This window comes from Bradyrhizobium sp. Ken51, from assembly GCF_055807435.1.
In genome coordinates, this window is the sequence record NZ_JBVVPB010000002.1 from 1 (window position 1) to 55,532 (window position 55,532).

The following is a 55,532-nucleotide window of genomic DNA, read 5'->3' on the forward strand; positions in this document are numbered from 1 at the left end:
TGCAGCCTGTTGCCGGTCGTGTGCCCGGACACGTCGATCAGGATGTCGACCTTGTCGGCCTGAATGCGATCGGCCAGCTCGTCGTCCGACATCTGCCAGGCGTCGACCCAAACGTCCGCCGAGGACCTGAATGCGGCGGTCATCTCATCTCTTACCGGCGAGCACGAATAGCAGATGATCTCGAATTTGGCGTGATCATGACGACTGAGCACCGGTAACAGGGTGAACCCCGCCGAGTGGTACCAAAACTCGGCAGCAACATAGCCAACCACGATCCGCCGGTCGGGATCGAGCTGCCGGGGGGCAAGAGTCCGTCGCGGCAACTTCGAGCCGATTGCGTCCCACCACTGCTTTCGTGCGGCCTGCTGAACCGCGAAATCGGCGTCGGAGAGATAGTCCAGAAAGAAGATCTTCCGCCCGATCAAGGCGGCATCCGGCACAATAGCCAGCGCCGCATCGAGAAGCTCGACCGCCGATGCGATCTCTCCCTGGTTTGCAAAACAAGCGCTCAGCAGCGCCATCGCGATCGCGGAGCGTGGATATTCCTCCAGCAACGTGGTGCAGGCCAGAATCGCTTGCGCCGTATTTCCCATGGCGAGCGCGACTTGTGCCTTCCCCTGCAAGGCCACTTCGAGTTTGGGCGCAAGCGCAAGGGCCGCGTCAAAATCCGCCGCCGCCTGCTCCAACCTCGACGTCTCAAGATTGAGGCGTCCACGGTTCGCCAGGATCTTCGCCGAGCCCGGCCTGATCGCGAGCGCCGCCTCCAGCGCGCCTTTGGCCTCTTCGAAGTTCTTGAGCTCGATATTGACCAAACCTTTGCCGACGAGTGCTTCCACGTTTCGCGGCTGAAACAACAGTGCGCGTTCCAAGCTCTGTTTGGCGCGATCAAGCTGGCGCAGCGCAAGCTCTGCCAAGCCGCGATTGCAGAGCGCATCGGCATGATCGGGCTTCAGCCCGATCGCGCGATCGTACATTTCGATGGCCTGCTCGACGCGGTCCAGGTGCAACAAGGTATTGCCGAGATTGGCCAAGGCCATGGGGAAGCTCGGCTTCAACGCGATGGCCCGCTCCAGGGATGTACGCGCGTCGTCATATTCGCCAAGTGCGAAATGCGTGGCCCCCAAATCGGAAAAAGCCTGTGCCGAGCGCGGGTCGACCGTCACGGCATATTTGAGGGCCTGTTTCGCTGCCTCGAAGTGTCGGCCCGCGAACGCGCCCAAGCCAAGCAGGTGCAAGGCCCCGAAATGCTCCGGAAGTTCATTCAGGATCTGGCGGCAGAGTGTCTCCGTCTCCGCATACCGGCCCTGGCCATAGGCCGCATTCGCGGTCGAGATGATCGCGTCCGCCTGCTTCTTCAATTTCTTCTGCAACCGCGCGTTCTGAAACGCGCGCGCGCCGGCGCCGCTGCTCTGCAAGGATTCTCTCCGGAGGATGCCCGGGACGATTCTAGCTGATTCGCGGCTAAGCCCGCCGGTTTAGGCGGCCCGGCAATCCCCGGAAGATGCCCGTGCTCGACGCAGGCCTCGCCTACGCTACGTCGGCGTCATTCGAGGCGGCGGCACAATAGTCGCGCCAGAACTGGCGGTAACCGGCTTCGAGCTCGCGCGTGTAGATCTCGACATTGCCGGCGGGCGAAGCCGCGATCCGGGCCGGCAATTCCGCGCGCAATTTCGCCAGATGCTCGGGCTGTGACGCAAACCTGCGGGCGATCTCGACATAGCCATCGTCATCCTCGGCCACCCAGTCGCCGAGGCCGACGGCAGTCACGATAGAGGCGCCGGCACGCGAGGAGGCACCGATGCCGAGCTTGGCCACGACGGGGACGCCCTTGTAGAGAGATTCCCAGGTGCTGATGCCGCCATTTTGCGGGAACGTGTCGAGGGAAATATCGACCTGGGCGAAAGCCGCCAGATGGTCGTCGCGCGAGGTGGTGCCGAGGCAAGTGATGTTCTCCTCGATCACGCCCTGCGCCAGGAAACGCGCGATCAGGCTATCGCGCAGCAAGGGATCATCGAGCAGACCATGCTTGAGGATGATCTTCGATCCCGGCAGCTCCCGCATGATGCGTGTCCACGCACGGATCGCATCATCCGATATTTTGTAGATGCGGTTGAACACGCCGAAGGTGACGTAGCCGTTGCGGAGCATCGGCAGCTCGGAAGGCTGCAGATCCGAGACGGGTTCAATCGTGATCAGGCACGGCAGATCGTGGATTTTCTCGGCAAACAAATGCCGAACCGAGGGCGGAATGAAAATGGGATCCGCGAGCACGTAGTCCATGGTCGGCATGCCCGTGCCCGTCGCGTGTCCGAAGCCAGTGGCCTGGATCGGGGCCGGCTTGCGCGCGAAACACTGCAGCCTGTTACCGGTCGTGTGGCCCGAAACGTCGATCAGGATGTCGACATTGTCGGCCTGGATACGATCGGCGAGTTCGTCGTCCGAAAGCCCCCAGGCATCGACCCAGACGTCGGCCAATGATTTGAACATGGCGGTGTACTCGTCAGCGCCCGGCCAAGAGTAGTAGCAGATGATTTCAAATTTGGTGTGATCATGATGGCGCAGCACCGGCAGCAGCGTGAGCCCCGCGGAGTGCTGTCGGAATTCGGCAGCGACATAGCCGACCACGATCCGCTTTTCCGGATCCAGCGGCCGCTTCGGCAGCTCCCTTCGCGGCTGCTTGGAGCCGATCTGGTCCCACCAGGATTTTCGCACCGCCTGCTGGACCACAAAATCGGCCTCGGCGCGGTAGTCCTCCAGGAAGATCTTTCCTCTGATCGCATCCCCATAGTCCGGCCGGACCGCCAGCGCGCGATCGAGATATTCGATCGCGGCGTCCATGTCCCCCTGGTTCGAATAGGAGAAGCCCATCAGCGCCAGCCCTGTCTCCGAGCGCGGATTGTGCTCGATCAAAGCCGCTGCGGCTGCCATTCCCTGCGCCGTCCTTCCCATCACGAGACAGGTCTGGGCCTTCCCTCGGAGGGCCAGTTCAAGCTTGGGGGAAATCGCAAGCGCCGCCTCGAAATCCGCAAGCGCCGGCTCCAGGCGCTGCAGTTCGTAACTGAGCCGCCCGCGCTGGGCCAGGATCCGCGGCGAGCCGGGCTTGATCGCCAGCGCCGTGGCAAGCTTGGCCGCCGCCTCGTCGTGGTGCCGCAGCTCCATGCTGACCATGCCGCTGCCGACGATGGCCTCGGCGTGACGGGGCTGAAACAGCAGGGCGCGGTCAAAGCTTTCCTTGGCGCGCATGATCTGTCCAAGCACAATCTCGATCATGCCGCGATTGCAGAACGCGTCGGCATAATCCGGCTTGATCTTGATGGCGCGCTCGTGCAGCTCGAGCGCCTGTTCGTACTGGCCCAGATGCATCAGCGTGTTGCCGAGATTGGTCAGCGCCACCGCAAAATTCGGCTTTAGCGCGATGGCCCTCTCCTGGCACCGCCGCGCCGCCTCGTAATTGCCGAGGTCGAAATGCACGGTCGCGAGGTTGTTGTGGGCATCATGCAGGCGCGGTTCGAGCGCAATCACGCGCTCGAGCAGCTGTTGCGCCTCCTCTAGGCGGCGGCCGTCATGCGCGCACATGCCGAGCAGGTGCATCGCGTCGACATGATCGGGCAGCGCTTTCAGGATATCCCGGCAGAGTGCTTCGGTCTCAGCGTATCGGCCCTGGCCATAAGCGGTAGCCGCGGCGGAGAGGACGGCATCCGCCTGTTTCATCAATTTCTTCTGCAATCGCGCGTTCTGGAATGCGCGCGCGCCGCCGCCGCTGCTCTGCAAGGTGTCTCTCCGGAGGATGGCCCGGGGCGAGTCTAGCTGATTCGCGAGCCCGACCTGCGGTCAGCTGGCGCGGCGACACCCCGGGATTTCCCGGGGCTCAGCGGCCCGGCGCTGCAGGTCCCCTACGCAACGTCGCTGCCTTCGGCAGCCGCGGCACAATAGTCGCGCCAGAACCGGCGGTAAGCCGCTTCGACCTCGCGCGTGTAGATTTCGACATTGCCGGCGGGGGACGCGGCGATCCGGGCCGGCAACTCCGCGCGCAACTTCGCCAGATGCGCCGGCTGCGCCGCATATTTGCAGGCGATCGCAGCATAGCCCTCGTCATCCGCGGCGACCCAGTCGTCGAGACCGACAGCAGCCACGATCGAACCGCCGGCACGCGATGAGGCGCCGTTGCCGAGCTTGGCCACGACCGGAACACCCGCATAGAGCGATTCCCAAGTGCTGACGCCGCCGTTTTGCGGGAACGTGTCGAGCGATATGTCGACCTTCGCAAACGCCCGCAGGTGCTCGTGGCGCGGGGACGAGCCCAGGCAGGTGACATTGTCCTCGGCAATGCCCTGCGCCACGAACCGTGCGACCAAATTGTCGCGCAGCATGGGATCGTCAAGCAGGGTATGCTTGATGATGATCCTCGAACCCGTCACCTCGCGCATCACTTTCGACCACACCCGGATGGCCTCGTCCGAGATCTTGTAGATGCGATTGAATACGCCGAAGGTGACATAACCGTTGCGGAGCATGGGAGGCTCCGAAGGCGGCACATCCAGGATGGGATCGATCGTGATCAGGCACGGCAGGTCGTAGACTTTTTCAGCCAGCAGATGACGCGCCGATTGCGGAATGAAGATGGGATCCGCGAGCACGTGGTCCATGGTCTGAAGGCCTGTGCCTGTAGCATGGCCAAACCCCGAGACTTGGATCGGGGCCGGCTTGCGGGCGAAAACATGCAGCCTGTTGCCGGTCGTGTGCCCGGACACGTCGATCAGGATGTCGACCTTGTCGGCCTGAATGCGATCGGCCAGTTCGTCATCTGAAAGCTGCCAGGCGTCGACCCAGACGTCCGCCATCGACTTGAACTCGTCCGTTATCTCATCTTGTAACGGCGAACACGAATAGCAGACGATCTCGAACCTGGCGTGATCATGATGGCGCAGCACCGGCAACAGAGCGAACGCTGCCGAGTGGTTCCTGAATTCGGAAGCGACATATCCGATCAAGATCCGCTTGTCCGGATCGAGCGTGCGGGGCGCCAACGCCCTTGGCGGCAACTTCGAGCCGATTGCGTCCCACCACTGCTTTCGTGCGGCCTGCTGGACTGCAAAATCGGCGTCGGGGAGATAATCCAGAAAGAATATCTTGCGCCCGATCAAGTCCGCATAATCCGGCGCAATTGCCAGCCCCGCATCGAGATGTTCGAGCGCCGTCACGATGTCACCCTGGCTCGCATAGCAGGAAGCGAGGAGCGCAATTCCGATGTCGGACCGCGGATTTTCCTCCAGCAAGGTCTTGACCGCCGCAATCGCCCCGGCCGTGTTGCCCTTGAGAATGTTGACTTGCGCCTTTCCCTGCAAGGCCACTTCGAGCCTCGGTGAAAGCGCCAGCGCCGCATCGAAATCCGCAAGCGCCTGCTCCAGCCGCGACAGATCGAGATTGAGCCGTCCGCGCTGCGCCAGAATCTTCGGCGAATCCGGCTTGATCGCGAGCCCTGCCGCGATAGCTGCGGCCGCCTCTCCATAGTGCCGGAGCTCGATGCACACCATGCCCTTGCCCGCGACTGCTTCCGCGTGACGCGGCTGAAACGCGAGGGCGCGGTCGAAACTCTCCTTGGCGCGCTGGAACTGGCCTTCGATCAGCTCCGCCATGCCACGATTGCAAAATGCATCGGCATAGTCCGGCTTCAGCCTGATAGCGCGATCGTGCAGCTCGATAGCCTGCTCGGCGAGGCCCATGTGCAGCAGCGTATTGCCGAGATTGGTCAAGGCGATCGGAGAATTCGGCTTCAGCGCAATGGCCCTCTCCTGGCATGCGCGAGCGTCCTGAAACTTCTGGAGATTGAAATACACTGCCCCGAGATTGCCATGGGCATCGGGCGAACGCGGATCGAGCACGGTCGCGCGCTCGAGCAGTTGTTGCGCCTCCTCGAGCCGCCCACAATCATACGCGCGCAGGCCGAGCAGGTGCGCGGCGTCGAAATGATCCGGAACCTCCGTCAGAATCCGACGGCAGAGTGTCTCGACCTCCGCATATCTGCCCTGCCCGAGTGCCTGAACCGCGGCGGACATGACCGCGTCCGCCTGCTTCTTCAACTTCTTTTGCAATCGCGCGTTCTGGAATGCGCGCGCGCCGGCGCTGCTCTGCAAAGTCTCTCTCCGGAGTATGGCCCGAAAAGAGGCTGGCCGATTCGCATGGTGCCAAGCTGGCGGGGCGGTTAGACCAGCGACGTCACCCGGATTGCAGGTGCTCAGCGCAGGATCTGGCTCAGGAACAGTTTTGTGCGGGCGTGCTGCGGGGCCGCGAAGAACTCCTTGGGCGTATTGGCTTCGATGATCTGGCCCGCGTCCATGAACACGACGCGGTTGGCGACCTCGCGGGCAAAGCCCATCTCGTGGGTGACCACCAGCATGGTCATACCCTCCTCGGCGAGGTCGACCATGGTGTCCAGCACCTCCTTGACCATTTCGGGGTCGAGCGCCGAGGTCGGCTCGTCGAACAGCATCACCTTCGGGTTCATCGTCAGCGCGCGGGCGATCGCGACGCGCTGCTGCTGACCGCCGGACATCTGTCCCGGAAACTTGTTGGCCTGGTGCGGAATCTTGACCCGCTCCAGAAACTTCATCGCCGCGGCCTCGGCGTCCTTCTTGGGGATGTTGCGCACCCAGATCGGCGCCAGCGTGCAATTGTCCAGCACGGACAGGTGCGGAAACAGGTTGAAACTCTGGAACACCATGCCGACTTCGCGCCGCACCGCATCGACGTGCTTCAGGTTCGGCCCGAGCTCGATGCCGTCAACGACGATCTCGCCTTCCTGAAACTCCTCGAGCGCGTTGATACAGCGGATCAGCGTCGACTTGCCCGAGCCGGATGGGCCGCAGATCACGATGCGCTCGCCCTTCTCAACCGCAAGGTCGATGTCGCGCAGCACGTGAAACTCGCCGTACCATTTGTTCAGGCCGGAAATCTTGACGATGGGGTCGGACATGGTGACCTCGATCAGTTGCGCCGGTGAGCGTTGAGGCGATGCTCGACGAAGAGCGAGTAGCGCGACATTCCAAAGCAGAAGATGAAGTAGATGATCCCGGCGAAGGCGAACCCGGTGAACGCGGTCGACGGCGACGACCATTTCGGATCCGAGAACGACGCCCGCAGCGAGCCCAAGAGATCGAACAGCGCCACGATCGAGACCAGCGAAGTGTCCTTGAACAGCGAGATGAAGCTGTTGACGAGATTCGGAATGACGTGGCGCAGCGCCTGCGGCAGCACGATCAGCGATGTCGTCTTCCACCAGGACAGCCCCAATGCAGCGGCCGCCTCGCCCTGCCCGCGCGGGATCGCAGCCAGCCCGCCGCGGACGTTCTCGGCCTGATAGGCGCCCGTAAACAGCGAAATTCCAATCAGCGCACGCACCAACCCGTCGACCGTGAAATTGCCCGGCAGAAACAGCGGCAGCATGTAGGTGGCGAAGAACAGCACGGTGATCAGCGGCACCCCGCGCCAGAACTCGATGAAGGCGATCGAGAAGATCCGGATCAGCGGAATGGTCGAGCGGCGGCCAAGCGCCAGCGCAATGCCGATCGGCAGCGAGGTGACGATGCCGGTGACGGAGACCACCAGCGTCACCAGAAGTCCGCCCCAAAGGTTCGTCTGCACGATCGGCAGTCCGCCGTGGTCGAGCCCCATCAGCTTGATCACGATCGCGATGGCGACGAAGGTGGCGATGCTGGATGTCAGGGCCCGTCCCCCGGTGCGGATGCCGCCGCCGAGAACGAAGGCGATCAGGGAGACGATCGCGGCCGTGATGGCGAAATCGGTCCAGACCGACTGGCCTGTCCCCTGCAGCTGGTCTCGCAGCCAGGTCAGCGGAAAGATCAGCCAGTAGATCGCGGTCCCCACGAGCACGATGACATTGCCGACGACCCACAACAGCGGAGCGGCAGACGACGTCTTGCCGAGACTGAGCAGAGCCTGCCCGGCGCCGATGATGCTGTCGTCGAATAATTGCAGCAGGTCAGCGGTCCAGCTCAGGCCAAATCCCTTGATGCCGCCGCCATGCAGCAGAAAGAATGCGACCACCGGAAACGCAAAGAAGAACAGACCCGCGTTCAATCCTTTCGACGGCAGCCGCGGAATGAGCAACGGCACCAGCAGGACCACCGACAGCACGAGCGTGAGGTTGACCCGCCAGCGCTCGGCTTCGGGGTAGAAGCCGTAGATCAGTTGCGGCAGCTTGGCCTGGATGTAGGGCCAGCAGGCCCCAACCGCAAAGCCGGTGTTCTCGGCGAGGCAGGCCGTGCGATCCTTGCCGGTCCAGACTGCATCGATCATCAGGAATCTGACGGAAGGGATGATGGTGAACCATAGCAGCAAGGCGCCGACGATCGTGAGCAGGATGTTGGTCGGCGAGTTGAACAGGCGCGTCCGCACCAGGCCGATGAAGCCCGTGGTCTTCACCGGCGCGGGACGCTCACCGAGAAGATCCTGGCGAACGAAGCTGGACGAGGTGATATCGCTCATGCGCCGAGACTCCGGCTGACGCGCCAACCGTAGACGCTCATGACGGCGCTGGTGATCAGCGAGATCAGGAGATAGACGCCCATCGTCATGGCGATGATCTCGATGGCCTGCCCGGTCTGGCTCAGCGACGTGCCGGCGAACACGGAGACGAGGTCAGGATAGCCGATCGCGACGGCCAGCGACGAATTCTTGGTGAGATTGAGGTACTGGTTGGTCAGCGGCGGAACGATCACGCGCATCGCCTGTGGCACGACGACCAGGCGGAGCGTAGTGCCGCGGCTCAGTCCCAGCGACGATCCCGCCTCCATCTGTCCGCTGTGAACGGAGAGGATGCCCGCGCGCACGATCTCGGCGATGAAGGCAGCCGTATAGGTCGATAAGGCCAACGTGAGCGCCACAAACTCCGGGATGATCCGCGAGCCGCCGGCAAAATTGAAGCCCTTGAGCTGTGGCAGCTCGAAGCTGAAGGGCAGACCCGCTACCAGCATGGTGATGAGCGGCAGTCCGAACAGCAGGCCCAGCACATAGGGCCAGATCCGGATCATCTGCCCCCGCTGGAACAGCGCCTGGCGCGCATGGATGCGCAGCGCCAGCGAAGCCACGATGCCGAGCGCCAGCACGGCAAGAAACGCCTCGAAGCCGCTCTCGCCGATCGGGCGGGGAATGACGAGACCGCGATTGCTGACGAAGGCGATGCCGAGCAGCGAAATGCTCTGTCGTGGATTGGGCAAGGCCGCGAGCACCGCCAGGTACCAGAACAGGATCTGGAACAGCAGCGGCAGGTTGCGGATGATCTCGACATAGATCTCGCCGACGCGCGCGAGCAGCCAGTTGGGAGACAGCCGGCACAGTGCGACGATAAAGCCGATCACGGTGGCAAACACGATGCCCACCACCGAGACCACGAGCGTATTGAGGAGCCCGACAAGGAACACGCGCAGGAACGTGTCCGAGCCGGTATACGAGATCAGCGTCTGATTGACGTCGAAACCGGCGTTGTTCGCGAGGAAACCGAAGCCGGCGGCAATGTGCTGGTTCTCGAGGTTGGCGCGGGCGTTGGAGACGATTTCATAGGCAATCCAGCCCAGGACCGCAGCGAAGGCAAACTGGACGGCGATGCCGTTCCAGCCTGTCTTGCCCCCCAGCACGCGCCTGATCTTCAGCGCGATCTGGGGCGGGGGTTTGCGAGCCTCGATGCTCATCGCCGCGAGCGCGGGTCAGGCGGGGTCAGCGGATCGGCGGCGCGTACTGGAGACCGCCCTTGTTCCAGAGATTGTTGAGACCCCGACTGATACCAAGCGGCGAGCCCGCGCCGACGTTGCGGTCGAACACTTCGCCGTAATTGCCGACGGCCTTCACGATGCGCACCACCCAGTCCTTGCTCAGGCCGAGCTGTTCACCAAAATTGCCGTCGGTGCCGAGGACGCGCTTCAGCTCCGGATTTTCCTGTTTCGTCTTCTCGTCGACGTTCTTCGCGGTCACCCCCAGCTCTTCGGTGGTGACCAGCGCAAACAGCGTCCATTTCACGATGTCGAACCACTGGTCGTCGCCGTGGCGCACCATTGGTCCGAGCGGCTCCTTCGAGATGATTTCCGGGAGCACCATGTGATCGCCGGGATTGGCGAGTTTCAGGCGGTTGGCGTACAGCCCCGACTGGTCGGTGGTGAAGACGTCGCAGCGCCCGGCCTCGTAGGCCTTGACCGTTTCGTCGTTGGTGCCGAACGCGATCACCTCGTACTTCATGTTGTTGGCCTTGAAGTAGTCGGCGAGATTCTGCTCGGTCGTGGTGCCGGTCTGGACACAGACCGAGGCGCTGTTGAGCTCGAGCGCCGAGTTCACCTTGAGCGACTTCTTCACCATGAAGCCCTGCCCGTCATAGTAGGTCACGCCGGTGAAGTTGGCGCCAAGCGACGTATCGCGCGAGATGGTCCAGGTGGTGTTGCGCGACAGCACGTCGACTTCGCCGGATTGCAGCGCCGTGAAGCGGTCCTTGGCGGACAGCGGCACGTATTTGACCTTGGTCGGATCGTTGAAGATCGCCCCGGCGATCGCGCGGCAGACGTCGACGTCAAGCCCGGTCCAGTTGCCCTTGTCGTCCGGCGAGGAGAAGCCGGGCAGGCCCTGACTGACGCCGCAGGACAGCATGCCCCGGTCCTTGACGGTCTTGAGCGTTTGCGCATCGGCGGCTTGGGCAGTCAGGCCGGCGGCGAGTGCGAGAGTGAGAGCCAGGGTTACGCGTTTCATGGGCTTTGGGCCTTTCAAAGTCGTCTCAAGGTCAGGAGCGTTGTCTTTGCGATCGTCTCTGCCAGGGCTAGCCATATCAAGACTAGCCCTGCAAGAGTCATGCTGGAAAACCTTGCCGATCACCCGCCGATCCCGGGAGGCCCTACCTTAATCCCCGCCGAAAGCGCCCGCCGTTACGGCTGTGGCGCATGGTCCGGTCAAGCGATGGATCGAAGGTCGCGGCAGGCCCCTCAACATGCAGCGACTGAATAGCACTGCGATAACAGAACGACTGGCGTGCCGGGTCAAGGGGTTGACGGGACTCTTCTGTGTTCTGTTATTAACGACAGCGGCCTTTCGGCCAGCCCGCGGGCGCAGGGCGCCTACTGGAAACGCGCTTTTGAAAGCAGACGCATGGATTCCTCACACCCCTCCGAGCAGCACGCCGAAACCCGGCTGGTCACCTCCGGCCGCGACACCAAGGCGCAGAAGGGGTTCGTCAACCCGCCCGTCTTCCACGGCTCGACCGTGCTCTATCCGACCGCCGAGGACCTGCACGCCCATCGCGGCGAGTTCCAGTACGGCCGGCACGGCACGCCGACGACCCGTGCGTTCCAGGACACCCTGATGGCGCTGGAGGGGCCGCAATGCGCCGGCGTCGGCATCGTGCCGTCGGGCCTGTCGGCGATCTCGACCACCCTGCTCTCGGTGCTTAAGGCCGGCGACCACATCCTGGTCTGCGACAACGTCTATCGGCCCTCGCGCAATTTCTGCAACGGCATGCTCACCCGCTACGGCGTCGAGACCACCTACTTCGATCCGATGATCGGCGCCGGCATCGACAAGCTTTTCAAGCCCAACACAGGCGCGGTGCTGGTCGAAGCGCCCGGCTCGCAGTCGTTCGAGATGCCCGACATCCGCGCCATCGCCGAGGTCGCGCATGCGCGCGGCGCGCTCGTCATCGACGACAACACTTGGGCGACGCCGCTCTATCACCGTTCGCTCGAACAGGGCGTCGACATCAGCATGCAGGCCGCCACCAAATATATCGGCGGCCATTCCGACATCATGTTCGGCACCATCTCGGCCAATGCCAAGGCCTGGCCTCAGATCGCCGAAGGCATCCGCTTGCTCGGCGTCTGCGCCGGTCCCGATGACGTCTTCCTGGCGCTGCGTGGCCTGCGTACGCTGTCGGTGCGGCTGGCGCACCATCATCGCTCCGGCCTCGACATGGCGCGCTGGCTTGCGAGCCGTCCCGAGGTCGCGCGTGTGCTGCATCCGGCGCTCGAGACCGATCCAGGCCATGCGATCTGGAGGCGCGACTTCACGGGCGCGTCGGGCCTGTTCAGCATCGTCTTGAAGCCGGCGCCGCAGAAGGCGGTCGACACCATGCTCGATACGCTAAAGCTGTTCGGCATGGGCTTCTCCTGGGGCGGCTTCGAGAGCCTGGTGATTCCCTTCGATTGCGACGCCTATCGCACCGCGACCAAGTGGGCACCGGGCGGGCCTACCTTGCGTCTGCACATCGGTCTCGAGAGCACCGACGATCTCAAGGCGGATCTTGATCGCGGCTTCGCTGCCCTCAAGGCAGCAATGTGAGCCTGCTCACAAGGCATCGCGCCTCGGGACGCGGCAATCGCGCGCCGGCGGACGCGCCAACGCGCGCCGCGGGAACGTGCAGCTGCCGCAAACGTTAACGCCGACGCGCCAACAAATGGTTTGAACCTCAAGCATTTGGCGCTAGCCTCACCAATCGACTCTCATCCGGACACGGAGCATGGGAACGTTGGTACTGCTCGATCTGATGGGCGGCGTGGCGCTGTTGCTGTGGGGCCTGCACATGGTCCACAGCGGGATTCTGCGCGCCTTTGGCCCGGACCTGCGACGGCTGCTCGGCAAGGCGCTTGGCAACCGCTTCAACGCGTTTGCCGCCGGCCTCGGGCTGACGGCGCTGCTCCAGAGCAGCACGGCGACCGCGCTGCTCACGAGCTCGTTCGCAGCCGAGGGCCTGCTCAGCCTGGTCACCGCGCTTGCCATCATGCTCGGCGCCAATGTCGGCACGACGTTGATCGTGCAGGTGCTGTCGTTCAATATCGCCGCCGTTGCGCCGGTCCTGTTCGTGCTTGGACTGGTCGCCTTCCGCGCGGGTCCGCGCTCGCGGATCAAGGACGTCGGCCGTGTCTTGATCGGTCTCGGACTGATGCTGCTGTCGCTGCACATCCTGCTCGACACGCTGGCGCCAGCCGAGAACGCACCGGGCGTTCGCCTCGTGATGTCCTCCATCACGGGCGATCCCGTTCTGTGCATCGTGATTGCGGCGCTCGTCACCTGGGCGGTGCATTCGAGCGTCGCCAGCGTGCTGCTGATCATGTCACTCGCCTATTCGCAGTTCATCTCGCCTTACGCCGCGCTCGCACTGGTGCTTGGCGCCAATCTCGGCAGCGCCATCAATCCCGTATTCGAAGGCGCCAAGCGTGACGATCCCGCCAGCTATCGCCTGCCGGTGGGCAATCTCGTCAACCGCGTGATCGGGATCGCGCTGATGCTGCCTTTCCTGGGCCCGATCGCCGAGCACATGCACGCCTGGCAGCCGGATCTCGCCAGGATGACGGCGGCGTTTCATATCGCCTTCAACGTCGGTACGGCCGTGATCTTCATCGGCCTGCTCGACACCATGTCGCGCCTGTTGACCCGGCTCCTGCCCGATCGTGTTCAGGAGGCCGATCCGGCCCGGCCGCGCTATCTCGACGAGACCGCGCTGGAATCGCCGTCGCTGGCGCTGGCCGATGCCGGCCGCGAAACCCTGCGCATGGGCGATCTGGTCGAGATCATGCTGCGCAAGGTGATGGCGGCGATGATGAGCGGCGACCGCGCGCTGGTCGACCAGGTCTCGAAGATGGACAACATCGTCGACGGCCTCGACGAAGCCATCAAGCTCTACGTGACCAAACTCATGCGGGGCAGCCTCGACGAGAGCGAGGGCCGGCGCGCCATGGAGATCATCTCCTTCGCCATCAATCTGGAACATATCGGCGACATCATCGACAAGAGCCTGAGCGAGCTCGCGACCAAGAAGATCAAGCGCCGATTCCAGTTCTCGCCCGAGGGCGCCGAGGAGCTCGCCGCCTTCCACAAGCGCACGATGGATTCGCTGCGCATCGCCTTTGGCGTCTTCATGTCGGGCGACGCCAACGAGGCACGCAAGCTGCTGGTGGAGAAGACGGCGCTGCGCAACACCGAGCTTGCCGCCGTCGAGCGCCACCTCGATCGCCTCCGCGAGGGCCGTCCCGAGACCATCGAGACCACGTCGCTGCATCTCGACGTGCTGCGGGACCTGCGCCGCATCCACTCGCATATCTGCTCGGTCGCCTATCCCGTGCTCGACGCGGCCGGCGAGCCCCATCGCAGGCACGAGGCGGATGCGGCCGCCCTGCCCGCGACAGACGCAGCGTCGGCGCTGCCGCGCTAGCGTGGATCAGCGCTCCAGCGTCTTCGAGGCGCGGCCGCGGTTCTTCACGATCAGCATGATGTTGCGGATATAGATGATGGTCGCCAGCGACTGACCGAGGATGATGACGGGCTCACGCTTGACGACCCCATAGACCAGCGTCATCAGCCCGCCGCCCATGGAGCAGAACCAGAACGCCATCGGCACCACGCTATTGCCGGCGCGCTCGCTCGCGATCCACTGCACCAAAAAGCGCGCTGTGAAGAACAGCTGCGCGACGAGGCCGAACGCTAGCCAAAAATCGAACTTGGCGACGAAAACGTCGTAGAAATAGTTGCTCAGCGCCTGACCGTATTGGATGATCATGCCTTCACCTCAGTCACATCCGGCGTCGGCTTCTTGCGGCGGATCAGCCACCACACGCCCACGAGATCCATGATGCCGATCCACAGCCGGTCGAAGAAACCGTAATTGGACACGCCGGAATGTCGCGGCCGGTCGATCACGTCGACATAGGCGATTTCAAAACCCTCGCGGCGCACCAGCGCCGGCAGGAAGCGATGCAGCCCGTCGAAATAGGGCATCATCAGGAACACCTCGCGCCGGAACGCCTTCAACCCGCAGCCAGTGTCGCGCGTACCGTCCTTCAGGATCGCGTTGCGGACGCCGTTGGCGACGCGCGACTGGAACTTCTTGAAGCCGGTATCCTTGCGGCCGACGCGTTGTCCGGCGGCAAGTCCGACCTTGCTTCCGTTCTCGATCGCCGCGATCAGGTCCGGCAGGAAAGCCGGATTGTTCTGGCCGTCGCCGTCGAGCGTCGCCACGATCGCGCCGCGTGCCGCACGGACGCCGCTGCGCACGGCCGCGGATTGGCCGCCTGATTTGGCATGGCGCAACTGGCGCAGATTGTCCCGCTGCTTCATGACCGCGCCGAGCCGTTCGCCGGTCGCGTCCGTCGAACCGTCATTGACGTAGATGATCTCATAGGCCCAGCGGCCGTCGAGCGCCGCGCCGATCTCCTCGATCAGCGGCACGATGTTGTCGGCTTCGTTGCGCACGGGAACGACGATGGAAACCGAGGGCTGGAAAACCGAAGGCTGGGGCGACGACAAATCGAAAGCTCGTGGTTGGAATTGGCTTGGCTCGGGAACCGAGGGTCCCGGCAGGCAGCCGCTTTTATGGGGCGGATGCCCCGTGGGCAACCCTTTTGAGGCGGGCCGAGACCGCCCCCGCAAGAGGCACAATGGTGCCGTCGGCACGGATGGCAAAGCCGAGCCTACGGGCCGCGAACCAGTAGCGCACCGCCAAGGCTCCCACCATGCCGACCAGGGCGCCGGCCACGACGTCACTCGGGTGATGCGCGAGCAGCACCAGTCGCGTCAGCAGGATCACGATCGCGTAAGTGAACATGAACACGCGCAGGCGCGGCCACAACGCAGAGACCGCAAACGCGAGCGCGAACGCCGTCACCGCATGACCCGACGGCAGGCTGGCATAGGCCCCCGTCCCCTCGAACGGGATGAAGTTGAACGGATTGGCCTTGCCGCCGACGAACGGACGTCCTCGACCGATGAGATATTTCAGGATCTCAGCGACGAATATGGGCACGGCAACAGACAGAAACATGAACTGCAGCCGCGTGCCGAGGCCGAGCAGCAACGCGCGGCTTGTGCCGTGCAATCCCGCCGCAACGAGCACCAGCACCACCAGCACGCCCCCGAGCACCGAGAGCACATACTCGTCCTTGCCGAAATCGGTGAGGATGCGGATCGGCCACAGGCCCGGTGTGCCACGCGCCGGCATCAGCTGAATCTCGGTCAGGTCGAACGCGACCATCAGCGCGATGACCAAGGCTGCACCCGCCGCACTGAGCCACAGCGAATGCCGCGCCAGCTTTCGCGCGGCCTCGGCGCGGCGCGAATGCGAGGGCGAGCGCACGAGCTGCGCCAGGGCGCGCCCCGACAGCGTGAGCAATTGCGCGGGATAGCTCGCGCGCGGCGCGATGTCGGTTGGTGCCGACATCCTACTCGGTACCTTCCGAGCGGAAGATCGAGATCGAGATCGCGCGCCCTTGCGAGAAATTGTAGCCCTCGATGCGCGTGCCAACCTTGTAGCGCAGTCCGATCGCCTCGGCGCGCTGCACGAAGCCGCGCTCTGAGCGCTGCTCGATCAGCGCGAAACGGCAGCTCCCCTGCCGCAGGAAATCCGCCGCGCCCGAACCGTCGGTGAGCAACGTCTGTGTACCCGTCAGGAAGACGAGGCTCGGCTCGTGATAGCCGGCCGCGGCCGCCTTCGGCCCGACGCAGGTGACGTTGCGAAGCGCGCGTGCGATCTCGATGCTCGGAAACAACGGCGTCAGCGACGGCAGCACGATGCCGTAGACCGTCACCGCGAGCATCAGGGCTGCGACCAGCGCGTTGAGCAGCGAGCGCTCGGCGTGGTTGTTGTCGTGAAGCCACCAGGCGAACAGGCCGAAGATCAGCGAGGCCGCGATGAACGGCCAGGCGACGAAAGCAGGCTGCCGCGTCAGCATCACCGCGCCGACGACCGCGATGATCGAGCCGCCAACGGGGATCGCGAACCACCAGGCCGAGCCGCGCATCAACCAGGACCACGACAGCACGCGCCGCTCGAGCGCGCCCGCGGTGAGGATCGCGATCGCGGGGTACAGCGGCAGCACGTAGTGCGGCAGCTTGGTCAGCACCACCTCGAATACGATCCAGGACGGGACCAGCCAGGCCAGCAGGAACTGCGCGCCGGGCTCGCGCCGCGCGCGCCAGACCGCGGGCGCCGCCATCGCCGCGAGCGGCGCGCCGGGCCAGAACGTGATCCAGAACAGGGCCAGGTACAATCCGGGCGGCGCGCCGTGGGATTCCTGCGCGCCCAACTTGCTCAGCATGTCGCCGCCGACGGAATCGGCGAAGAAGGCATCGCCCGCGCGCCAGAAGATCGCGACGAACCAGGGCAGCACCAGCACCAGCATCCACATCAGGCCCCAGAGCGGGCGCAGCTTCCACAGCCAGGAGGCATCGCGGTCCTGGATCGCGAGCGCGACGATGGTCAGACCTGCGAACATCAGGATCAGCGGGCCCTTGATCAGGATGCCGACAGCGAGCGCCGTCCAGAAGATCGCAGGCCAACTCCAGGGCGGATGGGTCTCGTCCTCGGCGCGCTGCCACGACAGATACGCCCGCGCCATCGCGCCCATCGCAGCGGTCACGCAGAACAGCAGCATCGCGTCGGTCTTGGCGAGCCGCGCCTCGACCCCGAGCAGTACGGAGGCACACATCAGAAGTGCCGCAAGCACCGCGGCGCGCCGCGTGACGAAGCCGAGCGCCGCCCAATAGGTCATGAGCACGGCACCGATGGCGCCGATCAGCGAGGGCAGCCGGTAAACCCAGATCCGCAATTCGGCCCGCGGCAGACCGAGCGCCGATGCCGTCTCGACCGCGGCCGATTGCAGCCAATAGATGCCGACCGGCTTCTTGTAGCGGACGTCCTCCTGGAAGCGGATATCGACATAATCGCCACTCTCGACCATCTGCTTGGTGGCCTGCGCAAAGCGGGCCTCGTCGCGGTCAACCGGCGGAATTGTGAAGAAGCCCGGCAGGAATAACAGCAGCGCGCACAGCAGCAGGAAGGCGACCGCGCGGACGTGGCTGGCCGTGGCGATGTCGAACATGGACACGAGCCGGCTGCCCGGATTCACCGGGGATTTCGGCTCGCGAGGAGCTCCAAAACGGGGTGCTGGGTAGGTCTCGGCCATCGGTTCCGCTTACGCTGAAACCGCCATCGCCACAACCGCTTGCGGCAGGATCACTGAATTCGAATGACAACTGTGTCCGCGGCGCCCGTGGCATCGATGACCGTCAGCCGCGCAAAGCCCGGACCGGGCGGATCGATCAGCCGCTGGCGCCGTCCGTCGATCTCGCCCTGCGCCGTTCCGTTAACCATGACGGTCATGGGCAGAACGCCGCCGGCGACCTTGACCGGCATGGCTGCGCCACCTTCGCCACCTGAGCGATCGACATCGATCCGCGAGCCGTTCAGCGGAAACTGGATGTGCAGGGCCTGTTCGCCCCCGGTTCGCACTAGGTCTCCGACCGGGCGGAACCGCCTCAGCGGCAACGGCAGCTTGGCGTTACTGGCAACGAGAGTTCCTTTCGGCGGCTTAGGCAACGGGAGGAGCGTCTTTCCGGTCCGGGCGAAGGCGTCGAACAGAATGGGCGCGGCGGCGACGCGCCCAATCAGGCCCGGAACCGGCGCACCGTCGGGCCGACCGACCCAGACGCCGATGGTCATGCGCCCGTCGAAGCCCATCGACCATGCGTCGCGGTAGCCATAGGAGGTGCCGGTCTTGAAAGCGATGCGGTTGTGAGCCGCGTTCTCCGGCGGCGGGGTGCCGAGCAGCACATTACCCACTTGCCAGGCCGCGACCTGATCGAGCAGCCGCAGCGGCTCGCGGTCGTCCCGGTCGCTCATGATCTCGCGCAGTGGCCTGGTGGTGCCGAGCCGGGCGAAGCCAGCATAGAGCTGGGCGAGGTCCTGCAGCGTCACGCCGACGCCGCCAAGGCCCATGGCAAGTCCCGGCGCCTCGTCTTTGGGCAGAACCAGATTGCCACCGGCCTGGCGCAGCCTCGAGGCAAGCCGGCTCGCGCCGACGCGGTCGAGCAGCACGATCGCGGGCACGTTCAGCGACAGCTGCAGCGCCTTCTTCACCGGCACGGTGCCCTGGAACGTCATGTCGAAATTTTCCGGCGCGTAGGAGCCGAAGCGGACTGGACGGTCGTCGATCAAACTGTCGGGGTGAACGAAGCCATCCTCGAAAGCGAGCCCATAGATGAACGGTTTCAGCGTCGAGCCCGGCGAGCGGACCGCGCGGGTCATGTCGACCTGCCCTGCCCGGCGCTCGTCAAAATAATCCGCCGAGCCGACGCGTGCGAGCACGTCGCCGCTCTCATTGTCGACGACGATGATGCCGACCGAGATGTTCGGCCCCAACGAAATGGCGCGATCTCGCGCCAGCGGCTCCAGCACCTTTTGCAGGTTGGCATCGAGCGTCAGCCTGATGACGAGCGCGTCCTTGACCGTCGCGAGCGCCGCATCGGAGGCGTGCGGCGCCAAGATCGGCATCGGCTTGCGCAGTTTCGGCACGGGAACGGCTTTGGCCTGCTTGGCATCGTCGAGGCTGATCTGATGCTCCTCGACCATGCGGTCGAGCACGCGGTCACGCGCTTTGCGCGCTGCATCGGGATGGCGATCGAGCCTGCGGGTCTCCGGCGATTGCGGCAGCGCGACCAGCAACGCCGCTTCAGCCAGCAACAATCGCTTCGGCTCCTTGCCGAGATAGGCGATCGAAGCGGCCCGAATGCCTTCGAGGTTGCCGCCGTAGGGCGCGAGCGCCAGATAGAGGTCGAGGATCTGCTCCTTGCTCAAGCTGCGCTCGATCTCGATCGCTCGCACCATCTGCCGCAGCTTTGCATAGAGCGAGCGCTGCCGCCGCGGCTCCATCAGCCGCGCGAGCTGCATCGAGATGGTCGAGCCGCCCGAGACGATGTGGCCGCGCGTCCCAAGCTGAAACGCAGCGCGCCCCAGTGCCAGCGGGTCGATGCCGTCATGTGCGTAAAAGCGCTGGTCCTCATAGGCGAGCAGCAGCTTCAGATAGGTCGGATCGACGTTCGTTTTTGTCTCGACCGGCAGCCGCCAGCGCCCGTCCGCCATCGCATAGGCACGCAGCAGCTTGCCGTTGCGATCGACGATGGTGGTGGAAACCTGGCGGGCTTCGTCGAAAGGCAGCGGACCGAGGGAGTAAACCCACGCGACGAAGCCGACGATGGTGAGGATGAGGGCGAGAGCTAGCGCGGAGAGGACATTCAGGCCCCTGTCCTTTGCTCCGTCATGGCCGGGCTTGTCCCGGCCATCCACGTTCTTGCCGACGGCACCACAGTTCGTGGATGCCCGGGACATCTGCGCGAAGACGCGCTTCGCGCTTTTGCCCGGGCATGACGACTGAGTATGTGGCTCGGCTTTCATCTCACTCACTTGGCCGCCCGCACCTCGACCGTGCCGGTCCCGGTGCGGCCGTAGCGCGAGGGATTGTACATGTCCTCGACATAGGCCTGCGGCAGCACGTATTTGCCGGGCGAGACGACACGCACGACATAGGCCACCGTGAAGACCGCCTTGGAATCCGAGGCGCGGTCGACGGCCGCCGTGAAGCGGTCGTCGCGGAACTCGGTATCCTCGGGCTCTTCGCCATCCTCGATCCAGCCCAGCGTGCCGCTGTCGCCCGACGATACCAGTTTTGGATTGTCGATCTCCAGACCGGCCGGCAGATAGTCGGACACCATGATGTGGCCGTACTCGGGCTTGGCCTCGGTGATCTTCAGCACCACGGCGAAGCGGTCGTTCTGCTTGACCTTGCTGATGTCGGCAGGCTTGCCGTCGAGCGTGAAGAAACTGCGCTCGATCTTGAAGCCGTTCGATGCCGCAGGCTCCGGCGTCACCGGCGAACCCGACACCGAGACCACCGCCTGCACCGGCGCATCGCCGGTGTTGGTGATCTTCAGCGGCTTGCCCTCCAGTGTCGCGGCCTTGTAGCTGCGGTAGAGCGCGGTCTTGACCGGCTGGCCGTCCACCTCCATCGACAGGTTCTCCTTGGCGAGCGCGCGTGCCGCCAGCACCAGCCACGCATTCTCCTGCGTGGAGGTGTAGGGCGTCAGCCCGCGCGCGGTCTCGACCCGCGACACCGCCTGCGTCAGCGTTGCCTTCGGCGCATTGCCTTCACTGGCAAGCGACACCAGCGCTGCGGCATCGCGGAGCTGCGAGCCGTAGTCGGTGCGTCCGAACTCCAGAACAGGTTTTGGCGCGAGACTGTCGAGCGCGGCGCCATAGACCCGCTCCGCGCGATTGCGGTCACCGACCAACGCGAGCGCCGCGGCGAGCTGCGATTTCGCAATGGGAGTTGCGAGGTTGCTCAGCTTGGTGTCGGCGAGATAGCGGAGGTCACCGATCGGCGCCGCGCCATTGCGCGCCAGCACATAGAGGCCGTAGGCGAGATCGCGGCCGCCGTCCTTCTCCGGCTCGTTGCCGTTGACGACCGAGTTGCGGATACGATCCAGCGCGGTCTTGAACAGCACATCCGGGACCACAAAGCCCTTTTCGCGGGCGCGGGTCAGGAAGTCCGTCACGTACGCGTCGAGCCAGGCGTCGTCACCGCCTGCCGACCACAGGCCGAACGAGCCGTTCGAGCCCTGGCGCGCCAGGAGCCGCTCGATGGCGTCGCGGATGCGCTGGTCGACTTCAGTGTCCATGGCCAGATGCGCGCCGGCCGCGAGATCGTTGACATAGAGCAACGGCATCGCGCGGCTGGTGATCTGCTCCGAACAGCCATAGGGATAGCGGTCGAGCGCTTTAAGGATCGTCGCCGCATCGAGCGCAGTCGACAGGCTGGCCGAGACCGAGACGCTGCCGGTACCCGGCACGAGATCGGCGAACATATCCGAGGTCAACGTCAGGCTCTCACCCTTCGCGAGCGTCCGGATCGAGCGCCGCGCCAGGACTTGCGTCGCCGCCTTGACGTCGAGCGCATAGTGGCGCGCCAGCGCCAGGCCATTCGGCCCCCTGATGTCGACGTCGAGCGTCGCCTGCCCCGCCGCCGTCGCGTCGATGGCGAGCGAGAAGGAGTTGCGCTGCTTGGCGGCGAGCTTGACCGTGGTTGCGGGATTGCCGGTCATCTTTACCGGGCCGCCGGTCTTCACGTTGATGACGTAATCGCCGGCCAGCCCTTCGACATTGTCGATCTCGAGATTGGCCGTGCCGTGGTCGCCGTTGAGCAGGAAACGCGGCAGGGTCGTGGTCAGCACCACGGGATCGCGGATCACTACGTCCGTGTTGGCGCGACCGAGCTTGGTCGCGGTCCACGCCACCGCCATCACGCGCGCGGTGCCGGCGAACTCCGGAATATCGAAGCTCACTTCCGCCGTGCCGTCGGCAGCGACGGTGACGATGCCCGAATAGAGCGCGAGCGGCTTTTGCGCGGGCGGCGAGCCCTGGAGCTCGGCGGCACCGGCGTCGCCCCCGGACTTGATCTGCCCGCGCGTGCCCGACATGCCGTCGATGAGTTGCCCATAGAGGTCGCGGATCTCCGCGCTCAGGCGGCGCTGGCCGAGATAGTAGTCGTCCGGTGCCGGTGGCTTGTAATTGGTGAGGTTGAGGATGCCGACATCGACCGCAGCGATCACGATCTTGGCGTCTTCGCCCGGATTGAGCCCGTCAAGCTTGACCGGGATCTTCAACATTGCATTCGGCCGGATCAGTGCCGGCGGCGTCAGCTTCACCTGCAATGTGCGGGTCTGCTTGTCGATGCCGAACCATTTCAGTCCGATCGCACGGCCCGGCATGCGTTGCGCGGCCGCATCGAGCGGCCGGCGCAGCGTCGCGACCACATAGGCGCCGGTGCCCCAGTCCTTGCCGACCGGGAGCTTCACCTGCGCGGTGCCTTCCTTGACGTCGATGGTCTGCGTCGTCAGCAGGCGATCGCCGAGCACGTTGACGGTCAGCTTGCCGGCGCTGCGGACGTTGACCGACACGGTCATCGTGTCGCCCGAGGCGTATTGCGGCTTGTCGATCGAGGTCTCCAGGAGGTCCGGCGTGTCGGCGCTGCCGTCGGAATACCAGCCGACGTCGAACTGCACCGAGGTCACGGGGCCGTCGGCGTCGTTCGACTTCACGTCCAACCGGTAGCGGCCGGGCTTTGGGGTCAGCGAAATTCGCGACGGCTTGTCCGCGGCGACGGTCACGTCGCCGTCAGAGACGCGCGAGGTCGATTTGACCGGCTCGTACTCCCAGTAATTGCTCTGGCGATACCATTGGTAGCGCGACTCCATCTTCAGGAGCTCGTAGCGCAGGCCGTCGCGGCGAAGCCTCTCACCCTCAGGCGAGACGAACACGACATCGAACTCGGCCTTGTCGCCCTCGGCGACGTTCTTGTCGCCGAAGAGCGGCTTGATGCCGATCATGGCGGCAGCAGGCGCGACCGGCAGCACGATCTTGCGTTCGACGGCGCGGCCGCCGGTCTCGACCATGCGGACGAAGATCTGCGCCTCCTGCGGCCGCGTCGAGGCCGGCTGCTTGTCGAGCGTGACCGGGAAGGTCGCAACGCCGTTGGCGTCAGCTTCCGGCAGGTTCTCCAGCGGCGTGCGCTCGTTCGAGGAGGTCTCCTCGTCGGCGACGCCGAACTGGTAACCGGCGAAGCCCGGCCGCTCGGACGCGGGCGCGACCAGCATGTCGCCTTCGAGCGCCAGACCCGAGGCCGGCGCTCCATAGAGGAAATGACCGTCCGCCTTAAGCTCCACTGGAGCGTTAGCTTTGATCAGCTTGTCCTTGGCAGATAAGTCGAATTCGATCCGGTCAGGGACGTAGTCCTCAACCATGAAAGTGGTCTCGCCGACCGAAGACCCCTTCGGATCGGTGAAGGCGCGCACCCGCCAGGTCCCGGTTGGGACGGCCGGGTTGAGCGGCACGGACAAGGTGCGCCCGCCGGCGCCCTGGTCGGACAGCACGGCGCGGCGGTATTCGACGCCGTCGGGACGCTCGATCACCAGAGTCATCGGCCCGCCGGTGACGGCATTGCCCTGCCCGTCGCGCAACAGGGCGGTGAGATAGACGGTCTCGCTGGAGCGGTAGACGCCGCGCTCGGCATAGACGAAGGCATCGGCGCCCGCAGGCACCACGCGACCCGCAACGCCACGGTCGGACAGGTCGAAGGCCGAAGATTTGAGGCTGAGGAAGGCATAGTCGGCCTTCTCGCCGGTCACGGTGAGCATCGCCGGCGACAGGCCGCCCTCGCCGCGCGCAAGCCCCGCCTCGAACAGCAAATGGCCGCTCTCATCGGTCTTGCGGGTGGCCAAGATCTCGTTGTTGCGCGCGACCAGCCGCACCTCGGCTTTGCCGACCGGATCGGTCGAGGCCAGCGAATTCACGAAGACATGGATGCCGTCATTGCCGGAATAGGCCGTGACGCCGAGATCGGAGACGATGAACCATTGCGTGGCGAGCTGGTAGTCGTCGTCCGAGCCCGGGCCCTTCGCCGCGGCCGTCATGACATAGACGCCGGGCTGGAGCTCGCCGAGCGCCTGATCGACCGGGAATGCGGTAGTGACGTCCTGGTTCAGCGTCATCGCGGTCGCGAGCTCGCCGGTCCAGACTTTCACGCCGCGCTCGCCGCCGAGATCGCTGAGCTGGTATTTCGACAGCGTCTTCTGGAAATCGCTATCGACCACCGAGTTGATCAAATTGCGGTCGCCGATCCGGAATACGTTGATGTTGACGGCTGGCGTGTTGACGCTGACGACGGGAATGCCGCGCTGGCCGGTCCTCGGCAGCACATAGGCGCGACTGGTGAAGCGCACGAAGGGCTTGCGGTCGCGCACATAGACGTTGAACTCGGCCGACTTCGGCAGGCCTTCCTTCACGGTGGACGGCAGGCCGGCGCGCAAATTGATGTTGTAGCGCTCGCCGTGCTTCAGCCCGTCGACGCAGAGCTGCTTGCCCTCGGCCAACAGGGCAGGCTTGTCCTGGCCCGCCAACGCGAGGTACGGCGCGAAATCGGTGCGTTTTGCCAGCTCCTCCGAGAACTGGAAGCAGGCGCGCGGGCTGGCGGAGTCCGAGTCCACAGTGTAGTCGAGCAGCCGGAAACCGTGCTCGTCGCGCATCTTCTCATATTGGCCGCGGACGTCGGCGACCTCCCGCATGTCGAGCGACAGCCGCAGCGCATCCAGCGCCGGCCGCCACAGCTTGCGTTCGGATAGCGACTTGCCGAGCACCGCGAGCGCATCGGCCTCCTCGCCCGCATTACCGGCGCGCTGGTAAGCGATGTAGGCGGCAGTCGAGGCGCGCTCCAGCAGGAACGTCTGCTCGCTCGAGCTCTTCGGCGATATCTGGAAGATGACTTTCGCCAGGCGCAGCCAGTTGCCGGCGTCCTCCGGCGTGGTCGCCGCGATCTGGCCGAGCACCGACAGGCCGGTGCGGTAGTCGTTGCGCCGGAAGGCAGCATCGGCGTCGGTGCGCAAGCTCGCGGCAGCCTTGGCGACCGGCCCCGCCTCGCCCTTGATCTGCGCCTCCAGCTTGATCGCGGAATCGGCGAGGTCGTCCCGCTTGAAGGCTTTGTCGGCGGCCTGCGCTACGCTAAGGCCGAACGCCAGCGTGGCGCAGAGTGTGACGGCGCGAACAAGACCGATCATGGATGGACTCCCGGAAATCGCGGACGAACGCCGCTTGTCGCATGAAATGCGCGGAAAGGTGACGGACTCAAGGCGATGGAACCAAAGCTGCAAACCGTCGCATTCGCCATGACAAGGCACGCCCAGAGGAGACCGATCAAGCTACCGCCGCGCACGCCGTCCTGATGGCGCAGCAATACCCCACCAGTCGTCCGGCGGCCGTGTCCCGGAAGCTGGCCAGCGTTCCCGGCGATGTGATCCATCGTCCAGTCCGCTGCCGCTCAACCCGGCACCCTGACACCCCACCGTTCCGCTTTGTCGCGGCTTCGAGGAAAACGGTTCGGTTCAGGCTTGGCGAAAGACGATATTTTTCATAATGGCATGGTAGATGAACAGCCGGCCCCCAACCAGGGCGGCTCAAGCCGGTCCCGTAGCTCAACTGGATAGAGCATCAGATTTCTACTCTGAGGGTTGCAGGTTCGATTCCTGCCGGGATCGCCATTTCAGTCTCGAGCGTTCATCGTGAGCCCGGTCTACGATGCGCGCCTGCAGAATCCACCGTCCTTCACGAACGCGTGGGTCGCCTCGCTCCGGGCTTTGATCCAGGCAAACGAGCCCTATCTATCCGCCGAGCGACGTGCGCCCGATAAGGACTTCGATGCCACTATCCGACTTGACGAGAATGGCTATCGCATCTGCGGTCGCGATCGTGGCAATATCGTTCCTGGCAGTTGACGCGGGAGTCGTGAACTCCGGCGCCATCACGAAGCCCATCGCGACGGCGCGGGCTTCCATCGCGGACGCGGCGGCTAGCCAGCATCAACTCGCCTTCGCCGTTCAGGCATGGACGCGTCGCGGCCACCAGAAGCCGGCCGTGGAAGAATGCCTGGCGATCGATTGAAACAGCGCAGTTTGTCGCCGCTTTCGTTTCGCGGATGTATGCGCAACATAACAATCATGTTTGTTACAGGCCATTATTCCCCCGGATGAAGATCGTCCAAATCCAGCCGAACAGTGCGCTCAAGGCGGCGACCGATGCGGCGATTGCCGCGGTCCGGGTCCACCAGATCTGCCGCTCGTGCCGTTCGATATCCGCCTCGGATTTTTGATTATCTTTCCAGTTCAGCCATTCCTGGGCGAACCCGATCGTCATGACGGGCGCGGTTCCGATCGCAATCGCTCCTGCAGATGCCGCGTCGGTCTGGGCTAGCCGCGCTCGGACGTTGGTTGCACCCGTCTTTTCAAGCACCGCAAGCCATTGCTGGGACTGTTCGTCTGAAACATGCCACGTGCATTCCCTGTAAGGAAACGCGTTCGATCGCTCTGTCATGGCCTTGCACCGTACTCACCCTTCAGTCTCGCCCTGATGTCGCGCCCACCACCCGGCAATCGCCGCCGCGAGATCCTTCCACAACGCCGTGGGCAAATCCGGCACGGCGACCCGGACGCTGTACCGATCCTTGGTCGCGTCGTGAAACCACTCGGTCGCCGCGAAATCGAAACCAAAACTGCCGGCGTGGCGAATGGGGAAGCCTTTGGCGCTGAGGTCGCGGCTCATGTCGTCGGCGGCCTGCCGCGCGGTCGCCTCGTCGAGGGCGCGCCTGCCGCGAAGCGTGACATAGAGGCCGTGGGTGAAATGCAGCTCGGCCGAGAGCGAAGCGAGCTCGGAGGCGAAATATCGCGCCGTGTGGCGACCGTTGCGCAGGATCGCCGCGACGCGCCTTTTCGTCAGGGCCCAATAGCCCGCTGAGCCCACGAATGGCGGGAAGTGCGCCGGCAACGCCGCGCCACCGAGAAGCCGGACGGCGTTGCGGGTTTCCGCCGCCAGGCTTTCGGACAGCAGCTGGCCTGCCTTGAGGTCCTTCCGGCTCCAATGCACGAACACGGCAGAGCCGAGCCGGCCGTATTCCACCCCGAGCGAATCCAGCTTGTTGTGGCTTCGCACCAACACTACGGGAATGTCCCATCGCGCGGCCCATCTCAGGACGCGCCGGATGCGCCCCGATCTGCCGGCGAAACATGTGGTGTCGAAAATCAACAGATCGAGCCCCGAACCGTCGCAACGCAAAGCCGCTTCGAACGCCCCGGCAGGAGCGCATGAATCCAGCAGGAGAAGCCGTGGCGAGGCTGCCGCAGCGAACGCTTCGGCCAGCGGCAGTCTGGCGGTGACAAGTCGCAAATGGGGGACGAGGCTCTCGATCAGCTCCAGTGTCTCGCCGTATGTGCCCGGCAGCACCACGATGTCCGCCTTGCCGGTGATTCGTGCGGACGCGAGCAGCAGCGCGGAGATCGCGGCCATGCCGGATGCGGTATAGATCGCCTCGCTCCGGCAGCCGCGCTCGAGTTCATAGAACGAGGGACCGCGGACCTTGAGGTCCGCGCGCTGATAATCGTAGCTGAACACGAACGGACCGCTGGTGGGAGACGCCGCGTGCGACCAGGCGGTCTCCGTCGCCTTCCAGTCCTGCAGCGCATGCTCCGCGCGCAGCGCGGCGGCGAGCCGAAATTTGGAGTCCACGACCTCGTCGACCGATTGCGGCCGAGCCAAATGCAGCGGGCTCCTCAGGCAATCGTTCAGCAGCCCGATTTCCCTGTGCTTTCGTTCGAGATAGGCCTCGGAGGTCTCCATGCGGATATTGATAACGGTCCTGGCAATTGCGGTTGCCTTTCAACGCTCGGCGAACGCATTGGCTCCAGACAGTCGACCCGCTCGTCCTTGCAACGAAGACCGGTCCTCGCCGTTGACACTTCACAAGGAGAACATCATGAGCGAGATCAGAGAGCATATGAAGATCATCGGCAAGGACGGCGCGCCTGTCGGCACCGTCGACCCCGTCGAGGGAAACCGCATCAAGCTGACGCGGAAGGACAGCCCGGAAGGTCACAAGGACCATCATCATTACATCGACACGAAATATGTGGGTGCCGTCGAAGGCGATATCGTCAAGCTTTCGGTCAATGCCGACGCGGTGCCGAAGTCGGAAGCGGCCTGAGTCAGCAAATTTCCCCGGAGGCTTTTTGTTTGTTCACGGTCCTGCTCCGCTTCGTTCCGCGAAACGAATCGCGATCGGAAAATCGTCGTCCGAACAAGTCTTAACGTCGCGTTTCTGCGACTCTCGTGAGGCGTCGAGCGTCACGAGTACGGGCCACAAGCGGTAGGCGTCGATCGCGGCGTTGGACAGCAGCAACCGTCGGCGTTCGCCACCCCGCATCATGCGGTCGATCCTGTTCAGGATGAACCGGGCCGCGTCCCTGCGCTCGCCAGTAAGCAGGCCGGATTGGTCGAGATATTTCCAGGCAATCTCGAAGGACTCTGCGCGCAACTCGGGATCGTTCATAGCGGCTCAACGTCGGCGAGGAACCGACGTTCCATCGGCAAGATGCGCCTCCCCGGCCGGCCTTCATGATCTCGCGCGAAAAGAATTGAGGAGGCGCGGAACGAACCTCCGGTCGGCGCGTTCGCTATCGAGTGGTGCCGATTTGCCAGCCCCGATCGGCTCTCGAGAACCCCGTGCTTGTCCCCCGAGCACGGGGTTTTTCTGTGAATACGGGTATTGTCGCAAGAACGTGGGCTCAGTCCGTCCGCTCTTCGCGCCGGTCGCGGGCGAGTTGATGCCAGGCCAGGGCCAGCTCGATGAGACGTTGCCGGTCGGGGCCTTCGGCCGCCACGGCGCGCTTCATCGCCGCCTCGGCTTCGTGCTGTGGATCGTACTTAGTACACATGAAGCCAATTCTAGCCGGACGATCTGGACAAGCGCGTGGCAATTTCGTCCGTATGATTGCGGGGTTAATCCGCACTTGGGGATTTGCGACTCGATCCAGTTCACGCATCTGTCTGGCCTTGATGCGCACCGATCTGTGAAGTGCGTCACAGCCGGCGCCCGACGCCTCCGCTAAACAGTCCTCAGCGCTCTCAGGAGCGAGAAGGCATGGGAGGTGGTCCCGTCATGACACAAGAAGCCGCAGCCGAAATTGCCGTCCCGACGCGACGCGAAAGATCCGATCCGCTCGGCATCGCATATCTTGCGACCATCGGTATCGTGATGCTGGCCTGGATCGCGGGCCTGGTCTGGGCCGCGATCGCGTTCTTCAGCTGGCTGGTGTCCTGACGCGCGCGGCCACGCCACAAATGAAAAGAGGCGGACTTTTCATCCGCCTCTTCGCATCAGGTCTTGCCTGGAGTGCTCAGTAACACGCGCGGGGGTCAGCCTGCACATATTGGCCGCTCGGATAGCGGTAGTAGCAGTTGCCCTGGGCCAGATAGTAGCCAGGACGCGAAGCAGCCGTCGCGCCGGCGATCGCGCCGGTGGCACCGCCGATCACGGCGCCTGCGGCCGCACCTGAGGCGTTGCCCGAGATCAGGCCGCCCAGCAAGCCGCCGACGATGGCGCCGCCAAGCGCGCTCGCGCCGGGATCGGCGGGTGGCGGTGGCGGTTCGTAGGCGACCGGCGGCGGGGCGTAGGCCACAGGCACGTCATCGTAATAATCCTCCGAGATGTAGGCCGGCGGGCCGGCCATCCGCTGCGGATAATAATACCGCGCGCCGCCCACATCCCACCACCAGCCGGAGCGGCCGTTGTGGACTTCGTGGCGCCAGCGTCCGCCATCCCAGGCGAGATGGCCGCGATAGCTGTGACCGCCCCAATCGCGCGCCGGTGCGGGACCCCTGGCGTAATTGCGTCCGGGGGGCGGGCCGCCGGCATTGCGCGGCGCCGGAGCTGGACCGCTAAGGCCCGGACCTGCATGACCGGGGCCGCCGGCGTGAGGCTGGCCGCCGGGCTGTGGCGCCGGCCGGGCAACCTGCTGCGGCGGCGGACCCTTGCGCATGTTCTGAGGCGGAGCACTGGCGCCCGGTCCGGCCGATGGCTGGGCGGCGTCTCTCGGCGGCCTGGCCTCCTGAGCCTGCGCCGGGACGGCGAGCATCGACATCGCCGAAACCAAGGGAATGATGATCTTGATGCGACTGGACGCACTCATGCGTGCTTGCCCCCTATTCTCTCGATTGCGGTCAATGGCCGTGATGCCTGGCGCGATAGACGATTCGGCTCGCGCTGAGCTGATGCCGGCTGACATGACTGACCTGCTTTGGTCGCCCAAGTCCCGTTACAAATGATTAAGATCACGACATTTTTTTCGTCCGCGCGGGCCGCGCTGGAGTGCTTCTAGCGGGCCGGCTCGATCACGTTGCAGTTGCTTCGCCCGGACATCAGGCAGTCCTGCATCTTGCTGGCCGAGGTGAGATCGCGCGCGAGCCACCAGCCGACGCCGAGGATCACGATCGCGATGATCAAGCCCGCAATGGCGCCGCGGCGGTTGTCACCGGATTGAGGTTTTGGAGGGGATTTGGGCTTCGCGCCCGGTTCGGGCTTACGTTCGGACTTTGCTTCGGACTTTGCTTCGGACTTGGACATGGCTGGCCGATCACGGGGGCGAGCGGGCTTTATCACCTCTGCGGCGTGGCGTCACATCTCGCCCAAGCTTCTCCCGGTTAGCCTCGGGTGGGCCGGATCGCTTCCTTGCGCGAGGTTTCGACCGCCGGGATCGCCTGCTGGACCCGCGGTGCGCAGGTCGTGAGCACGAACGCGGTCTGGGTGCATTCCCAATCTGCGCCCAGGACGGCACTTTCGATCGGCTGCGGCCGGGCGAGGAGCAGCGTGGCACCGGCCAGGGCTGCCACCGTGACGGCGATTGCGAGCGCCTTCACGCTCAGTCTTGAGATCGTCATACCCGTGCTCCGCGTCTCATACCGGGCGGGACGCTAGGCACCGCCCTGGTGCCCCCATATGAGGGACATCACAATTCGGCAGTTTTTCGGGGCTACGAGAGATCGTCGGGGGCGGCGATTTTCGTCTACCTGATCGGCTGCGATTATAGGTGGCATCACGGCGCGCGCCGATGTACACGCATCTGCGTCGCGCGGCGCCCGCTATGCCCAGCCGACGTACCAACAGGCAGTGATGTAGGATCGAAAGCGAGGATGACAAGGTTCGCCGATGAGTGGATTTAGGGAACCAGGCTTCTCCGACCGACAAAAGGCGGCACAGGAAGCACGCAAGAACCTTTTGAACAAATTCAAGTCGCAGCCAGGGCCGGATGATCCGGCGGTTGTGGCGAAGCGTGCGGAGCGCGAGGCCCTTGCGGCCAAGCGCGCCGAGGCAAAGGCTGCGCGAGAGACGGAAAAGGCCGAGCAGAAGCGCCTTCAAGAAGAGGCTGCCGCGCTCGAGTCCGCGCGGATCGCCCGCGAAGCCGAAGAAGCCGTCGCGAAGGCGGCCGAAGCCGAGGCCGAGCAAAAGGCCAAGCGAGACGCTCGCTACGCCGCCCGCAAGGCGAAGCGCAAGTAACGTTCGCAAGTCTAACGCTCGCAAGTCACGTTCAATTGAATTTGGACTGAAACAACACTCTGGGGGGCGGTCATACGTGACCGCCCCCGGATTTTTGGCGCGCGTCTGTCTGTCGCAAGCGCCTCCTCGACGATGGAAGATCAGTGCTTCTTCATCATCCCGTCGTCTTTCTTCATCCCGTCCTTCGACATCGTGTCCTTCTTCATGCCGTCGTCCTTGGACATGGTGTCCTTCTTCATGCCGTCCTTGGACATCGTGTCCTTTTTCATCATGCCGTCATCCTTGCCCATCTTGTCCTGGGCAAAAGCGGCCGGCGACAGCGCGAGGCCGAGCGAGAGAACGGCCGCCGAAACGCCGAGCGCGATGCGGGTACGAATGGTCATGACTGGTCTTCCCTTCGAGATGGATGTTTGTCAGCGACGGACGCCGCTATCTGATCTCGACGGATTGCCACGGGGCGTTGTTACGCGGCCGCTGATAAATTTCTGCGCGCCCGCCGCCGTCCTTCGTTCGGCGGATGCAGGAGATCGGGTGTGTGCAACGCAACATAGCCGCCTCTTGCCGCGGCATTCGGTCTCGAACTATCAGACTAGAGAACATTGTCTGAAAGACCGGCTAGGATGGGCCTCAGCACGGTTTCGAAGACCGACCCAAAATCACGGCAAACAAGAACCCTCCAAAGAACCGTTCAAAAAACCGCCCAAGGGAATCACACCATGCTCACGCGCCGCCACCTGATCGCGACTGCCGTCGCCGCACCCGCCATTCTCCGTTTCGGCACCGGCACCGCGCATGCCGCGACCACGCTGAAGATCTCGCATCAGTTCCCGGGCGGCACCGTCGACAAGGGCGATTTCCGCGACCGGCTCTGCCGCATGTTCGCCGCCGAAGTCAGTAAGCGCAGCAACGGCGACATCGCCGCCGAGATCTATCCGAACTCCTCGCTGATCAAGACCAACGCGCAGTTCTCCGCGATGCGTAAGGGCGCGCTCGACATCAGCCTCTATCCGATGCCCTATGCCGGCGGCGAATTGCCGGAAACCAATATCGGCCTGATGCCGGGCCTCGTCACCACCTACGACCAGGGCATGCGCTGGAAGAAGGAGCCGGTCGGCAAGGCGTTGACCGACTTCCTCGCCGACAAGGGCATCATCCTGCTCAGCTGGGTGTGGCAGGCCGGCGGCGTCGCCAGCCGCTCCAAGCCGATCGTGGCCCCCGAAGATGCCAAGGGTCTCAAGGTGCGCGGCGGCTCGCGCGAGATGGACATGGTGCTGCAGACCGCCGGCGCCTCGGTGCTGTCGGTGCCCTCAAACGAAATCTACGCAGCGATGCAGACGGGTGCCTGCGATGCCGGCATCACCTCCTCGACCAGCCTGATCTCGTTCCGCCTTGAAGAAGTCGCGAAATCGCTGACCTCTGGCGCAGGCGCGTCCTATTGGTTCATGCTCGAGCCGCTGATGATGTCGAAGGCGATCTTCGACAAGCTGCCGAAGAACCAGCAGGACATCCTGCTCGCGGTCGGCACCGAGCTCGAAGCATTCGGCCGCAAGGGCGCGCAGGACGACGACGTCGAGGTCGCCAAGGTCTACGAGAAGGCCGGCGCCAAGGTCTCGGCGCTCGATGCCGCAACCGTCGGCAAGTGGCGTGACATCGCCCGCGACACCGCATGGAAGGACTACGGCGCCAAGACCGCGACCTCGGCCAACCTGCTCAAGCTCGCGACCGACGTCGCCGCATGAGCCACGGTCCGCTTCCGGATCGTGACGACCAGGCCAACGCTGCCGCAAGGACCGGCCTTGCGGCGGCGATCGATCGCGGTCTCGCCATCCTCAACAGCATCATCGTCGTGTTCGCCGCGATCGCACTGATCGCGGCCTGCGCCATCCTGAGCTACAGCGTGCTCAGCCGCGCTTTGTTCAAGGCCGCCAATTACTGGCAGGACGAGGCGGCGGTGTTCCTGCTGGTGGGCGCCACCTTCATGACTGCCGCCTACGTGCAGCAGAACCGCGGTCACATCGGCATCGAGGCCTTCGTCGGCCTGCTCTCGCCGCTGGCGAACCGGATCAGGCTCTGGCTGGTCGATGCCGTGACGCTTCTGTTCTGCGCTTTCTTCGCCTGGAAGTCCTGGACGCTGGCGCATGAAGCCTATGTCGACGGCCAGGTCTCGAACTCGATGTGGTCGCCGCCGCTGGCGATCCCCTATTCGCTGATGGCGTTCGGCATGAGCCTGCTCTGCGTCCAGATCCTCGTGCAGCTTGCGCTGCCTTTCGCTGGAGCCAGGCGTTCATGAGCGTTTTCGGTATCGGCCTCGCGTACGGGATCGCGACGCTGGTCGTGATGTTTTCGGGCATGCCGATTGCGTTCGCGCTCGGCGCGGTCGCGGTCGTGTTCATGGGCATCTACATGCCCGCCGCCTCTCTCGATACGGTGACGCAGAACGTCTACGAGGAAATGGCCTCGATCACGCTGCTTTCGATCCCGCTCTTCATCCTGAAGGGCGCCGCGATCGGCAAGTCGCGCGCGGGCCAGGATCTCTACTCGGCTCTGCACGCCTGGCTGCACCGCGTCCCCGGCGGCCTCGGCGTCGCCAACGTGTTCGCCTGCGCGCTGTTTGCGGCGATGGCGGGCTCCTCGCCCGCAACCTGCTCGGCAATCGGCTCGGCCGGAATCCCCGAGATGCGCAAGCGCGGCTATTCCGGCGGTTTTGCCGCCGGCATCATCGCCGCCGGCGGCACGCTCGGCATCCTGCTGCCGCCGTCGATCACCATGATCCTGTTTGCTGTCGCCGCCGAAAAATCGCTGGGACGGCTGTTCCTCGCCGGCATTGGACCCGGCCTGCTGCTGGTCTCGTTGTTCGGCATCTACGCCGTGATCCGCTTCCGCCAGGAATATGCCGCGGCCGAAGCGATCTACAAGAACGGCGGCCCGGAAGCTGCGATCCTCGCCCGCGACGAGTACACGCTCGCGGAACGCTTCAGCGTGCTGCCGCGCGTGATCCCCTTCGTGCTGCTGCTCACCGGCGTCATGATCGCGCTCTATGGCGGCTACGCCACGCCGTCGGAGACCGCCGGCCTCGGCGGCCTCTTGGCGCTGGCATTGATTGCGGCGATCTACAGCGTGTGGCGGCCGAGCGACCTCGCCCCGATCCTGAAATCGACGATCCGGGAATCGACGATGCTGATGATGATCATCGGCATGTCGCTGCTCTACTCCTACGTGATGAGCTATCTGCACATCTCGCAATCGGCGGCCGAATCCGTCGTCGCGATGCATCTGCCGCGCTGGGGCCTCTTGTTCGCGATCCTCGTCATGGTCGTCGTGCTCGGCTTCTTCCTGCCGCCGGTCTCGATTATTCTCATGACCGCGCCGATCATCCTGCCGCCGCTTCGCGCGGCGAACTTCGACATCATCTGGTTCGGCGTCGTCATGACTATCGTGATGGAGATGGGGCTGATCCATCCACCCGTCGGCCTCAACATCTTCGTCATCCGCAACGTCGCGCCCGACATTCCCTTGCGCGAGGTGATCTGGGGCACGCTGCCGTTCGTGCTGCTGATGATGGTCGCGGTGCTGCTGCTGTGCTTCGTGCCGGAGATCTCGACCGCGCTGCCGGATCTGGTGATGGGCCCGGACGGGAGCAGGTAAAACTCCCGTAGGGTGGATTAGCCGAAGGCGTAATCCACCTCTTCTCGTCAATGCGGTCAGAAAGAGGTGGGTTACGCTTCGCTAACCCACCCTACGATTTCTCTTTCCGCCGCGACCGCGGTGCGATCGCCACCACCTGCAACAGATCCTTGCGCACGGCTTCGATGTGCCGCTCCAAAAACCGGCAGGCCTCCTCGATCTTTTGCGTGCGGCAGAGCGCGATCAGATGAGCGTGCTCCTTCTCGGCGGTCCCCATCGCCTTGGTGTTGGAGAGCTGGAGACGCGTATAGCGGTCGCTGGTCTGGAGCAGTGACAGCACGATCGCCCGGGTGCGGGGCTGCGGGGCATGGACATACAACGCCATGTGGAAGTCGGCGTTGAGCTGCCCCCATTCGCTGACGTTGCGGGCCTTGATCGCCTTCTCGAAGCTCTTGTGGATGTCGTCGAGCCCCGCGAAATCCTCCACGGTGAATCGGGGGGCCGAGTGCGCTAGCAGCCGCGGCTCCAGGATCCGGCGCAGGTCGAAGACGTCGTTGATCTCGTCCAGTGACAGCTCGGAGACGATGGCGCCCTTCTGCGGAACGATCCGCACCAGGCCCTCCGCTTCGAGCTGAAACAGCGCCTCGCGCACGGGGATACGGCTGACGCCATAGGCCTCGCCAAGCGCATCCTGGCGCAGTTGCGATCCGGCCGGATAGGTCCCGTCGAGGATTGCCTGTCGGAGTTGGTCGACGATCGCAGCCGACAGGGTGCGATGCTTCAGAGGCGCTTTCATCCGATATTCCGTCCGTTCCCGACTCGGCCGGCCGGAACGGTCCCTGTCTTGCATGTTGATGTCATCCCGTCCCCCGCGAAAAGGTCGTGCACGCCTTCGAGGCAGCCCGCAATTCCATTTGACAGCCAAAATGTATAAATTATACATTCGGCCATCGCACGACAAATCTTGCGGGCAATGGGGCCTCTTCATGATCGAGCAGACGATGCCGGCCACGCGCGCGTTCAGCGTTCGACGCATGATCGTCCGCGCTTCCAGCGCCCTGCTCGCTGTCGAGCGCATCGCATTGATGGGCCTGATGTACCTGCTCACCGGCCTGATCCTGGTCAACGTCGTCACCCGCTACTCGCATTTTCCGATCTACTGGATCGACGAATCCGCGGTCTATTGCGTGGTCTGGCTGACCTTCATCGGGGCGTCCGCGATGACGCGGCTGCGGCTCGATTTCGCGGTGACGATGCTGACGGAACGTCTTTCGCGCCGCGCCCAGAAGATCGCGAAGGTGATCTCGATCGGCCTCGTCGTCGTGTTCGGCCTCGCCCTGATCGTCACCTGCGTGCTCTGGATGGACCCGATTGGCCTTGCCCGCGCCGGTTTCGACGGGCGCAAGCTGGCGGCCCAGACCTTCAATTTCCTCTACACGGAGCATACCCAGACGCTGAACTGGCCGACCTGGGTGCTCTATCTGACGCTGCCGATGTTCGCGGTGTCGATGACCGTGCATGGCCTCGCCAATTTGCTGGAAGACCTCGAGCTGGTCCCGCGCACGCAACCGAAGGGCTTTGCGCTCTCCGAACTCGACGGGGTCAACTGATGATCACGTCGGCAGCCTTTCTCGCGATCATGCTGGTCGGCGTGCCGATCGGGCTCTGCCTGTGCCTTGCCGGCCTGGTTTACATCGCGGCGTCCGGCAATCCGGTGCTGTTCCAGTCCTATCCGCTCCAGCTGTTCGGAGGCGTCGACAGCTATGGCCTGATCGCCATTCCGCTCTTCATCCTGATCGGCGAGATCATGAACGGCGGCGGCATCACGCGGCGCATCGTCGACATGGCGATGGCCTTCGTCGGCTCGCTCAAGGGCGGGCTCGCCTACGTCAACATCCTCGCCAACATGTTCATCTCCTCGATCCTGGGATCGGCGACCGCACAGGTCGCGATCATGGCCCAGATCATGGTGCCGGAGATGGAGAAGAAGGGCTACGACAAGACGTTTGCGGCGGGACTGACCGCCTATGGCGGCATGCTCGGCCCGATCATCCCGCCGTCGGTGATGTTCGTGGTCTACAGCGTGCTCGCGCAGGTCTCGGTCAGCGACATGCTGATCGCCGGCATCGTGCCGGGCGTCATCCTCACGGTGATGTTCTGCGTCGTCATCGCCCTGATGGGCTACATCTACAACTATCCGCGCGCCGACTATCAGACGCCGCGGCAGCGCGTGGCGACGATCCTGCGGACCTCGCCCACCCTGCTGATCCCGATCGTCATCGTCGGCACCATCCTCGGCGGTCTCGCCAACGCGACGGAATCCGCCGCCGTCGGCGCCGTTGCCGCCGCCCTGGTCGGAAAGTTCTGGACCAGGGAGTTCGAATTCTCGCAGCTGCCGCAGATGATGCTGCGCAGCGCGATCTATGCGGCGATCGTGCTGTTCCTGGTGGCCGCCGCGGCGGTGTTCTCCTGGGTGCTGATCTTCGGCAAGGTGCCGCAGGAAACCGCCGCCTGGATCCAGACGGCCGCCAAGGACCCGATCAGCTTCATGCTGATCTGCAACGTCATCCTGCTGGTGATCGGCACAGTGATCGACGGCATTCCCGGCCTGATCATGACGGTGCCGATCCTGCTGCCGGTCGCAACCGACGTCTATCACATCGATCCCCGGCATTTCGGCGTCGTGGTGGTGATCAACCTGGTTCTCGGCCTGTTGTCCCCGCCGGTCGGGCTCTGCTTCTTCGTCGCGGCCGCCGTCACCGGCGCCAAGCCCGGCAAGATGTTCATGGTGACGCTGCCCTTCTTCGTCATCTCCTGCGTCCTGCTGGTGCTGCTCTCGCTCTATCCGTCGCTCTCGCTGATCCTCATCAAATAGGCCCGTCAAAAAGGAAGCCCGACCATGCCGCTATCACGCCGCCGCTTTCTCGCAGCCAGCGCCGCCGCATCGGTGTTTGCGCCGTCGCTGGCGCTCGCGCAGGCCAAGGAATTCCGCCTCGGCCTGATCACGCCGAACGGCCATTCCTGGAACAAGGCTGCGCTCAAATTCGGCGAAGACCTCAAAGCCGCTACCAACGGCCGCCTGACCCTGACCGTGTTCCACTCCGGCCAACTCGGCAACGAGCCCGCGATGATGCAGCAATTGCAGTCCGGCGCGCTTGACATGGGCTTCATCCAGGCCGCCGAGCTCGGCTCGCGCGTGCCGCACATCGCTGCGATCAACGCGCCTTACATCGTCCGCTCGACCCCTGCGGTCGCGAAATTCGTGCGGCATCCGGCGGCGGTCAAGCTGTTCGAGGTGCTGCCGCAGGAGACCGGGACGATCGGGCTAGGCTGGGGCATCACCGGGATGCGGGCGGTATTCTCCTCCAAGGATCTGACTTCGCTCGCCGACATCAAGGGCATGAAGCTGCGGATCAATCCGACGCCGGTCTATCGCGATTTCTACTCATCGCTGGGTGCAGCCCCGACGCCGATTCCGACGCCGCAGGTGTTCGACGCGATGGCCAACGGCCAGGTCGACGGCCTCGAAGCCGACCTCGAATTCTCCTGGAACCAGCGCTTCGACAAGGTATCGAAGGTGATCCTGCAGATGAACGCCGTCTTCATGCCGATGGCCGCAGTGGTGTCGGGCCGGGTCTGGCAGTCGCTCCCCGCCGCCGACCGCGAGCTGATCGCCAAGACCGTCAAGTCGACGCTGGATGCGCAGATCGACGAGTTGGCCTCCAACGAGCCCACCCTGATCGAGAATTTCCGCAACGCCCCGATCCCGATCCGCCAGGTGCCAGCCGGCGATACCGAAGCTGTCATTGCCGAGTTCGACAAGATCTGGCTGCCCAAGGCACCTGTCCTCGCCGAGCTGCGCAAGGTCGGCGCCACGCTCTGATCCCACCCGCCATCCCCTTCAAAACACCCGGCGGATCCAGCCTCCCGCCGGCAAAATCCACTCGGAGTCAAACCATGAGCCGCCGCGTTTCCTGGGAAGGCGTCTTCCCGGCCGTCACCACGCAATTCCACGACGATCTCTCGCTCGACATCGCCGCGACCGCGAAGGTGATGGACGGGCTGATCCGTGACGGCGTCTCCGGCCTGATCGTCTGCGGCTCGGTCGGCGAGAACACCTCGCTGGAGCGCAAGGAGAAGGTCGCGATCATGGAGACCGCGAAGTCCGTCACGGCCGGCCGCGTCCCCGTATTGTGCGGCATCGCCGAATTCACCACGGCCTTCGCGGTCGAAACCGCGAAGGAGGCCGCGCGCGTCGGCATCGACGGCGTGATGGTGATGCCGGCCCTGGTCTATTCGTCCAAGCCGCACGAGACCGCCGCGCATTTCCGTGCCGTCGCCACCGCGACGGACCTGCCGGTGATGCTCTACAACAACCCGCCGATCTACAAGAACGACGTCACTCCCGACATCCTGGCCACGCTCGCCGACGTCGAGACCGTCGTCTGCTTCAAGGATTCCTCCGGAGATACTCGGCGCTTTATCGACACCAGGAACATGGTCGGCGATCGCTTCGTGCTGTTCGCCGGCCTCGACGACGTCATCGTCGAGAGCATCGCGATGGGCGCCGTGGGGTGGGTCTCCGGCATGTCCAATGCCTTCCCGCGCGAGGGCGAGACGCTGTTTCGTCTGGCCAAGGCGGGGCGCTTTGCCGAGGCGATGCCGCTCTACGAATGGTTCATGCCGCTCTTGCATCTCGATGCGCGCCCGGACCTCGTCCAGTGCATCAAGCTGTGCGAGCACATCATGGGCCGCGGCACCGCGCTGACGCGCCCGCCCCGCCTCGCGCTGCTGCCGCAGGAGAAGGCCGAGGTCGAGGCGATGATGGCCAAGGCGCTAAAGAGCCGGCCGCGCCTGCCCGATGTGGGGCTGAAGGCAGCGTAAGCTAGATCGCGGCGCGCATCAGCCTGGCGTTCAGCGCGGACGCCACGCGGCTCACGGGCGACTTGCCCAGCACGCCGCTCATCTCATTCGTGGCGGCCAGCAGTCGGTCCATATCGACACCGGTCCTGATTCCCATGCCCTCGAGCATGTAGACGACGTCCTCGGTCGCGACATTGCCGGTCGCGCCCGGCGCGTAGGGGCAGCCGCCGAGGCCGCCGGCGGCGGCATCGATGACACGGACACCCTCCTCCAGGCCGGCATAGAGATTGGCGAGCGCCTGGCCGTAGGTGTCGTGAAAATGCATCGCGAGGTTGGCGGGAGGGATGTTGGCGCTGACCGCCCGCAGCATCTCTTTGGCTTTGGCCGGCGTGCCTACCCCGATGGTGTCGCCGAGCGAGATTTCGTAGCAGCCGAGCTCCCACAGCGTGGTGGCGAGATCGGCCACCGCCTTCGGCTTGATCTCGCCGTCGAACGGACAGCCCAGCACGCAGGAGACATAGCCGCGGACCATGACACCATCGGCCTTGGCGCGCGCCAGCACGGGCCTAAACCGCTCGATGGATTCGGCGACCGTGCAATTGATGTTGGCCCGCGAAAAGCCCTCGGAGGCCGCGGCGAACACGGAGACCACCTTCGCGCCCGCGGCGCGCGCGGCGTCATAGCCCTTCTCGTTCGGCACCAGCACGTGGAATTCGGCGCCGGTCAGGTGGCTGACGCCGCGCAGCACAGCCTCCGAGCTCGCCATCTGCGGGATCGCCTTGGGCGAGACGAAGGCGCCGACCTCGACTGTATTGAGGCCGGCGGCAACCAGCGCCTCGATGAAGGCGATGCGGGCCTCGACGCTGACCGCCGTCTTCTCGTTCTGCAAGCCGTCGCGCGGCCCCATTTCGATGATGCGGACCTGATCGCTCATCTCATTCTCCGGAAGGCTCGACCACGGCGAGCTCGACGCCCTCCTGGACGATGTCGCCGACCTTGCACTTGATGGACTTCAGCACGCCGGCATAGGGCGCCCGCAGCGTCTGCTCCATCTTCATCACTTCCAGGGTGAGGATCGGCGCGCCCTTCTCGAGGTTGGCACCCTCCTCCGCCAGCACGGCGACGACGGTGCCCGGCAACGGCGCCGCGATCTTGTCCGCGCCGGCCTGCTCCTCCATCTCGCCGCCGAACGGATCGACCCAGTGCAGATCGAAGCGGCCGTTGCGCGTGCGCAAATACAGCTCATGGCGATCGATCACGGCCGCGACCGACGATTTGACGCCGTCGAGGGTCAGGTCGAAGCCGCCGCCCTTCGCCGCGATCGTGAACGCCAACTCGCGTTCGCCGATCACCAGTGTGGACGGGCCGCTGCCGTAGTTCAGCACAACCTTCTGCTCCGGCCCGTGGCCAACGCGAAAGGCAAAGTTGCGCTGGCGGCGGCCGACCTGCATCCAGCCAAAGGTCTGCCAGGGCGAGCTCGCCTCGCCTTGCGCGGCCTGCCGCTCATCATTGACGATCGCAGCCACCGCGGCACACAGCTCGAGCTCGCCTGGCGCCGGCGGAGCCTGCGTCAGGACTGCCAGCTCGCGCTCGATGAAGCCGGTGTCGATCGCATTCGCCCGCACCTTCGGATGCGTGATCAGAGCGGAGAGGAACGGGATGTTGGTGACGATGCCGCGAACGTCTGAATCCTCAAGCCCGCGATTCAGCCGCTCGATCGCGACATCCCGCGTCGGTGCCCAGGCGATCATCTTTGCCAGCATTGCATCGTAGTACGGCGAGACGGCATCGCCCTCGCGATAGCCCGCGTCGATGCGCAGACCGCCGGTTTCCGCGGGCAACCGCCAGGTCGAAATCTTTCCAACTGACGGCATGAAGTTCTTGGTCGGGTTCTCCGCGTAGACCCGAGCCTCGACGGCATGGCCGTTGAGCTTGATCTCATCTTGTTTGAGCGGCAGCGCCTCGCCGAAGGCGACCCGGAGCTGCCACTCGACGAGGTCGATCCCGGTGATCAGCTCGGTCACGGGATGCTCGACCTGGAGGCGGGTGTTCATCTCGATGAAGAACACGTCCTTGCCGTCGGAGACGAACTCGATTGTGCCGGCGCCGACATAGTTCACCGCGCCCGCCGCTTTTCGCGCGGCGGCGCAGACCGTCTCACGCTGGGCTGGATTGAGGGTCGGCGACGGCGCCTCCTCGATTACCTTCTGGTGGCGGCGCTGCAGCGTGCATTCGCGCTCGAACAGCGACAGCAGATTGCCGTGGCTGTCGCCGATGATCTGCACCTCGATATGCCGGGGATTGTCGACGTATTTTTCGATCAGCATGCGGTCGTCGCCGAACGCGGCCTTGGCCTCGCGCTTGGCGCTAACGATCGCAGGCGCGAGCTCCTCCGCCGAGCGCACGATGCGCATACCACGGCCGCCGCCGCCGGCGGACGCCTTCACGAGAATGGGAAAACCGACCTTCTCGGCCGCCTTCGCCAAGGTCGCCTCGTCCTGGGCCTCGCCGTGATAGCCGGGCACCAGCGGCACGCCGGCCTTCTCCATCAGCGCCTTGGAGCCGGACTTCGAGCCCATCGCCGTCATCATCCCGGCGGTCGGGCCGACGAAGACCAGTCCCGCATCGAAGCACGCCTGGGCGAATTCGGCATTCTCCGACAGGAAGCCGTAGCCGGGATGGATCGCCTCCGCGCCGGTCTTGCGCGCGGCCTCGATCAGCCGCTCGGCATTGAGATAGCTGTCGCGGGCGCGTGCGGGCCCGAGCAGCACGGCCTCGTCGGCGAGCGCGACATGCATCGCACCGCGGTCCGCCTCGGAATAGACCGCGACCGTGCGCAGGCCCATGGCGCGCCCGGTGCGGATCACGCGGCAGGCGATCTCGCCGCGGTTGGCGATCAGGAGCGTGCGAAAACGACGGTAGAGCTTTGAGCGGTCCATCGCATCACATCCTGAACAGGCCGAATTTCGTCGGTTCGATCGGCGCATTCGACGCCGCCGAGAGGCCGAGGCCGAGCACCAGCCTTGTATCGGCCGGGTCGATCACGCCGTCATCCCACAGCCGCGCGGTCGCATAGTATGGATGCCCCTGGCTCTCATATTGCGCGCGGATCGGGCTGCGGAATGTCTCCTCGTCTTCTTTCGACCAGCTATCGCCCTTGGCTTCGATATTGTCGCGGCGGACCTGGCTCAGCACCATCGAGGCCTGCTCGCCGCCCATCACCGAGATGCGCGCGTTCGGCCACATCCACAGGAAGCGCGGTGAATAGGCGCGACCGCACATGCCGTAATTGCCGGCGCCGTAGGAGCCGCCGATCACGACGGTGAATTTCGGCACCGACGCTGTCGCGACCGCCGTCACCAGCTTGGCGCCATCCCGCGCGATGCCGCCGGCTTCGTATTTCTTGCCGACCATGAAGCCCGTGATGTTCTGCAGGAACACCAGCGGAATGCCGCGCTGGCAGCACAGCTCGATGAAATGCGCCCCCTTCAGCGAGCTCTCGCTGAACAGGATGCCGTTGTTAGCGATGATGCCGACCGGAAAACCCCAGATGTGGGCGAAGCCGCAGACCAGCGTCGTGCCGTAAAGCTTCTTGAACTCGTCGAATTCGGAGCCGTCGACCACGCGCGCGATGATGTCGCGCACGTCGAACGGCTTGCGCCCATCGACGGGCACCACGCCGTAGATCTCCTCCGCCGCAAACAAGGGATCACGCGGCGGATGCATGTTGAGGTTCGGTCGCACGGACGGCTTCAGCGTGCCGACGATGCGGCGGGCGATGCCGATCGCGTGCGCATCGTTCTGGGCGTAATGATCGGTCACGCCCGACTGCCGCGAATGCACGTCGGCGCCGCCGAGTTCTTCGGCGGTCACCACTTCGCCCGTCGCCGCCTTCACCAGCGGCGGCCCGCCGAGGAAAATGGTGCCTTGATTGCGCACGATGATGCTCTCGTCCGACATCGCGGGGACATAGGCGCCGCCCGCCGTGCAGGACCCCATCACGATGGCAATCTGCGGGATACCTTGCGAGGACATCTGGGCCTGGTTGTAGAAGATGCGGCCAAAGTGACGCTCGTCCGGAAATATCTCGTCCTGCAGCGGCAGGAAGGCGCCGCCGGAATCCACCATGTAGACGCAGGGAAGATTGTTCTGCCGCGCCACGTCCTGCGCGCGCAAATGCTTCTTCACGGTCATGGGATAATAGGTACCGCCCTTGATGGTGGCGTCGTTGGCGACGATCACGCATTCGCGGCCCGCGATGCGCCCGACCCCGGTGACGACGCTGGCCGAATGCACGTCGCCTCCATGGAGGCCATAGGCCGCGAGCGGCGACAGCTCCATGAACGCGGTGCCGGGATCGACCAGCAGGTCGACCCGCTCGCGCGCCAGCATCTTGCCGCGCGACGTATGTCGGTTGCGCGAGACCTCGCCGCCGCCGCCGGCGACCTGGCTCAGCTTTTCGCGCAAATCCGCGACGAGGGTGCGCATGGCCTCGGAATTGCGCGCAAAGTCCGACGAAGACATATCGATGCTGGAATGGAGCGGCATGTTGGATCCAATTGCGTGAAGGTTTTAAGCCGTCTCGGCCATCAATTCGCGCCCGATCAGCATGCGCCGGACCTCGGAGGTGCCGGCGCCGATCTCGTAGAGCTTTGCATCGCGCCACAGACGTCCGACCGGAAATTCGGATGTGTAGCCGACGCCGCCAAGCGCCTGGATCGCCTCGCCGGCCATCCACGTCGCCTTCTCGGCGGAATAGAGGATCGCAGCGGCGGCATCCTTGCGCAAGCTGCGCGCGTGATCAGCGCGGTCGCAGGCGCGGCCCACTGCATAGACATAGGCGCGCGTGGCCTGCCAGGTCGCGTACATGTCGGCAAGCTTGCCCTGCATGAGCTGGAAGTCGCCGATCGGCTGCCCGAACTGCTTGCGCTCGTGCATGTAGGGCACCACCGCGTCCATGCAGGCCGCCATGATCCCGAGCGGGCCGCCGGAGAGGACCGTACGCTCATAGTCGAGCCCGGACATCAGCACCTTGACGCCCTCGCCGACCTTGCCAAGCACGTTCTCCTCCGGCACCTCGCATTCGTCGAAGAACAGCGGATAGGTGTTGGAGCCGCGCATGCCGAGCTTGTCGAGATGCTGGCCATGGCTGAAGCCCTTGGCCCCCTTCTCGACCAGGAAGGCGGTCATGCCGCGCGGACCCGCTTCCGGATCGGTCTTGGCGTAGACCACCAGCACGTCGGCATCGCCGCCATTGGTGATCCACATCTTCGAACCGTTGAGCACGTAGCGGTCGCCGCGCTTGTCGGCGCGCAGCTTCATCGAGACGACGTCGGAGCCGGCGCCGGGCTCGGACATCGCGAGCGCGCCGACATATTCGCCGGAGATCAGTTTTGGCAGATAGCGCTCGCGCTGCGCATCATTGCCGTTGCGGCGGATCTGGTTGACGCAGAGATTGGAGTGGGCGCCGTAGGAGAGCCCGACCGCGGCCGAGCCGCGCGAAATCTCCTCCATCGCGACGATATGGGCGAGATAGCCCATGTTGGAGCCGCCATATTGCTCCGGCGCGGTCATGCCGAGCAGGCCGAGGTCGCCGAGGCGCTTCCACAGGTCCGCCGGGAATAGATTGGCTTTCTCGATATCGGCGGCACGCGGGGCGATCTCCGCCTCCACGAAGGCGCGCAGCGTGTCGCGCAGCATGCTGATGTCTTCGCCCAGATCGAAATCGATGCTCGGGATATTCAAGGCGATTCCTCCGTCTTTTGGGGACCGAACCTAGCGGCATCGGGGCCCTTCTGCCGTCGAAAAGGTTGCATTTTCCGCCAAACTTGGCGAGGATTTTCCCAGAGGATTTCCGATGCCTTTTCAGGTCGCAACCGCAATCCCGCGCCGCGCCGTGACCCCAGCCGCCTTCGTCCGCGGGGTCGTTGCCGCTTACGAACGCTACGGCCGCGATCCGACCGAGGCGCTGAGCCGGGGTCAGGTAACGCCAGACCTTGTCAATTCTCCGGATGGGCGGGTCACGGCCGGCCAGTTCGAGGCGCTGGCGGGCCATGCCATGCGCGAACTCGATGACGAGGCGCTCGGCTGGTTCTCGCGGCGGCTGCCCTTCGGCACCTACGGCATGCTGTGCCGCGCCTCGATCACCGCCCCAACGCTGGAGGTCGCACTCAAGCGCTGGTGCCGGCACCATCGTCTGCTCACCGAGGACGTGCTGCTCGATCTCGCCGTCAGCGAGGAGACCGCGGTCGTGTCCATCCGCGAGCTGCGTGACCTCGGGCATTTGCGCGAATTCTGCCTGGTCACCCTGCTCCGCTATGTCCTCGGCTTTTCCTGCTGGGCTGTGGATTCCAGGATCGCGCTCCGCACCGCGGAATTTCCGCACCCCGAGCCCGGCCATGTCTCGGTCTATCCGACCATCTTTTGCCGAAACATCCGCTTCGATGCGGACCGCGCTTCCATCACCTTCGACAAGCATTATCTGTCGTTGCCGCTCACCCGTAGCGCGGCGGACCTCGACAACATGCTCAAGGGCGCGCTGCGGCTGACCGTGCTCCCCTATCGGCGCGACCGGCTGCTGGTCGAGCGCGTTCGCCGCGTGCTCCGCAATGCGCGCGGACGCAGTCTCGGAGCCGAGGATGTCGCGAGCGAGCTGGCACTCTCCACCCGCACCATGCACCGGCGCCTGCGCGAGGAATCGACCTCGCTGCGCGATCTCAAGGAAGAAGCAAAATTCGAGCTCGCCAAGCAGGAGCTGATGCGCGGTCGTAGCCCGATCAAGCGGATCGCGGAGATCGCCGGCTTCCGCAACGAGAAAAGCTTTTCCCGCGCCTTCCGCACCTGGGCCGGCGCCTCACCTCGCGAGTTTCGCGGCAGGTATCGCTGACGCGCGGCCTGTCATGCTGTTGCGGCCTCCGAGATCCAACTCGGAGGCCGCAACATTTCGAAACCGGTCCCGATCAGTTCGAGTTGGTCTGCCCGCCCGGGCGGAGCTTGGTGCGCGACTGCGTCTGCTTCGGCTGGAAGGCCAGCGCGTCGGTCGAAGTCTTCGCGCCGCCGCTCTGCGAGCACGAGCCGCCGATGCCGCCGGCCGCCGCCCGGCAGGCCTCCATCGTCGGATAGCCGCAACCGTGCGCGGCCTGGGCGCCATTGGTGATGCAGTAGTCTTCCGCCTGGGCAGCCGGCGCGGTCATCATGAGAAACGCAGAGGCAAACAGCGTCGCAGCGGATGCGACGAACGTCTTCGAGGTCGAGATCATGTTGTCTTTCCTGCTTCAGGGTCCCACAAAGAGGCCTCGGCATGCGACGCAGGCTGAGGTTCACACTTCGCATGTAGGCCGGCGCCGGGAACCGGCAATCACGTCTCGGCGCATTGCAGGACTTCCCAAATCACATGTCACAGTTAGGTGAGTTACTAATCTTTTTATCCGTCTTATCCGAACCTGTTTCCCGATAACGGAATCATCCCGCGCCTTCGATTTCCGGATCTCGTTGTGCGAGCCACGTTTGGGATCCGTCGCCGCCGAACTATCCTGCCGCCGCGATCTCCTGCAACGGCAGCGGTACGTCCTTCGCCACGCCCAGCACCGGGAAGCTGCGGACGTTCTTCACGTTCGGCATCGCGGCGAAATGTAGGAGCTGCTGGCGCATGCTCTCGACGCTCGGCGCCACGCATTTGAGAAGATAGTCGGTGTCTCCCGAAATCCGCCAGCACTGCTGGATGCGCGGGATCGCGGCGATGGAGCTCTCGAACGCGGCCAGCACCGGCTGGGCCTGGCTGCCGAGCTGGATCGAGACGAACGACACCACCTCGTAGCCGAGCAGCCGCTCGTCTATGACGGCGCGCACCGCCCGGATCACGCCGCGGCTGAACAGCGATTTCAGCCGCCTCACGCAGTTGGGCCCGGACACCCCGACGCGGAGCGCTAGCTCGTTGTTGCGAACCCGCCCGTCCTGCTGCAACTCGGAGAGTATTTTCAGATCGACGCCGTCGAGCTGGTCACGCCCCGCCATAGCCCACCTCGTCATGCTCGTCTTATGCGCGGCAGCGAAGCACGGAGCGGAATGGCTGCCAAGGGCAGGACGATGGGAAGAACCCGCGTGGTTGCCTGAGCTTGTCCCGGCCAGCCGCGGGCTTTCACGCCGAGGCTAAAAACGTAGATGCCCGGGACCCGGCTCCGCCAAGGCTTCGCCGGGCATTCGGTGTTGGGCCGGCGAAGCTTCAGCGAAGACGGCAAGCCCAGGCATAACGAGAGTCTCGACGCGCGGCCCGCCCTCAATGCGTCCAGGGCTCGCCGCGGCGGAACGAGAAATTGTCGGAATAGGCGACAGGCCGGCGCACCGATTCCTTCGGCTCGATTACCTGGTAGGCGATACCCTTGCGCTCGCAATAGGCGACAGCCTCTTCCTTGCTGTGGAAGCGTAACGTGATCTGCTGCTTCATGTCGCCGGACGAGGTCCAGCCCATCAGCGGCTCGACCGCGCGCGGCTGCTCGGGCTCGTAGTCGAGCTGCCATTCCTTGGTCTTCGACCGGCCGGATTGCATCGCGTTCTTGGCGGGCTTGAAAATGCGTGCGGTCATGGATGGTCCGGGCCTCTTGTTCGTCTTTTCGTTCGATTTCGATGCGTCACGGTAGCAGTTGGTGGAAACCGCGGGCATAGTATAGAGACACCTTTTGGGAACTGATCGGTGATTCCGGCCCCCGGGATGCCTCGCCGATGGGTATAATCATTATGCTGCATCGTGACAATTGCGTACCCGCCTTCCGCGCCGGGATCTCGCCTGGCGGCCCTGCTTCGTTGACCTCTCCCTGTCCGTCCCCTCCGAAAGCTCCCGTCGCATGTCCTTCCTGAATATCAACGCCACGCTCCCCGAGAAGGGCCGTGACCTCAGGCTCGACCTGTTTCGCGGCATTGCGAACTGGGCGATCTTCCTCGACCATATCCCCGACAACGTGGTGAACTGGATCACCACCCGCAATTACGGCTTTTCCGACGCCGCCGATCTGTTCGTCTTCATCTCCGGCTACACCGCCTCCTTCGTCTATGCACGGATGATGCTTGAGCGCGGCTTCCTGGTCGGCGCCACGAGGCTGACCAAGCGGGTCTGGCAGCTCTACGTCGCCCACATCATTCTGTTCGTGATCTACATCGCCTCGATCAGTTATCTGGCGCTGCGCTTCGGCGATTCCGAGATGATCAACGAGTTCAACGTCGCCGGCCTGGTCGACAACGCCACCGAGACGCTGCGCCAGGGCCTGTTCCTGCGCTTCAAGCCGCTCAATCTCGACGTGCTGCCACTCTACATCGTGCTGATGGGGCTGTTTCCGCCGGTGCTCTGGTTCATGCTGCGCAAGCCGGACCTGACGATGGCACTGTCCATCGTGCTGTGGCTGACGGCGCGCCATTTCGGTTTGAACCTGAACGCCTATCCGGCCGGACAGTGGTACTTCAACCCGTATGCCTGGCAGGTGCTGTTCGTGTTCGGAGCCTGGTGCGCCCTGGGCGGCGCGCGGCGCTCGATGACGTTGATCAACGCGCCGGCCACGCTGTGGCTCTGCCTCGGTTACATGCTGTTCGCGCTGGTCATGACCATGGCTGGCCGCTTCCCGACCCTCGGCGGCATGTTCCCGGAATGGCTGTTCTCGGCGTTCAACCCGAACGACAAGACCAACCTCGCGCCCTACCGCTTCATCCACTTCGTCGTGATCGTGATCCTGGTGATCCGCTTCGTGCCGAAGGACTGGCCGGGCCTGGAATGGAAAGGGTTCGACCCCATCATCGTGTGCGGCCAGCAGTCGCTCGCCGTGTTCTGCGTCGGCGTGTTCCTGTCCTTCGTCGGTCATTTCGAGCTGTCGATGAGCTCGGGCTCGCTGCTCGCGCAGATCTTCGTCAGCGTCGCCGGCATCGCGATCATGACGACGGTGGCCTATTACATCTCCTGGTCGAAGAGGCAGGACAAGCCGCTGAAGCCGCCGCCGCCCAAGCCTGCGGCCGCAAAGGCCGCTTGAAGGGGCAGCAGCGATACCACGCCGGACGACAGCGACGCCGCTTCAGGCTGCCGCTTCGCTGTCGTACTCGGTGAACTTCTTGTAGATCCAGTCGCGGCCATCGTGGCGGCGCCAGACCTTGCCGTAAACGAGCTGCCCGTTGATCGAGCGGCGCGGCACGAGCACCGTCCAGAGGTGCCAGATCTCGGTCCAGCTCGCCTGCGGACCGATGGTTCGGACGTCGCGATCGAAAGACATGATGCAGAACTCACAGGATACGAGCGCTGCGACGAACTGTGATGTCGTGTGAGCACGAGTTTCAGGCAGCCCATCGCGAGCCGGACCGATCTGATAACAGCCACTAAGGCGGCCGCAACAACCGCTCGCCCTTAACCTAACCGATCAACCTTACTTCCTGTGAGCGCGCGGCAAGACCGGTTGAAAGCGGTCGCCGATTTTCCTAGACTGTGTACGATTTGAGAATGAGCGCGTCATTTTTTTGAGGGCGCGCGGTTATTTCCGGGCTGACGCGAATTTTTGAAAACTATTGATGGGCGGGGCCACCACGATGAATTTGCAATGTGCATGTCTGCGCTTGGCGCTGCGATCGACGCCGCCTGCGCCGCTCGCGAAGACGCCGGAGCAAGAGCCGCGGAAGGCCGCCAACGACAATCAGCTGGCCTGGCCATTCCTGCCGTTTCCGTTCGGCTGGTACGCGACGAACTGATGGTTGGAAAAGCGCAACGCCGCGCAAGCGGAATATCATCGCTTGGCGGCGTCCGTTAGGCATTGGGCGCTGAAATCCCCCAACACCTATATGTCTAGGGCGACGCCTAAAGGTTCGACAAAGTTTTACGATTTCCGCGCCGCCCGACCCGCCCAATGCCTTGAAAAATCGCGCGGAAGTCGCGTTGCGCAGAGAATGAGGGCCGAGGGTTTAGGAAGACTTTTGGCAGCTCCGGGCATCGACACTGAACGCGCGCCATGCTCGGCTGCTTGCGCTCTCGCCTGGATCTTCTCGCGCCTCGCCGAATGGCTGTTGTTCTCTGGTGCGGTTCTGACCCAACTCCGGACTGGTCGGGGCAGCTGGATTCGAACCAACGACCTGCAGTACCCAAAACTGCCGCGCTACCAGGCTGCGCTATACCCCGAATGTCCGGCGAGCCCCGTCGATACACGCTTCCCAAAGCGCCAGCAAGCCTTCCAAAGGCGCCAGCAAGCTTCCCAAGAGACCGCCAGGACGGGAGCAATAGCTCCCTTCCCGCCTACTTGCTGCCGAACAGCGGGTGGCCGACGCGGTCGCCGGCGCGGATTCCATATTTCTGCGCCGTTCCCGCCACCACCTCCAGAACGGCCCGCGCGGGCCCCCTGGATGAGATGATCTTTGTCGACATCGGCTCGGTATTTTCGGCGATGCGCAGGATGCGGCCGTCGGCGCGAATGAAGATCATGTCGAGCGAGACGTAGGTGTTCTTCATCCACATCGACACCTCCTGCTCGGGATTGAAGTCGAACAGCATGCCTTTTCCGTCCGCCAGTTCCTTACGGTACATCAGGCCGGTCTGCTTCTCCTCCTCGGTCGTCGCGATCTCGACCGAGAACACCTGCACGCCGTTCCTGGTGACGATCTCGAGCGGCTGGAAGCTGGCGGCGCGGACGGGCGCGCTCGCAACGGCAGAACTGGCGATGACGAGGATGGCGGCAAGCCAGCCCTTCGCAACCGCGAAGACGGCCTTTCGATCGAAATTCATGAATGGCACTCGAGGCGTGGGACTGGACCAGTCCTTACGCGGCAGCCTCCGGAAAAGCCAGAGGCGCGCCGGCCAGCCAGCGCACTCCTGCTCACGATCGCGGGAAATGGATCAGTGGGACGAGACCGGCGATCCCGTCTCGGGATGGATCTCGGCCGCCATCATGCCCTTGGAGCCGGGCCCGAAGCGGACCAGGACATACTGGCCGGGCCGCAACTCGGTCATGCCGAAGCGGCGCAGCGTCTCCATGTGCACGAAGATGTCGGGCGTGCCCTCGCCGCAGGTGAGGAAGCCGAAACCGCGCAGCCGATTGAACCATTTGACCTGGGCCCGCTCCAGCCCGCTGGTCGCCGTCACCGTGACATGGGTGCGCGGCGGCAGCATCTGCGCCGGATGGATCGCAGTCGATTCGTCCATCGAGACGACCCGAAACGCTTGGTAGCCCTTGGCCCGCTGGATGCACTCGACGACGATGCGGGCGCCTTCGTAGGCGGTCTGGAAGCCGTCGCGCCTAAGCACTGTAACGTGCAGGAGCACGTCGGGCCAGCCATTGTCGGGAACGATGAAGCCGTAGCCCTTAGAGGCATCGAACCATTTGATGACGCCATGAACCTCGACGAGGTTGGCGCTGCTCTCACCAAGTCCGGTGAACGGACTGAGAGCGCTGTCGCGACCGCCACCGCCGTGTTCGCCCACGGCGGGAACTCCGACCTTCTTGGACTCAAATCCGTCCGACGACCCCATAACCCCGGACCCCACACATGCCATGCAACCCGCCTGAATGGCGGCGCCGAATCACGCGTCTTTAGAGAATCTTCTCAACTCGACGCGACGCGAATCTTTCGACTCAAAAGATAACACTCCCGGTTGCGACGCATAGACAAAAAAGAGATTCGGCGGAACCTATGAACAGCTTGCACAGCCGCGAATCAAATTGCTGCCTCAATTAGCGACAAAGGGCCCGAGCGTTTCGCCGATGTCGTGGCGGATCACGAGGTCGGCGATGTCGTCCTGCTCCGTCGGCTCGCGATTGACGATCACCAGGCGCGCACCTGATTCCTTCGCCATCATCGGAAAGCCCGCGGCCGGCCATACCACCAGCGAGGAACCGATCGCGATGAAGAGGTCGCAGGCTTGCGACAGCGCGGTCGCGCGCTGCATTTCGTCCTCGGGCATCATCTGGCCGAAGGAGATCGTGGCGGTCTTCACCGGCTCGTCGCATACGGTACAGTTGGGCGCGGCGCCCTCCTCCTCGAAGCGGCGCTTCACCCAATCAAGCGGATAGGCCTGCCCGCATCCGATGCAGCGCGCATACGTGGTGTTGCCGTGAAGTTCGATCACGTGATCGCTCGCGACGCCGGAGGCCTGGTGCAGATTGTCGATGTTCTGAGTGATGATCGCGGGAACCTTGCCGGCGCGGTAGAGCGAGGCGAGCGCGCGATGACCGCGGCCGGGCTTGGCCGCTGCAAAAACCTCCTCCATCGCGAAGCGCCGGCGCCAGGATTCGTCGCGCGCGTCCTGGTTGGCGACGAACTCGTCGAACGGGATCGGGCGGTTGCGCGTCCAAATTCCGCCCGGCGAGCGGAAGTCGGGGATGCCGCATTCGGTCGAGATGCCGGCGCCGGTGAACGGCACGATCCGTTTGGCTTCGGCGATCATGTCGCCGAGGCGCTCGACGCCGCTGCGAAGATCCGATGCAATCAACGCGGCCTCCCGTTTTGCTTTGCCGTTTTTGCCTAGTCGATTGGTTTTTCTGATTTGTTTTTGCGCTAGCTGCAACGTGCGCAAGCGACAAGATTGTTGACGCTGTTATCCACCGCCGTGCAAGGACTGGTCGGCAATTTTTTCCGACCCTCGCTTATCACAATCCTGCAATGCCTCCTCCCCATTGACGCCCCAATCAGAAGCGCCAATGCATGTGTTGACGCGACTCAACGTGATTGCGGCGGCAGTGCTTGAGCTCAGTAGGACACATACTCACGTGCAGAGGGGATTTGACATGACCGAGGACGAACAACGCAAAATCCGCGAACGCGAAGAGATCGCCGCCCGTGTCGCCGCCTTCCGTGCCACCCAGGAAAAATTCAAACGCGAGCGTGACGAGTATTTCGTCTCGACGCTCGACAACGCTCGCAAGGTAGAGCGGCCCTCGCTCTGGCCGTAAACACACCAGATCACCAAACATGAAAAGAGCCCGGAGCGTTGCTCCGGGCTCTTTCGTTTGTTCAGCCTTTACCAGTGACGGTAATAATGGTGGCGGCGGTAGTACGGTCCATCGCCGTAATAGGCGTACGGACCAGGGCCGTAAGCGTAGGCGGGGCGGCCATAGTAGCCATACCCCGGGCCATAGCCGTAGCCATAAGGATGGGACGCGGCGACAGCGCCCGCGGTGATGGCGCCGGCGGCGAGGCCGAATGCGAGGCCCGGACCGATGCCGCGGCCGCGCGCCTCGGCGGGCGCAGGCGCCGCGATCGTGGTCACGCCGACGGCCGCAACGGTAGCCAGAACTGCCAGTGTCTTCCTGATCATAAATGTCCTCCTTCGTATCTCGCACAGACAACGCCCGCGCGTTGCGATGGTTGCGCGTAAGCCTGTGGAACCGAGCTCGGAATAAATGCGATCGTGCATGGAACGGGGACGCATTCCGGGAATTGCATCTTCGAGTGCGGAAGCCTCCGCCATCCGGTTGAGGCAACAGCACGAAAGACCCCGTCAGCATCACCGATGCTGGCGGGGTTTTCAGTTTCATGCACAACATTGGCAATGCGCCACAATTGCTGCCAAAGGGGAGCGCCGAGGAGGATAAAGTGCCGATATCCAAATTGCTGGCCCGTATCCGCAGGCTCGTTCCCAGATCAGGCGATCAGCATTACGACGAGATCGTCCGCAATTTCGGTGTCGGCACGCTGCGCCCGCCGCCGACGCCGATGAGCGACGGCGAACTGGCGCGGGCCATTGCCGAGTTCCTTAGGGAACAGCCGTCGAGCGAGTCCGTAGGCGCCCTCGGCCGGCGGCTCGACCCCACCACCCCGCTTTGAGGTGCCGTTCTTCTGGTCCGGGAACATGCGCTTCGCGCGCACGTTGGCGTAGCCTTCAAGGAGAAAAGAGGCCCCCATGCCCGTTTGGCTCGAAGTCTTGCTCAACCTGTCCGGCTATGCCGGCTTCGTGGCGCTCGCCTCACACGGCACCGCGTGCCCGGGCAATTCCGCCGACCATCAGATCTCCGGCGACGACCGCTAGTTCGCGTGCGGCGCCTGGCCCGCAGTCCGCATCAGCCTGTCGGCCTTGACCGCGACACGCGTGTCCTCGAGTTGCGGCCGCAGCGAGAAGCTGATCACCACGAATGCCAGACAAAAGAGCGTGCCGGCGATGGCGACCCGCCGGTAGGTGTGGCGGTCGCCCTGATAGAAGCTCGGTTCTGAAAAAGGTGTCATGAATTCGTTCTTGGCAAAATTGCTTGTTGGTAAAGTCGCTTATCGCAAAGTCGGATGGTGTCTTCGCCAGACACCTATCGCAAGTGGCGGCAAGCGCAACGCGATTGCGCTTTTAACCTAACCGAATAGGGT

52 protein-coding genes and 2 tRNA genes are annotated in these 55,532 nt (G+C 64.3%); 18 read left to right on the plus strand and 36 right to left on the minus strand.

Translation table 11 applies throughout. From position 1 onward, the window contains the following. The 7 genes from AC0L27_RS03470 to AC0L27_RS03500 form a co-directional block, all read right to left on the minus strand. On the minus strand, positions 1-1,415 hold a 1,415-nt coding region (locus AC0L27_RS03470; protein ID WP_473317957.1), incomplete at its 3' end, for a tetratricopeptide repeat protein. Positions 1,416-1,527: 112 nt separating this feature from the next. Continuing rightward, positions 1,528-3,771, minus strand: a complete 2,244-nt coding sequence (locus AC0L27_RS03475; protein WP_354210343.1) for an O-linked N-acetylglucosamine transferase, SPINDLY family protein — start codon at positions 3,769-3,771, stop codon at positions 1,528-1,530. Positions 3,772-3,893: 122 nt separating this feature from the next. Next, positions 3,894-6,134 carry a tetratricopeptide repeat protein gene (locus tag AC0L27_RS03480; RefSeq protein WP_354258360.1) on the minus strand — a complete coding sequence of 747 codons (2,241 nt, stop codon included), beginning with the start codon at positions 6,132-6,134 and terminating at the stop codon, positions 3,894-3,896. Between the two features lie 101 nt (positions 6,135-6,235). Next, positions 6,236-6,973: an amino acid ABC transporter ATP-binding protein gene (locus AC0L27_RS03485; protein ID WP_247286117.1), complete on the minus strand. Its 738-nt coding sequence runs from the start codon at positions 6,971-6,973 to the stop codon at positions 6,236-6,238. A gap of 11 nt (positions 6,974-6,984) precedes the next feature. Next, positions 6,985-8,505: an amino acid ABC transporter permease gene (locus AC0L27_RS03490; RefSeq protein ID WP_354210345.1), complete on the minus strand. Its 1,521-nt coding sequence runs from the start codon at positions 8,503-8,505 to the stop codon at positions 6,985-6,987. Then, positions 8,502-9,707 carry an amino acid ABC transporter permease gene (locus tag AC0L27_RS03495; RefSeq protein WP_275172615.1) on the minus strand — a complete coding sequence of 402 codons (1,206 nt, stop codon included), beginning with the start codon at positions 9,705-9,707 and terminating at the stop codon, positions 8,502-8,504. Before AC0L27_RS03495 ends, AC0L27_RS03490 begins: the two co-directional genes overlap by 4 nt. A 25-nt stretch (positions 9,708-9,732) precedes the next feature. Next, positions 9,733-10,749: an amino acid ABC transporter substrate-binding protein gene (locus AC0L27_RS03500; RefSeq protein WP_354054481.1), complete on the minus strand. Its 1,017-nt coding sequence runs from the start codon at positions 10,747-10,749 to the stop codon at positions 9,733-9,735. Between the two features lie 393 nt (positions 10,750-11,142). Between AC0L27_RS03500 and metC the strand changes: the two genes are divergently transcribed. Both metC and AC0L27_RS03510 read left to right on the plus strand, forming a co-directional pair. Beyond that, a complete protein-coding gene (metC, locus tag AC0L27_RS03505) occupies positions 11,143-12,327 on the plus strand; it encodes a cystathionine beta-lyase (RefSeq protein WP_354210347.1) in 1,185 nt (394 codons plus the stop codon). Positions 12,328-12,505: 178 nt separating this feature from the next. Next, a complete protein-coding gene (locus AC0L27_RS03510) occupies positions 12,506-14,197 on the plus strand; it encodes a Na/Pi cotransporter family protein (RefSeq protein ID WP_354210348.1) in 1,692 nt (563 codons plus the stop codon). A gap of 6 nt (positions 14,198-14,203) precedes the next feature. Here the strand turns inward: AC0L27_RS03510 and AC0L27_RS03515 are convergent, their stop codons facing one another. From AC0L27_RS03515 to AC0L27_RS03540, 6 genes are all read right to left on the minus strand, one after another. Continuing rightward, positions 14,204-14,542: a lipid-A-disaccharide synthase N-terminal domain-containing protein gene (locus AC0L27_RS03515; protein ID WP_275172619.1), complete on the minus strand. Its 339-nt coding sequence runs from the start codon at positions 14,540-14,542 to the stop codon at positions 14,204-14,206. Further along, positions 14,539-15,288, minus strand: coding sequence for a glycosyltransferase family 2 protein (locus tag AC0L27_RS03520; protein ID WP_354258370.1), 750 nt, complete (start codon positions 15,286-15,288; stop codon positions 14,539-14,541). Before AC0L27_RS03520 ends, AC0L27_RS03515 begins: the two co-directional genes overlap by 4 nt. A 64-nt stretch (positions 15,289-15,352) precedes the next feature. After that, positions 15,353-16,198 (minus strand): phosphatase PAP2 family protein, encoded by an 846-nt coding sequence (locus tag AC0L27_RS03525; RefSeq protein ID WP_354258373.1) that lies wholly within the window; start codon positions 16,196-16,198, stop codon positions 15,353-15,355. Between the two features lies 1 nt (position 16,199). Then, complete coding sequence (locus AC0L27_RS03530) at positions 16,200-17,942, minus strand: ArnT family glycosyltransferase (protein WP_354054490.1); 1,743 nt, start codon at positions 17,940-17,942, stop codon at positions 16,200-16,202. A 50-nt stretch (positions 17,943-17,992) separates the two neighbouring features. After that, positions 17,993-20,143, minus strand: a complete 2,151-nt coding sequence (gene pbpC, locus AC0L27_RS03535; RefSeq protein ID WP_354210351.1) for a penicillin-binding protein 1C — start codon at positions 20,141-20,143, stop codon at positions 17,993-17,995. A gap of 71 nt (positions 20,144-20,214) precedes the next feature. Beyond that, positions 20,215-25,419, minus strand: coding sequence for an alpha-2-macroglobulin family protein (locus tag AC0L27_RS03540; protein ID WP_354210352.1), 5,205 nt, complete (start codon positions 25,417-25,419; stop codon positions 20,215-20,217). 403 nt (positions 25,420-25,822) lie between these two features. Between AC0L27_RS03540 and AC0L27_RS03545 the strand changes: the two genes are divergently transcribed. Next, positions 25,823-25,899: transfer RNA gene (locus AC0L27_RS03545), tRNA-Arg, on the plus strand. A 120-nt stretch (positions 25,900-26,019) separates the two neighbouring features. Here the strand turns inward: AC0L27_RS03545 and AC0L27_RS03550 are convergent. The 3 genes from AC0L27_RS03550 to AC0L27_RS03560 form a co-directional block, all read right to left on the minus strand. Continuing rightward, positions 26,020-26,193, minus strand: coding sequence for a hypothetical protein (locus AC0L27_RS03550; RefSeq protein WP_354203512.1), 174 nt, complete (start codon positions 26,191-26,193; stop codon positions 26,020-26,022). A 169-nt stretch (positions 26,194-26,362) separates the two neighbouring features. Further along, positions 26,363-26,728: a hypothetical protein gene (locus AC0L27_RS03555; protein ID WP_354203514.1), complete on the minus strand. Its 366-nt coding sequence runs from the start codon at positions 26,726-26,728 to the stop codon at positions 26,363-26,365. A gap of 15 nt (positions 26,729-26,743) precedes the next feature. Continuing rightward, complete coding sequence (locus AC0L27_RS03560; protein ID WP_354203516.1) at positions 26,744-28,027, minus strand: hypothetical protein; 1,284 nt, start codon at positions 28,025-28,027, stop codon at positions 26,744-26,746. Positions 28,028-28,163: 136 nt separating this feature from the next. On the opposite strand from AC0L27_RS03560, the gene AC0L27_RS03565 reads away from it, so the two are divergent. Continuing rightward, positions 28,164-28,391 (plus strand): DUF2171 domain-containing protein, encoded by a 228-nt coding sequence (locus AC0L27_RS03565; RefSeq protein ID WP_354203518.1) that lies wholly within the window; start codon positions 28,164-28,166, stop codon positions 28,389-28,391. Positions 28,392-28,424: 33 nt separating this feature from the next. Here AC0L27_RS03565 and AC0L27_RS03570 read toward each other — a convergent pair whose 3' ends face one another. Beyond that, on the minus strand, positions 28,425-28,736 hold the full coding sequence (locus AC0L27_RS03570; protein ID WP_473317958.1) for a hypothetical protein: 312 nt from the start codon (positions 28,734-28,736) through the stop codon (positions 28,425-28,427). A 609-nt stretch (positions 28,737-29,345) separates the two neighbouring features. Here AC0L27_RS03570 and AC0L27_RS03575 point away from each other — a divergent pair. Next, the gene (locus tag AC0L27_RS03575) at positions 29,346-29,507 is read left to right on the plus strand and encodes a hypothetical protein (RefSeq protein WP_007610185.1); all 162 of its coding nucleotides are present in this window, start codon (positions 29,346-29,348) and stop codon (positions 29,505-29,507) included. Positions 29,508-29,583: 76 nt separating this feature from the next. Here AC0L27_RS03575 and AC0L27_RS03580 read toward each other — a convergent pair whose 3' ends face one another. From AC0L27_RS03580 to AC0L27_RS03590, 3 genes are all read right to left on the minus strand, one after another. After that, positions 29,584-30,375 (minus strand): hypothetical protein, encoded by a 792-nt coding sequence (locus tag AC0L27_RS03580; RefSeq protein WP_473317959.1) that lies wholly within the window; start codon positions 30,373-30,375, stop codon positions 29,584-29,586. A 185-nt stretch (positions 30,376-30,560) separates the two neighbouring features. Further along, entirely contained in the window at positions 30,561-30,809 is a 249-nt protein-coding gene (locus AC0L27_RS03585; RefSeq protein ID WP_354203523.1) for a hypothetical protein, read from the minus strand. Between the two features lie 77 nt (positions 30,810-30,886). Continuing rightward, the gene (locus AC0L27_RS03590) at positions 30,887-31,123 is read right to left on the minus strand and encodes a hypothetical protein (RefSeq protein ID WP_275172632.1); all 237 of its coding nucleotides are present in this window, start codon (positions 31,121-31,123) and stop codon (positions 30,887-30,889) included. 268 nt (positions 31,124-31,391) lie between these two features. On the opposite strand from AC0L27_RS03590, the gene AC0L27_RS03595 reads away from it, so the two are divergent. Next, positions 31,392-31,739 (plus strand): DUF6481 family protein, encoded by a 348-nt coding sequence (locus tag AC0L27_RS03595; RefSeq protein ID WP_275172633.1) that lies wholly within the window; start codon positions 31,392-31,394, stop codon positions 31,737-31,739. 140 nt (positions 31,740-31,879) lie between these two features. Here AC0L27_RS03595 and AC0L27_RS03600 read toward each other — a convergent pair whose 3' ends face one another. Next, a complete protein-coding gene (locus AC0L27_RS03600) occupies positions 31,880-32,122 on the minus strand; it encodes a pentapeptide MXKDX repeat protein (RefSeq protein ID WP_007591301.1) in 243 nt (80 codons plus the stop codon). A 333-nt stretch (positions 32,123-32,455) separates the two neighbouring features. Here AC0L27_RS03600 and AC0L27_RS03605 point away from each other — a divergent pair, with 333 nt between their 5' ends. Genes AC0L27_RS03605 through AC0L27_RS03615 form a run of 3 tightly spaced genes read left to right on the plus strand, consistent with a single transcriptional unit; the run spans position 32,456 to position 35,384 of the window. After that, complete coding sequence (locus AC0L27_RS03605) at positions 32,456-33,478, plus strand: TRAP transporter substrate-binding protein (RefSeq protein ID WP_354203526.1); 1,023 nt, start codon at positions 32,456-32,458, stop codon at positions 33,476-33,478. Further along, positions 33,475-34,029, plus strand: coding sequence for a TRAP transporter small permease (locus tag AC0L27_RS03610; RefSeq protein WP_106943529.1), 555 nt, complete (start codon positions 33,475-33,477; stop codon positions 34,027-34,029). The genes AC0L27_RS03605 and AC0L27_RS03610 overlap by 4 nt, the downstream gene beginning before the upstream one ends. Further along, complete coding sequence (locus tag AC0L27_RS03615) at positions 34,026-35,384, plus strand: TRAP transporter large permease (RefSeq protein ID WP_354203530.1); 1,359 nt, start codon at positions 34,026-34,028, stop codon at positions 35,382-35,384. Before AC0L27_RS03610 ends, AC0L27_RS03615 begins: the two co-directional genes overlap by 4 nt. Positions 35,385-35,475: 91 nt before the next feature. On the opposite strand, the gene AC0L27_RS03620 is transcribed toward AC0L27_RS03615, so the two are convergent. Continuing rightward, positions 35,476-36,159 carry a GntR family transcriptional regulator gene (locus tag AC0L27_RS03620; protein WP_354203532.1) on the minus strand — a complete coding sequence of 228 codons (684 nt, stop codon included), beginning with the start codon at positions 36,157-36,159 and terminating at the stop codon, positions 35,476-35,478. A gap of 205 nt (positions 36,160-36,364) precedes the next feature. Here AC0L27_RS03620 and AC0L27_RS03625 point away from each other — a divergent pair, with 205 nt between their 5' ends. The 4 genes from AC0L27_RS03625 to AC0L27_RS03640 all read left to right on the plus strand — a co-directional run bounded on the left by AC0L27_RS03625 (position 36,365) and on the right by AC0L27_RS03640 (position 40,247). After that, entirely contained in the window at positions 36,365-36,973 is a 609-nt protein-coding gene (locus AC0L27_RS03625; protein ID WP_354204533.1) for a TRAP transporter small permease, read from the plus strand. Continuing rightward, a complete protein-coding gene (locus tag AC0L27_RS03630) occupies positions 36,973-38,238 on the plus strand; it encodes a TRAP transporter large permease (RefSeq protein WP_354054606.1) in 1,266 nt (421 codons plus the stop codon). The genes AC0L27_RS03625 and AC0L27_RS03630 overlap by 1 nt, the downstream gene beginning before the upstream one ends. 24 nt (positions 38,239-38,262) lie before the next feature. Beyond that, a complete protein-coding gene (locus AC0L27_RS03635; protein ID WP_354203535.1) occupies positions 38,263-39,246 on the plus strand; it encodes a TRAP transporter substrate-binding protein in 984 nt (327 codons plus the stop codon). Positions 39,247-39,320: 74 nt separating this feature from the next. Continuing rightward, positions 39,321-40,247, plus strand: coding sequence for a dihydrodipicolinate synthase family protein (locus AC0L27_RS03640; RefSeq protein WP_354203537.1), 927 nt, complete (start codon positions 39,321-39,323; stop codon positions 40,245-40,247). Between the two features lies 1 nt (position 40,248). Here AC0L27_RS03640 and AC0L27_RS03645 read toward each other — a convergent pair whose 3' ends face one another. From AC0L27_RS03645 to AC0L27_RS03660, 4 genes are read right to left on the minus strand one after another with little or no spacing between them, the layout of a single operon-like run. Further along, the gene (locus tag AC0L27_RS03645) at positions 40,249-41,160 is read right to left on the minus strand and encodes a hydroxymethylglutaryl-CoA lyase (RefSeq protein ID WP_354203539.1); all 912 of its coding nucleotides are present in this window, start codon (positions 41,158-41,160) and stop codon (positions 40,249-40,251) included. A 1-nt stretch (position 41,161) separates the two neighbouring features. Beyond that, positions 41,162-43,165, minus strand: coding sequence for an acetyl/propionyl/methylcrotonyl-CoA carboxylase subunit alpha (locus tag AC0L27_RS03650; protein WP_354203541.1), 2,004 nt, complete (start codon positions 43,163-43,165; stop codon positions 41,162-41,164). 4 nt (positions 43,166-43,169) lie between these two features. After that, a complete protein-coding gene (locus tag AC0L27_RS03655) occupies positions 43,170-44,774 on the minus strand; it encodes a carboxyl transferase domain-containing protein (protein ID WP_354203543.1) in 1,605 nt (534 codons plus the stop codon). Positions 44,775-44,798: 24 nt separating this feature from the next. Next, the gene (locus AC0L27_RS03660) at positions 44,799-45,926 is read right to left on the minus strand and encodes an isovaleryl-CoA dehydrogenase (RefSeq protein ID WP_473318217.1); all 1,128 of its coding nucleotides are present in this window, start codon (positions 45,924-45,926) and stop codon (positions 44,799-44,801) included. A gap of 157 nt (positions 45,927-46,083) precedes the next feature. Between AC0L27_RS03660 and AC0L27_RS03665 the strand changes: the two genes are divergently transcribed. Further along, a complete protein-coding gene (locus AC0L27_RS03665; RefSeq protein WP_354203547.1) occupies positions 46,084-47,112 on the plus strand; it encodes an AraC family transcriptional regulator in 1,029 nt (342 codons plus the stop codon). A 73-nt stretch (positions 47,113-47,185) separates the two neighbouring features. Here the strand turns inward: AC0L27_RS03665 and AC0L27_RS03670 are convergent, their stop codons facing one another. From AC0L27_RS03670 to AC0L27_RS03680, 3 genes are all read right to left on the minus strand, one after another. Next, positions 47,186-47,485: a DUF3551 domain-containing protein gene (locus tag AC0L27_RS03670; protein WP_354203549.1), complete on the minus strand. Its 300-nt coding sequence runs from the start codon at positions 47,483-47,485 to the stop codon at positions 47,186-47,188. A gap of 268 nt (positions 47,486-47,753) precedes the next feature. Further along, positions 47,754-48,239 carry an Lrp/AsnC family transcriptional regulator gene (locus tag AC0L27_RS03675; RefSeq protein ID WP_007591345.1) on the minus strand — a complete coding sequence of 162 codons (486 nt, stop codon included), beginning with the start codon at positions 48,237-48,239 and terminating at the stop codon, positions 47,754-47,756. 262 nt (positions 48,240-48,501) lie between these two features. Then, on the minus strand, positions 48,502-48,807 hold the full coding sequence (locus tag AC0L27_RS03680) for an ETC complex I subunit (RefSeq protein ID WP_247499210.1): 306 nt from the start codon (positions 48,805-48,807) through the stop codon (positions 48,502-48,504). A 259-nt stretch (positions 48,808-49,066) separates the two neighbouring features. Between AC0L27_RS03680 and AC0L27_RS03685 the strand changes: the two genes are divergently transcribed. Further along, positions 49,067-50,236, plus strand: a complete 1,170-nt coding sequence (locus AC0L27_RS03685; RefSeq protein ID WP_354203552.1) for an OpgC domain-containing protein — start codon at positions 49,067-49,069, stop codon at positions 50,234-50,236. A 42-nt stretch (positions 50,237-50,278) separates the two neighbouring features. Here AC0L27_RS03685 and AC0L27_RS03690 read toward each other — a convergent pair whose 3' ends face one another. The 5 genes from AC0L27_RS03690 to AC0L27_RS03710 all read right to left on the minus strand — a co-directional run bounded on the left by AC0L27_RS03690 (position 50,279) and on the right by AC0L27_RS03710 (position 53,670). Further along, entirely contained in the window at positions 50,279-50,473 is a 195-nt protein-coding gene (locus AC0L27_RS03690) for a hypothetical protein (protein ID WP_354203554.1), read from the minus strand. A gap of 816 nt (positions 50,474-51,289) precedes the next feature. Then, positions 51,290-51,366: transfer RNA gene (locus AC0L27_RS03695), tRNA-Pro, on the minus strand. A gap of 114 nt (positions 51,367-51,480) precedes the next feature. Continuing rightward, positions 51,481-51,966, minus strand: coding sequence for a DUF192 domain-containing protein (locus AC0L27_RS03700; RefSeq protein WP_354054630.1), 486 nt, complete (start codon positions 51,964-51,966; stop codon positions 51,481-51,483). Positions 51,967-52,077: 111 nt separating this feature from the next. Continuing rightward, positions 52,078-52,710: a cold-shock protein gene (locus AC0L27_RS03705; RefSeq protein WP_018457757.1), complete on the minus strand. Its 633-nt coding sequence runs from the start codon at positions 52,708-52,710 to the stop codon at positions 52,078-52,080. Between the two features lie 198 nt (positions 52,711-52,908). Then, entirely contained in the window at positions 52,909-53,670 is a 762-nt protein-coding gene (locus AC0L27_RS03710) for an SIR2 family NAD-dependent protein deacylase (RefSeq protein WP_354203557.1), read from the minus strand. Positions 53,671-53,965: 295 nt separating this feature from the next. Between AC0L27_RS03710 and AC0L27_RS03715 the strand changes: the two genes are divergently transcribed. Next, a complete protein-coding gene (locus AC0L27_RS03715; RefSeq protein ID WP_007610153.1) occupies positions 53,966-54,130 on the plus strand; it encodes a hypothetical protein in 165 nt (54 codons plus the stop codon). Between the two features lie 68 nt (positions 54,131-54,198). On the opposite strand, the gene AC0L27_RS03720 is transcribed toward AC0L27_RS03715, so the two are convergent. After that, positions 54,199-54,495 carry a hypothetical protein gene (locus AC0L27_RS03720; protein ID WP_275174556.1) on the minus strand — a complete coding sequence of 99 codons (297 nt, stop codon included), beginning with the start codon at positions 54,493-54,495 and terminating at the stop codon, positions 54,199-54,201. 218 nt (positions 54,496-54,713) lie between these two features. On the opposite strand from AC0L27_RS03720, the gene AC0L27_RS03725 reads away from it, so the two are divergent. Both AC0L27_RS03725 and AC0L27_RS03730 read left to right on the plus strand, forming a co-directional pair. After that, positions 54,714-55,004, plus strand: coding sequence for a hypothetical protein (locus tag AC0L27_RS03725; RefSeq protein WP_354203561.1), 291 nt, complete (start codon positions 54,714-54,716; stop codon positions 55,002-55,004). Between the two features lie 76 nt (positions 55,005-55,080). Continuing rightward, the gene (locus AC0L27_RS03730; RefSeq protein ID WP_007610149.1) at positions 55,081-55,206 is read left to right on the plus strand and encodes a hypothetical protein; all 126 of its coding nucleotides are present in this window, start codon (positions 55,081-55,083) and stop codon (positions 55,204-55,206) included. Here AC0L27_RS03730 and AC0L27_RS03735 read toward each other — a convergent pair. Beyond that, complete coding sequence (locus AC0L27_RS03735) at positions 55,203-55,400, minus strand: hypothetical protein (protein ID WP_354203563.1); 198 nt, start codon at positions 55,398-55,400, stop codon at positions 55,203-55,205. The two genes, AC0L27_RS03730 and AC0L27_RS03735, sit on opposite strands and share 4 nt — an antisense overlap. Positions 55,401-55,532 lie beyond the last annotated feature (132 nt).

What these genes read in the sequence shown, in the direction of transcription:
- AC0L27_RS03485 (WP_247286117.1), bottom strand. Translation starts at nt 6,973, where the DNA reads ATGTCCGACCCCATCGTCAAGATTTCCGGCCTGAACAAATGGTACGGC.
- AC0L27_RS03490 (WP_354210345.1), bottom strand. Translation starts at nt 8,505, where the DNA reads ATGAGCGATATCACCTCGTCCAGCTTCGTTCGCCAGGATCTTCTCGGT.
- AC0L27_RS03495 (WP_275172615.1), bottom strand. Translation starts at nt 9,707, where the DNA reads ATGAGCATCGAGGCTCGCAAACCCCCGCCCCAGATCGCGCTGAAGATC.
- AC0L27_RS03500 (WP_354054481.1), bottom strand. Translation starts at nt 10,749, where the DNA reads ATGAAACGCGTAACCCTGGCTCTCACTCTCGCACTCGCCGCCGGCCTG.
- metC (WP_354210347.1), top strand. Translation starts at nt 11,143, where the DNA reads ATGGATTCCTCACACCCCTCCGAGCAGCACGCCGAAACCCGGCTGGTC.
- AC0L27_RS03510 (WP_354210348.1), top strand. Translation starts at nt 12,506, where the DNA reads ATGGGAACGTTGGTACTGCTCGATCTGATGGGCGGCGTGGCGCTGTTG.
- AC0L27_RS03515 (WP_275172619.1), bottom strand. Translation starts at nt 14,542, where the DNA reads ATGATCATCCAATACGGTCAGGCGCTGAGCAACTATTTCTACGACGTT.
- AC0L27_RS03525 (WP_354258373.1), bottom strand. Translation starts at nt 16,198, where the DNA reads ATGTCGGCACCAACCGACATCGCGCCGCGCGCGAGCTATCCCGCGCAA.
- AC0L27_RS03530 (WP_354054490.1), bottom strand. Translation starts at nt 17,942, where the DNA reads ATGGCCGAGACCTACCCAGCACCCCGTTTTGGAGCTCCTCGCGAGCCG.
- pbpC (WP_354210351.1), bottom strand. Translation starts at nt 20,143, where the DNA reads ATGTCCCGGGCATCCACGAACTGTGGTGCCGTCGGCAAGAACGTGGAT.
- AC0L27_RS03540 (WP_354210352.1), bottom strand. Translation starts at nt 25,419, where the DNA reads ATGATCGGTCTTGTTCGCGCCGTCACACTCTGCGCCACGCTGGCGTTC.
- AC0L27_RS03550 (WP_354203512.1), bottom strand. Translation starts at nt 26,193, where the DNA reads ATGGAAGCCCGCGCCGTCGCGATGGGCTTCGTGATGGCGCCGGAGTTC.
- AC0L27_RS03555 (WP_354203514.1), bottom strand. Translation starts at nt 26,728, where the DNA reads ATGACAGAGCGATCGAACGCGTTTCCTTACAGGGAATGCACGTGGCAT.
- AC0L27_RS03560 (WP_354203516.1), bottom strand. Translation starts at nt 28,027, where the DNA reads ATGGAGACCTCCGAGGCCTATCTCGAACGAAAGCACAGGGAAATCGGG.
- AC0L27_RS03565 (WP_354203518.1), top strand. Translation starts at nt 28,164, where the DNA reads ATGAGCGAGATCAGAGAGCATATGAAGATCATCGGCAAGGACGGCGCG.
- AC0L27_RS03570 (WP_473317958.1), bottom strand. Translation starts at nt 28,736, where the DNA reads ATGAACGATCCCGAGTTGCGCGCAGAGTCCTTCGAGATTGCCTGGAAA.
- AC0L27_RS03575 (WP_007610185.1), top strand. Translation starts at nt 29,346, where the DNA reads ATGACACAAGAAGCCGCAGCCGAAATTGCCGTCCCGACGCGACGCGAA.
- AC0L27_RS03580 (WP_473317959.1), bottom strand. Translation starts at nt 30,375, where the DNA reads ATGAGTGCGTCCAGTCGCATCAAGATCATCATTCCCTTGGTTTCGGCG.
- AC0L27_RS03585 (WP_354203523.1), bottom strand. Translation starts at nt 30,809, where the DNA reads ATGTCCAAGTCCGAAGCAAAGTCCGAAGCAAAGTCCGAACGTAAGCCC.
- AC0L27_RS03590 (WP_275172632.1), bottom strand. Translation starts at nt 31,123, where the DNA reads ATGACGATCTCAAGACTGAGCGTGAAGGCGCTCGCAATCGCCGTCACG.
- AC0L27_RS03595 (WP_275172633.1), top strand. Translation starts at nt 31,392, where the DNA reads ATGAGTGGATTTAGGGAACCAGGCTTCTCCGACCGACAAAAGGCGGCA.
- AC0L27_RS03600 (WP_007591301.1), bottom strand. Translation starts at nt 32,122, where the DNA reads ATGACCATTCGTACCCGCATCGCGCTCGGCGTTTCGGCGGCCGTTCTC.
- AC0L27_RS03605 (WP_354203526.1), top strand. Translation starts at nt 32,456, where the DNA reads ATGCTCACGCGCCGCCACCTGATCGCGACTGCCGTCGCCGCACCCGCC.
- AC0L27_RS03610 (WP_106943529.1), top strand. Translation starts at nt 33,475, where the DNA reads ATGAGCCACGGTCCGCTTCCGGATCGTGACGACCAGGCCAACGCTGCC.
- AC0L27_RS03615 (WP_354203530.1), top strand. Translation starts at nt 34,026, where the DNA reads ATGAGCGTTTTCGGTATCGGCCTCGCGTACGGGATCGCGACGCTGGTC.
- AC0L27_RS03620 (WP_354203532.1), bottom strand. Translation starts at nt 36,159, where the DNA reads ATGAAAGCGCCTCTGAAGCATCGCACCCTGTCGGCTGCGATCGTCGAC.
- AC0L27_RS03625 (WP_354204533.1), top strand. Translation starts at nt 36,365, where the DNA reads ATGCCGGCCACGCGCGCGTTCAGCGTTCGACGCATGATCGTCCGCGCT.
- AC0L27_RS03630 (WP_354054606.1), top strand. Translation starts at nt 36,973, where the DNA reads ATGATCACGTCGGCAGCCTTTCTCGCGATCATGCTGGTCGGCGTGCCG.
- AC0L27_RS03635 (WP_354203535.1), top strand. Translation starts at nt 38,263, where the DNA reads ATGCCGCTATCACGCCGCCGCTTTCTCGCAGCCAGCGCCGCCGCATCG.
- AC0L27_RS03640 (WP_354203537.1), top strand. Translation starts at nt 39,321, where the DNA reads ATGAGCCGCCGCGTTTCCTGGGAAGGCGTCTTCCCGGCCGTCACCACG.
- AC0L27_RS03645 (WP_354203539.1), bottom strand. Translation starts at nt 41,160, where the DNA reads ATGAGCGATCAGGTCCGCATCATCGAAATGGGGCCGCGCGACGGCTTG.
- AC0L27_RS03650 (WP_354203541.1), bottom strand. Translation starts at nt 43,165, where the DNA reads ATGGACCGCTCAAAGCTCTACCGTCGTTTTCGCACGCTCCTGATCGCC.
- AC0L27_RS03655 (WP_354203543.1), bottom strand. Translation starts at nt 44,774, where the DNA reads ATGCCGCTCCATTCCAGCATCGATATGTCTTCGTCGGACTTTGCGCGC.
- AC0L27_RS03660 (WP_473318217.1), bottom strand. Translation starts at nt 45,926, where the DNA reads ATGCTGCGCGACACGCTGCGCGCCTTCGTGGAGGCGGAGATCGCCCCG.
- AC0L27_RS03665 (WP_354203547.1), top strand. Translation starts at nt 46,084, where the DNA reads ATGCCTTTTCAGGTCGCAACCGCAATCCCGCGCCGCGCCGTGACCCCA.
- AC0L27_RS03670 (WP_354203549.1), bottom strand. Translation starts at nt 47,485, where the DNA reads ATGATCTCGACCTCGAAGACGTTCGTCGCATCCGCTGCGACGCTGTTT.
- AC0L27_RS03675 (WP_007591345.1), bottom strand. Translation starts at nt 48,239, where the DNA reads ATGGCGGGGCGTGACCAGCTCGACGGCGTCGATCTGAAAATACTCTCC.
- AC0L27_RS03680 (WP_247499210.1), bottom strand. Translation starts at nt 48,807, where the DNA reads ATGACCGCACGCATTTTCAAGCCCGCCAAGAACGCGATGCAATCCGGC.
- AC0L27_RS03685 (WP_354203552.1), top strand. Translation starts at nt 49,067, where the DNA reads ATGTCCTTCCTGAATATCAACGCCACGCTCCCCGAGAAGGGCCGTGAC.
- AC0L27_RS03690 (WP_354203554.1), bottom strand. Translation starts at nt 50,473, where the DNA reads ATGTCTTTCGATCGCGACGTCCGAACCATCGGTCCGCAGGCGAGCTGG.
- AC0L27_RS03700 (WP_354054630.1), bottom strand. Translation starts at nt 51,966, where the DNA reads ATGAATTTCGATCGAAAGGCCGTCTTCGCGGTTGCGAAGGGCTGGCTT.
- AC0L27_RS03705 (WP_018457757.1), bottom strand. Translation starts at nt 52,710, where the DNA reads ATGGGGTCGTCGGACGGATTTGAGTCCAAGAAGGTCGGAGTTCCCGCC.
- AC0L27_RS03715 (WP_007610153.1), top strand. Translation starts at nt 53,966, where the DNA reads ATGACCGAGGACGAACAACGCAAAATCCGCGAACGCGAAGAGATCGCC.
- AC0L27_RS03720 (WP_275174556.1), bottom strand. Translation starts at nt 54,495, where the DNA reads ATGATCAGGAAGACACTGGCAGTTCTGGCTACCGTTGCGGCCGTCGGC.
- AC0L27_RS03725 (WP_354203561.1), top strand. Translation starts at nt 54,714, where the DNA reads ATGCACAACATTGGCAATGCGCCACAATTGCTGCCAAAGGGGAGCGCC.
- AC0L27_RS03730 (WP_007610149.1), top strand. Translation starts at nt 55,081, where the DNA reads ATGCCCGTTTGGCTCGAAGTCTTGCTCAACCTGTCCGGCTATGCCGGC.
- AC0L27_RS03735 (WP_354203563.1), bottom strand. Translation starts at nt 55,400, where the DNA reads ATGACACCTTTTTCAGAACCGAGCTTCTATCAGGGCGACCGCCACACC.